Genomic DNA, 55,979 nt, shown 5'->3' with positions numbered 1-55,979 from the left:
AATGCGGCAGGTGCGGGCGGTCCTGCCGACCGACCCGGCCTTTTCGGGTGACCAGGATGTGAGATCAGTTGACGCACCCCGTGAGATGGGGCAGTCTTAGCCGCATGTGTTCGTCGTTCCTCGTACTTAGTTGAGCGCGCTGCCCCTCAGTCTGCTGGGCAGTGCGCTAGGTCCCGTGCGTAAGCACGAGGGCCTTTTTTGTTGCGCGGATTCCTGTAGTGCGAAGAGCGACACCCGAACCCGAACGAAGGTCTGAATCGCCATGACGAGACCCACGCCAGAGACCCTCGCCCACCGCGCCACCCCGGCCACCGTCGCGGCGGCCGCCGTAGCCGCGGTCTCGCCGACCCCGGTCACCGGGGCCGGTTCGCTCGTGCGGTCGCTCGAGGCCCTCGGCGTAGAGGTCGCCTTCGGCATCCCCGGCGGCGCCATCCTGCCGGCCTACGACCCGCTGTACGACTCCAAGGTGCGGCACATCCTGGTGCGCCACGAGCAGGGCGCCGGGCACGCCGCCACCGGGTACGCGCAGGCCACCGGCAAGGTCGGCGTGTGCATCGCCACCTCCGGGCCGGGCGCGACCAACCTGGTCACGCCGATCGCCGACGCCTACATGGACTCGGTGCCGATCGTGGCCATCACCGGGCAGGTCGCGCGACCCGCGATCGGCACGGACGCCTTCCAGGAGGCGGACATCCAGGGCATCACGCTGCCGATCACGAAGCACAACTTCCTGATCCAGACGGCCGAGGAGATCCCTCAGGTCATCGCGGAGGCGTTCCACCTGGCGGCGACCGGCCGCCCCGGACCGGTCCTGGTCGACATCCCCAAGGACGTGCTCCAGGCGCAGACCACCTTCTCCTGGCCGCCGACGCTGGACCTGCCCGGCTACCGGCCCACGCTGCACCCGCACGGCAAGCAGATCCGGGAGGCGGCCCGGCTGATCGCCGCGGCCAAGCGCCCCGTCCTGTACGTCGGCGGCGGCGTGCTCAAGGCCGGTGCGACCGACGGGCTGCGCAAGCTCGCCGAGCTGACCGGCATCCCGGTGATCACCACGCTGATGGCCCTCGGCGCGTTCCCCGACTCGCACCCGCAGCACCTCGGCATGCCCGGCATGCACGGCACGGTCCCGGCCGTGTACGCGCTGCAGAAGGCGGACCTGCTGGTCACCCTCGGCGCCCGGTTCGACGACCGGGTCACCGGCAAGCTCGACTCGTTCGCCCCCGAGGCCAAGGTCGTGCACGCCGACATCGACCCGGCGGAGATCGGCAAGAACCGGCACGCGGACGTCCCGATCGTGGGCGACGCCCGGCACGTGATCGACGAGCTGATCGCGGCGGTCACCGGCACGGCGACCGGGGCCTCCGCGTACGAGCCGTGGTGGGCGCAGCTCAACGACCTGCGGCAGCGCTACCCGCTGGGCTACGACGAGCCGACCGACGGCACCCTCGCCCCGCAGTACGTGATCGAGCGGATCGGCGCGCTGGTCGGCCCGGACGCTGTCTACGTGGCGGGCGTCGGCCAGCACCAGATGTGGGCGTCGCAGTTCATCAAGTACGAGAAGCCGGGCACCTGGCTCAACTCCGGCGGCGCCGGAACGATGGGCTACGCGGTGCCGGCCGCGATGGGCGCCAAGGTCGGCCTGCCCGACACCCCGGTCTGGGGCATCGACGGCGACGGCTGCTTCCAGATGACCAACCAGGAGCTGGCGACCTGCGCGCTCGAGGGCATCCCGGTGAAGATCGCCGTCATCAACAACGGCAACCTGGGCATGGTGCGGCAGTGGCAGACCCTGTTCTACGAGGGCCGCTACTCCAACACCGAGCTGGGCACGCACAAGCACCGCATCCCGGACTTCGTCAAGCTGGCCGAGGCCCTGGGCTGCATCGGCCTGCGCTGCGAGTCGAAGGCCGACGTGGACGCCACCATCAAGGCCGCCATGGAGATCAACGATCGCCCGGTGGTCATCGACTTCACGGTCGGCAAGGACGCCATGGTCTGGCCCATGGTCCCGGCCGGCACCAGCAACGACGAGATCATGTTCGCCCGGGACGTGCGCCCCAACTTCGACGAGGACGACCTGTGAGCAGCCTGAACAAGCACACTCTCTCCGTACTGGTCGAGAACAAGCCGGGCGTGCTCGCGCGGGTCAGCGGCCTCTTCTCGCGGCGGAGCTTCAACATCGACTCGCTGGCGGTGGGCGAGACGGAGAACCCGGACGTCTCCCGCATCACGATCGTGGTCAACGCCGACTCCTCACCCCTGGAGCAGGTGACCAAGCAGCTCAACAAGCTGGTGAACGTCCTGAAGATCGTCGAGCTGGACCCGCAGCAGTCGGTTCAGCGTGAGCTCCTGCTGGTCAAGGTGCGCGCCGACCGTGCGGTGCGCGGGCAGGTGCTCGAGACGGTCGAGCTGTTCAGGGCGAAGGTGATCGACGTCGCACCGGACACCCTCACGATCGAGGCGACCGGCAACCCCGACAAGCTGGACGCGTTGCTGCGCGACCTCGAGCCGTACGGCATCAAGGAGATGGTGCAGTCCGGCCTCGTGGCCATCGGCCGCGGCTCGCGTTCCATCACCACCGGCCCGGCGCTGCGCGCCGCGTGATTTTTAAGAACTCTGAGAGGAAGTCATGACCGCGGAAACGTTCTACGACGACGACGCTGACCTGTCCATCATCCAGGGGCGCAAGGTCGCCGTCATCGGGTACGGCAGCCAGGGGCACGCGCACTCGCTGTCGCTGCGCGACTCGGGCGTCGACGTGGTGGTCGGCCTGAAGGAGGGCTCGAAGAGCCGGCCCAAGGCCGAGGAACAGGGCCTGAAGGTGCTCACCCCCGCGGAGGCGTCCGCCTGGGCCGACGTGATCATGGTGCTGGCCCCGGACACCGCGCAGCGCAAGATCTACGCCGAGTCGATCGAGCCGAACCTGACCGCCGGCAAGGCGCTCTTCTTCGGCCACGGCCTCAACATCCGCTTCGAGCTCATCAAGCCTCCGGCGAACGTGGACGTGGCGATGGTCGCGCCCAAGGGCCCGGGCCACCTCGTGCGCCGCCAGTACGTCGACGGCAAGGGCGTACCGGCCCTGATCGCCGTCGAGCAGGACGCCTCCGGCGGCGCCCAGGCGCTCGCCCTGTCGTACGCGAAGGCGATCGGCGGCACCCGCGCCGGCGTCATCAAGACGACGTTCAAGGAGGAGACGGAGACCGACCTCTTCGGCGAGCAGGCCGTCCTCTGCGGCGGCACGGCCGCCCTGGTGCAGACCGGCTTCGAGGTGCTCACCGAGGCCGGGTACGCGCCGGAGATCGCCTACTTCGAGTGCCTGCACGAGCTCAAGCTGATCGTCGACCTCATGTACGAGGGCGGCATCTCGCGGATGCGCTACAGCGTCTCGGACACCGCGGAGTTCGGCGACTACGTCAGCGGCCCGCGCGTGATCAACGCCGGGGTCAAGCAGGAGATGAAGAAGATCCTCGCGGAGATCCAGTCCGGCGAGTTCACCAAGGCCCTCATCGCCGACGACGAGGCCGGCGGCACCCGCCTCCAGCAGTACCGCAAGGAGGGCGCCGAGCACCCGATCGAGGTGACCGGCAAGAAGCTGCGCGACATGATGAGCTGGGTCGACCGGCCCATCACGGAAACGGCCTGATATTTCTGCCCTTTGTGGCGCGGGGCGTGATCTACCGCGCAACGGCCGGGTCGCTCCGGTCGGTATCGGCAGTCTTCGATGACCGTGAGCGCGGTTCTCGCTGCCGCCCGTTTCCGCAGGTTGTACGCCGGGTCAGGGGTCCACAGGGCTCTTGGCCCGGCGTTTTCTGTGATCATTCGATTACCTGAAACGCGGGCGTTACGTCCCGCTTACCTGAAAGCCGTCGTCATCGAATTGTGCACCGTTGGAGCAGTTGCGGGTGGTGTGGAACAGGTAGCCTCGCCGCATGCGACTGGCTGATTCTTTCCGGAGTGAGCGCTTCGGTGCTGTCCGGATTCATGAGCTGCAGAGGGTGATCGAGCTTGACTCGGGCGCCGTGCACGACACCGGTCAGCCGGCACTTTCGGCTGGTAGCCGGGTCGTGCCGCCGGAATCTTTACGCGCTGTCGAGTCGCAAATGGTAATCGTCGTCCCGTGTATGAATGAGACACGAAGCGTCATCGAAGGCGTGCTCTCCGGAATTCCCCACGACTGTCTCATTGTGCTGGTATCCAACAGCGACAAGCTGCCGGTGGACCGCTACGAGATCGAGGCGCAGACGCTCGAACAGTTCTGCCGCCTCGCCGGGCGCTCGGCGATCGCCGTACACCAGAAGGACCCCGGACTCGCGGCGGCCTTCAAAGCGGCGGGCATGGAAGACCTCATCGGCGAGGACGGTCTGGTCCGCAACGGCAAGGGCGAGGCCATGCTGATCGGCATGGCGGTCGCGGCGATGACCGGCCGCCGCTACCTCGGCTACGTCGACGCGGACAACTACGTCCCCGGCGCGGTCCACGAATACTGCAAGGCGTACGCGGCGGGCCTGCACCTCGCCGACAGCCCGTACTCGATGGTCCGGATCTCCTGGCACTCCAAGCCCAAGCTCCGCGACGGCCGGCTGTTCTTCAGCCGCAAGGGCCGCAGCTCGCAGATCACCAACGAGTGGCTCAACCGCTTCCTCGCCGAATACTCGGGCTTCGGCACCGAGGTGATCGCCACCGGCAACGCGGGCGAACACGCCATGTCCCTCGCGCTGGGCCTGAAACTCCGCCTCGCGGGCGGTTTCGCCGTCGAACCCTACGAGTACATGGACATGTTCGAGCAGTTCGGCGGCATCCTCGAAAGCACCGACCCGGACGTGATGGCCGGCTCGGTGCCGGTCCTCCAGATCGAGACCCGCAACCCCCACTTCCACGACAACAAGGGCGAGGAACACGTCCAGGGCATGCGCATGCAAGCCTTGAACGTCGTGTACCACTCGCCGGTGACCCTCCCCTCGGTCCGCCAGGCGATCGTGGACTTCATGGTCTCCCAGGGCGCGCTGGAACTCGGCCAGGAACCACCCCGGGAACGCGTGTACCCGCCGGTCGGCAGCCTGGACCTGGAACTGCTGTACGACGGCCTGGACGCGGAGGCCCAGACGTTCCGGCAGTTCGACGGGGGCGCCTCGGCGGGCCTGCCACCATCGCCACCGATCGCCCGGGAGTCGATCCCGCGCACGACGGTGTGATCCCCCGCCGCCGGGGGTCTCGCCCTCGGCGGCGGGCGGCCGAGGTCGGAGATCCGCCCGGTGCGCGGCACCGGGCGGTGACCGGACCGCTAGGCACGTGGGCGTGGGCGTGGGCAGTGGGCGTGGGCAGTGGGCGTGGGCAGTGGGCCGCGAGCTAATGGGTCCTGGGGCCGTTGGGGCCGTGAGCCATCGGGCCGTGAGGCCGTGGGGCCGTGGGGCCGTGAGCCATCGGGCCACCCGACCGTCGGGTCGCGGGGCCGTGAGCCACCGGGCCACCCGGCCGTGGGGCCGTTAGCCGGTGAGCCCGGTGAGCCCGGTGAGCCCGGTGAGCCGGTGGGCCGTGGGGCTGACGGCCGGTGGCGGGTGGTGCCGACGCGCGTCCTGGCTCGCGTGGGCTCGGCCGTAGGTCAGGGGCTGGGTGGCGGGGCGCTGGCTCGCATCTCCGGGTTGGCGGTGGTCGTCGGACCGGTGGCGCCGGCGGGTGGCTCATCCGGAACGACGGCGGGTGGGGCGTGCCCGGCGGTCGGTGGTGGTTGCTCCGTGGTGGGTGATGCTTCGGGCGATGGCGGGGGTTCGGGGGCCGCTGCCGCTGCCGGGGCTGGCGGTGTCGCGGTCGGCGGCTGTGGGGATGCCGGGGCCTGCGGTGTCGCGGTCGGTGGGTGTGGGGATGCCGGGGTCGGTGGGTGCGGGGACGCCGGGGTCAGTGGTTGTGGGGATGCCGGGGTCGGTGGGTGCGGGGACGCCGGGGTCAGTGGTTGTGGGGACGCCGGGGTCGGCGGGTGGGGGGATGCCGTGCGGATCTGTTCGGTGGGGGCGTGCTGGGCGGCCGCGTGGGGTGGGCCTGAGTAGGGGATCTGGGGGGCCTCTGTCAGTGGGGCCGGCGGTGCCGAGGTCTGGGTGGGCCACGTCGGGGCCGAGTGCTCCGGGTGCGGTGGCGGGGGCTGGGTTTCGTAGGGCGTCGACGGCTGGGGCTGATACGGGGCGGGGCTCGGCGGGGTCTGGTAGGGCGGGGCAGGCTGGTGCGCCTGGGCCTGGAACTGCTGGGGTGCGTAGGGCTGAGGCTGGCCGTATTGCGGGCCGGGCTGGGCGTGAAGACCGGGCTGGACGTGAGGGCCTGCCTGGGCGTGAGGGCCGGGCTGGGCGTGGGGATCGGGCTGGGCGTAGGGACCGGGCTGGGCGTGGGGGCCGGGCTGGGCGTGTGGGCCCTGGTTGGCGTAGGGGCCGGGCTGGGGGTAGGGGCCGGGCTGGGGGTGTGGGGCGGTGTGGGGCGTGGGCCAGGGCTGGGGTGGGGGCTGCTGGTGGGGGTGCTGCGCCCAGGGCTGGCCGGGTGGGGGCTGCCACGGATGGTGGGGTGGGAACGGAAGGGCTTCCGGGGTGGCCAGGTCGCGGAGCCATTCCCTTTCGGCCTTGGCCCAGACGCGGCGGGCTGCCAGGTAGAGGGGGCCCTGGCCGATCAGGTGGGGGAGGGTGATGCCGAGGCCGAGGGTCAGGGCGAGCACGCCGATCCGGACCCCCTCGGCGTCGCCGTCGGAGGTGACGCCGAGGGCCAGGCTGATCAGGCCCGCGAGCAGGGTGAGGCCGCCGGCGATCATCGGGCCGACGGTGTTGCCGTTGCGGGCGAACGACCAGGCCGTGGCGGCCACGAGGGTGGCGGCGATCGCGATCGCGGAGGTGGCCAGGCCCTCGGCGGCTGCCTCGCCGACGGTGTCGCGGTAGAAGCCGGACGCGGTCAGGGACGCCACCGTGCCGATCAGCAGGAGGACCGCCAGCAGGGCCAGGAACATGGTGGTCACGGACACCCCGAACGGCACGCGCCGGGGCGGCTCCGGGACCGCCGGCGTGAAGTCTTCGTCCTGCTCATCTTCGGGGGGCGTTGTCATGCGTGGAGGTTATCGGCCGGGTCCGACAGTTGTGGTCCCGTACGGGGCCGGGAGCCGATTCGTCAGGAGACGGCAAGGTTTCGGGAGTGTGAGGGCGGTCACCGCAATGTGACGTGGACGCGTATGAGCCGGGTCTGCGTACGATCGCGGAAGCCGTCGAGATGGAGACGCATGACTCCCGTCGTACTGATCGCTGAGGAACTTGCCCCCGCCGCCCTCGACGTGCTTGCTGACGACTTCGACGTGCGCCACGTCGACGGCACCGATCGGACCGCGCTGCTGGCCGGGCTCGCCGAGGCCGACGCGATCATCGTGCGCAGTGCGACGCGGGTCGACGCCGAGGCCGTCGCCGCCGCGCCCCGGCTGCGGGTGGTCGCCCGGGCCGGCGTCGGCCTGGACAACGTCGACGTGCCGGCCGCCACGGCGCGCGGTGTGATGGTGGTCAACGCGCCTACCTCCAATATCGTGTCGGCCGCCGAGCAGGCCATCGCGCTGCTGCTCGCGGTCGCCCGTAACACGGCCAGCGCGAGTGCCGCCCTCAAGCAGGGTGAGTGGAAGCGCGCCAGGTACACCGGCGTGGAGGTGCAGGGCAAGACCGTCGGGGTGGTCGGGCTGGGCCGCATCGGTGTGCTGTTCGCGCAGCGCATGGCCGCCTTCGGGACGCGGCTGATCGCGTACGACCCGTACATCCAGCCGGCCCGGGCGGCGCAGCTGGGTGTGCGGCTGGTGGGGCTCGACGAGCTGTTGCGGGAGAGCGACTTCATTTCGGTGCACTTACCGCGTACGCCGGAGACGTTGGGTTTGATCGGGGAGAAGGAGCTTGCGACCGTCAAGCCGGGCGTACGCATCATCAATGCCGCCCGCGGAGGCCTGATCGACGAGCGGGCGCTGGCGGACGCCCTGGCCGAAGGCCGGGTGGCGGGTGCGGGCATCGACGTCTTCGTGACCGAGCCGACCACCTCCTCGCCGTTGTTCGCGTTCGACAACGTCGTCGTGACGCCGCACCTCGGGGCGTCCACGGCCGAAGCGCAGGACAAAGCGGGCCTGTCGGTGGCGCGGAGCGTGAAGCTGGCGCTGCGGGGCGAGTTCGTGCCGGACGCCGTCAACGTGCAGGCCGGCGGCGTCGTGGACGAGGACGTGCGGCCGCTGCTGGCGCTGGCCGAGCGGCTCGGCAAGGTCTTCACCGCGGTCGCGGGCGGCGTCGCGGCGAGTGTCACCGTCGAGGTGCGCGGCGAGATCGTGTCGCACGACGTGACCGTGCTCAAGCTGGCGGCCACCAAGGGGCTCTTCACGTCGGTGGTCGAGGAGCAGGTCACCTACGTCAACGCCCCGCAGGTCGCGGCGGACCGGGGCGTGGAGGTCGAGCTCACGGTCGTGCGCGAGGCCTCGGACCATCACAACCTCGTCACCGTACGCGGTGCGCTCCCCGACGGCCGTCGCGTGACCGTGACCGGTGCCGTCCACACGACCGGCGGGCGGGAGTCGCGCAAGCTGACCCAGGTGGACGAGTTCGACCTGGAGCTGGACGCCGGCGGAGTGCTGCTCTTTTTCCGGTACGCCGACCGGCCCGGCGTGGTGGGCGCCATCGGGTCGATCCTCGGCGAGGCGGGCGTCAACATCGCGGCGATGCAGGTGGCGCGCCGGGAGGCCGGCGGGGAGGCGCTGATGGCGCTGCGGGTGGACTCGTCGGTGGACGCGGAGTTGCTGTCCACGGTGGCCACGGCGATCGGGTCGGCGAGGGGCAGCATCGCCGACCTGCGCGACGAGGACTGACCGCGTCGAGACCGAGGGATGGCGCCCGGTCTCGCGTCAGCGGGTTTTCACCGGAGGTGGGTAGACCGTGCCGTCCTGGAGGTCCAGGAGGTCCAGGTTGAGCTCGCCGGCGAGGCGCTCGATCGTTTCGAGGACCTCGTCGGGGCAGTTCTCGTCCAGGCGCATCTGGATGTGGTCCGCCGCGGCGTGCAGCGGGGCACTCGCCCAGGGGGAGCCGTCCAGCGTCGCGCGGGGGCCGCGGTCGGGGTATTTGCTGGTCAGGGCGTCGTAGAAGGCGACTACGCGGGGGTCGGCGGGGCGTTGCGGGTGCTCGCCGCGCGCACACCGCTCGTTCGCGGCACGCACGTCGTCCGGCATGTCCGCGTTGTCCATGGCCCACACCACGAGGTCGAAACTCACCGGCGCATGGTGCCATACCAGCGGGCATTCGATCCCATTGTCGCGCCGACACGCGGGGGATGCGTCTTGCGCGACATTAGTCCGCATCGCTAGCGTTGGTCCTTGCCGCGCGGGCGTGGCGGGGATGTCTTCGGGTGACATTTCCGTGGCCGCTCCGCGCGGTTGTGCACCCCCGGCGGGCGCGAGCCAGCGTTTTCGTCGTGACAACCCCCGCGATCGTTGCCGCGATCCGCGGGGGTTGTTCGCGTCCGGCCCAGGAGACGGGAGGGCCGCACGACCCGCGCCGGGGGCAGATTCCGCCTGAACGATTGCTCACCCACAGTTTGGGACCGGCGTACCGGAGATCGGGACGCCCCGTTAGGCTCGTGCGGGTCGGACCTAGTGAGGGAGTGGACGTGACGGTGGCGCGGATCGCGGTGGTGGCCGGTGACGGCATCGGGACCGAGGTGACCGCGCAGGCCCGCAAGGTGATCGAGGCCGTCCTTCCCGGGGTCGAATACCAGGAGTACGACCTGGGCGCCCGGTTCTACCACCGTACCGGCGAGGTTCTGCCGCAGTCCGTCGAGGACGAGCTGGCCCGCCACGACGCCATTCTGCTCGGGGCCATCGGCGATCCCAGTGTTCCTCCGGGCGTGCTCGAGCGGGGGCTGCTGCTCAAGCTGCGCTTCGACTTCGACCAGTATGTGAACCTGCGTCCGTCGCGGCTGTGGCCCGGCACGACCAGCCCGCTTGCCGGGATCAAGCCCGGTGAGATCGACATGGTCGTGGTCCGGGAGGGCACCGAGGGCCTGTACGTCGGCGCCGGCGGGGTGCTGCACAAGGACACGCCCGCGGAGATCGCGACCGAGGAGAGCCTCAACACGCGGCACGGTGTCGAGCGGGTCGTGCGGGACGCCTTCGGGCGGGCCCGGCGGCGTGAGCGGCGGCATCTGACGCTGGTGCACAAGACCAATGTGCTCACCCACGCCGGCGGGTTGTGGGCCCGGACGTTCCGGGCCGTGGCCGCCGAGTTCCCCGACGTCACGACCGAATACCAGCACATCGACGCGGCGAGCATGTTCATGGTGAGCAACCCGCAGCGCTACGACGTCGTCGTGACCGACAACCTCTTCGGTGACATCCTCACCGACATCGCCGCTGCCGTCACCGGCGGCATCGGCATGGCCGCCAGCGGCTCCGTGAACCCGGAGCGCGCATACCCGTCGACGTTCGAGCCGGTGCACGGTTCCGCGCCCGACATCGCCGGCCAGGGCATCGCCGATCCGGCCGCCGCCATTCTGTCCGCCGCGTTGCTGCTCGAGCACCTCGGGCACCCCGACGAGGCCCGGCGAGTATCCGAGGCGGTCGCGGCCGAGGTCGCTTCCCGTACGCCGGGGGCACCGCTGCGCACCGCCGAGGTCGGGGACCGGGTCGCCGCCACCGCGGCCGCCTGACCCCCACACGTCAGCAGCACGGGCCCCGACCCAGGGGCGCCCGTCGCAGAACCGCACCGTCCCGGACCCCGCACGAGGGCGCCCGGCATACAGGGCCGCCGGCAGCACGAGCAAAAGGCCGTGAAAGCCGCCGGCAGCACGAGTAAAAGGCCGCGAAGGCTGCCGAGAGCACGCGCAACGGCTGCGGGAGAGCCCGGTGCGCGGCCGCCGGACCGGACGGCGGAGCCCCGGGAACCGGCCGGGAAAGCGCCGCCGGTGCTCTCGGCGTACCGATGAAATGACGGACCGTGCCGCCGTGCCGGACTCCCCGCTCGGTGGTCGGTTTTAACGACCGTTCGGGGTAAGTTCATGGGGCACTGCGGGTGCTCCCTCATGCTCACATCCTTTTTTCCTCGCGAGAGAAAGCAGGTCAGCTCCCATGAGTGGTGGTGACAACCTCGATTTCGAGATCCGTCCGAACCCGGCGCCCGTAAGCGACGCGGACCGCGCGACGTTGCTGGCCAACCCGGGCTTCGGCCGGATCTTCACCGACCACATGGCCACCGTGCGGTACGCGGAGGGCAAAGGGTGGTACGAGCCCCGGATCGAGGCCCGCGCGCCGATCCCGATGGACCCGGCGTCCGCCGTGCTGCACTACGCGCAGGAGATCTTCGAGGGGCTCAAGGCGTACACGATGCCGGACGGCGGGGTGGCGATGTTCCGTCCCGATGCCAACGCGGCGCGGTTCGCCCAGTCGGCCCAGCGGATGGCGATGCCGGCCGTGCCGCAGTCCGTGTTCCTCGAGTCGCTGCGCCAGATGATCACGATCGACCAGAAGTGGATACCGCAGAGCGACGAGGGCAGCCTCTACCTGCGCCCGTTCGCGTACGCGAGTGAGGTCTTCCTCGGGGTCCGCCCGTCGATGGAATACCTCTACCTGGTCATCGCCTCGCCGGTCGGCGCCTATTTCAGCGGCGGCGTCAAGCCGGTGACGGTGTGGGTGACGCCCGACTACACCCGGGCCGCTCCCGGTGGCACCGGCGCCGCGAAGTGCGGCGGGAACTACGCCGCCGGGCTCTCCGCGCAGGCCGAGGCGATCGAGCACGGCTGCGACCAGGTGGTCTACCTCGATGCCGTGGAGCGCAAGTACGTCGACGAGCTGGGCGGCATGAACATCGTCTTCGTGATGGACGACGGTTCCCTGGTCACGCCGCCGCTGGGCGGCACCATCCTGCCCGGCATCACCCGCGACTCGATCCTCAAGCTGGCCCAGCGCGCCGGCCGCCGGGTCGAGGAGCGCCCGGTCAGCATCGACGAGTGGCGCACCGGTGCCGCCTCGGGCCGGATCCGGGAGGCGTTCGCCTGCGGCACCGCCGCGGTCATCACGCCGATTGGCACGGTCCGGTCGCCGGAGGGCGAGTTCACGGTCGCCGACGGCGGGTCCGGCGAGGTCACGATGGCGTTGCGCCAGGAGCTGGCGGACATCCAGCGCGGGCGTGCCGAGGACCCGTTCGGCTGGGTGCACCGGGTGCTCTGATCAGTTCGGCGCCAGCAGGTGGTCGCGCATCGCGGCCACCTGCTCGCCGCTGACGCCGATCTCGCGGACGTACTTCTCGACCGAGCCGTACCGCTCGCGCAGGTCGCCGAGGAACATCAGCATGGCGTCCTGCGGGCACTCGAACATGTGGTACTTGCCCTCGACCAGGCCCGGCTTGGTCCGCAGCAGGAACTCGGTCAGCGAGGCCATCGCCACCTCGGTCAGCGCGTAGTCGTCGGCGATGTCGCGGTCCGAGACGCCGAGCAGGGACAGGGTCAGCGCGCAGACGACGCCGGTGCGGTCCTTGCCCGCCATGCAGTGCACGACCGCCGGCGCGGCCACCGGGTCGGCGATGAGGCCGAGCGCCCGGGCGAGCCCGTCCCGGCCGTCCTCGACGAAGTTCAGATAGCGGTCGGCGAGCCAGCGGGCGTGCGGGAGCTCCGCCGGGTGCGGCACCGAATCCCAGTCGACGTGCTCCAGGACGACGTTGTGGTAGGCCAGCTCCGCCGCCTCCGGCACCCGGCCGTGCTCCTCGATCTCGAAGAGCCGGCGCAGGTCGATGACCGTACGCACGCCCAGCGCACCGAACGCCGCGAGGTCGTCGCCCTTGAGCCGGTGCAGCGAGTCGGCCCGGAACAGCCGGCGCCAGCGGACCGTGCGGCCGTCGGTGCCGGCGTACCCGCCGACGTCTCGGAAGTTGTAGGTCGTCGAGAAGGACAGATTCCGGGGGTACGGGTCAGCCGTCACCCCACCAACCTAACGGGAAAATCTCGCGTCCCGGATGCTGGACTTCTGTCCCACGGGCGGCCGAGCAGTGGCATGCTCTCGTACGTGACCCACCTTTCCGTGCTGATTATTCGCACCTAGCGCGCCGGCTGACGCATCGCCGACGTGCAGACCTCCCGCATCCGCGGGGGGTCTTTTTGTTGGGTCCCCCGCTTCGCCGAAAGGAACTCCCCATGACCTACCAGGTGTTCGACACCACGCTGCGTGATGGCGGGCAGCGCGAGGGCATCAGCTACTCGGTCGTCGACAAACTCGCCGTGGCGCGGCTGCTGGACGAGTTCGGGGTCGGCTTCATCGAGGGTGGCTGGCCGGGTGCGATGCCCAAGGACACGGAGTTCTTCCGGCGGGCGAGGACCGAGCTCGACCTGAAGCACGCGGTGCTGGTCGCGTTCGGCGCCACCCGCAAGGCCGGCGTCGACGTGGCCACCGACCCGCAGGTGCAGGCGCTGCTCGACGCCGAGACGCCGGTGGTCTGCGTGGTCGCCAAGTCCGACATCCGGCACGTCGTGCGGGCGCTGCGCACGACCGGCGACGAGAACCTCGCCATGGTCCGCGACACGGTGGCGCACCTGGTGGCGAACGGGCGACGGGCGTTCGTCGACTGCGAGCACTTCTTCGACGGCTTCCGCTACGACCCCGACTACACCGCGTCGGTGGTGCGGGCGGCGTTCGAGGCCGGCGCCGAACGGGTGGTCATGTGCGACACCAACGGCGGCATGCTCCCGTCGATGGTCACCGCCGCGATCAACGAGGTCGTCGCGCGTGCCGGGGTGCCCGCGGACCGGCTCGGCATCCACTGCCAGAACGACACGTCCTGCGCGGTGGCGAACACCATCGCCGCCGTCGAGGCGGGCGTGCGGCACTTCCAGTGCACGGCCAACGGCTACGGCGAACGGCCCGGCAACGCCGACCTGTTCGCCGTCGTCAGCAACCTGCAACTCAAGCTCGGGCTGAAGGTCCTACCGGACGGATGCCTCGAGAAGGCGACGCGGGTGTCCACCGCGCTCGCCGAGATCGCCAATATCGCCCCCGACACCCACCAGGCCTACGTCGGGGCCGCGGCATTCGCTCACAAGGCGGGGCTGCACGCGAGTGCGATCAAGGTGGATCCGCTGCTCTACAACCACGTCGACCCGTCGGTGGTGGGCAACGACATGCGGATCCTGGTGACCGAGATGGCCGGCCGGGCCAGCATCGAGCTCAAGAGCCGTGAGCTCGGGCTGGACCTGGCCGGCCACCCCGACACCCTCACCGAGGTGACCCGCCGCGTCAAGGATCTGGAGGCCGGCGGGTGGTCGTTCGAGGCCGCTGACGCGTCCTTCGAACTGCTGGTCCGCGACGCCCTGCCGGGTGCCGCCCTGGTGCGGCCGTTCGCCCTGGAGTCGTACCGGGTGCTGGTCGAGCACCGCGAGGACGGCGCGGTCGTGTCGGAGGCCACGGTCAAGGTCCGCGTACGCGGTGAGCGCGTGATCGCCACCGCGGAGGGCAACGGCCCGGTCAACGCCCTCGACGAGGCCCTGCGCACGGCGCTGTCCAAGCACTACCCGGAACTGAAGAACTTCCAGCTCGCCGACTACAAGGTCCGCATCCTGGAAGGCTCCCACGGCACCAACGCCATCACCCGCGTCCTGGTCGAGACCGGCGACGGCAACCGCGACTGGACCACGGTCGGCGTCCACGAGAACGTCGTCGAGGCCAGCTGGAAGGCCCTGACGGACGCGTTGACCTTCGGCCTGGCCCGCACGAACGCCCCGGCCTGAGCGATCACCGCCGCCTGGTCATCACCCGCAAGGTGATGACCAGGCCACCGGCGCACCACGCACCCAGCACCGCGTAGGGCAGGGCGGCAATCCCGCCCGCCGGCGAGGTCAGACTTTCCCGTACGGCCTGAGCCATGTACTCGAACGGCAGGACCCGGTGCACGGCCTGGAGCCAGCCCGGCAGCCGCTCCGCCGGAAAGTTGATCGGCGAGAACAGCAGCGCGACGAAGACGAGGGTCTGCGTCACCAGGCTCGTCGCCGAGGGTGGGGCCGCGTACGCGAGGGCGAAGCCGGCCGTGGTGGCCGTGAGCGCCACCAGCAGCACCGCCACCACCGCCAGCGGACTGATCCGCAGGTCGAGATCGAACCGCAGCACCGCGGTGAGCAGCCCGAGCAGCAACCCGGGCGCGCCGGTGACCAGCCAGGTGGTCAGGTCCGCGGCCAGCACGGCCGTACGCGGGACAGGCAGCGTCCGGTTGTAGTCGAACGTGCCCTCGAGCTTGGACTGGGCGATGAGCTGCGGTGCCATCACCATGCCGATGGTGATCAGGCCGAGCGTCGGTGCGCCGGTGGCGAGGTAGAGCGCCGTTGCCGCGTCGATGCCGGGTATCAGGTACGCGAAGCCGATGACGATGCCGACCGCGAGGAAGACCTGGACGATCAGCACGAGCGGGAGGACGAACCGCAGCCGCAGGGCGGTCCAGCGGACGAGCAGCAGATAGCTACGGAACCAGGGTCGCACTGTCGTTCCCTCCGGTGAGTCCGATGTAGACCTCTTCGAGCCCGGTATCCCGCCCCGCGGCGAGGTCGGCCGGGCTGCCCGCCGCCACCACCCGGCCGTGGTCGAGGACGACGACCCGGTCGATCGTGCGCTCGGCCTCAGCGATGTTGTGGGTGACCAGAACGACCGCATGGCCCGCGGCGGCCAGCGAGCGGATCTGCGCCCAGAGCAGCCGCCGGCGCACCGGGTCGACGTCGTTGGTGGGCTCGTCGAGCATCACCAGGCGGCCGGGTTCCACGATCGCCATGCAGAACGCCGTCAGCCGCCGGACCCCGCCGGAGAGCCGCTCGGCCGGGGCGTCCGCCCACTCCTCGATGCCGAGGCCGGCCAGCAGCCCGGCGGTCCGCTTCCGCACGGCGCCGCGGCGCCCGCCCCGGATCCGCCCGACGATCTCGATGGCCTGCCGCGGCGTGACGCCGGTCAGTGGCGCCTGGGACTGCGGCTGGAAGGAACAGGCCGAGCGCGCGTACGCCGGATCGGCGACCGGGTCGCGGCCGAGCAGCCGGATCCGGCCGGAGGTGGGGCGTACCAGCCCGACGACCTGGTGCAGCAGCGTGGTCTTGCCCGCGCCGTTGTGACCGAGCAGGCCCGTCACCCGGCCCGCGTCGACGTCGAGGCTGATGTCGTCGTTGGCCCGTACGCCGCGCCGGTAGACCTTGGTCAGCGAGTCGATGTGCAGCACGGTCACCTCACATACCGTTCGGTATCCAGATACCAATCAGTATCTGGATACTCGAGCGAATGTCAATCGGATAGGTTGGCGCGATGAGCGAGCGACTGACCCGTGCGCAGCAGCAGGAGCGCACCCGCCGGCGGCTGCTGGACAGCGCCGAGACGCTCTTCGCCGACCGCGGGATCCACCGGACGACGCTCGACGAGATCGCGGCGGCGGCCGGGCTCACCAAGGGGGCGATCTACGCCAACTTCGGCGGGAAGGACGATCTGATCGCCGCCCTGCTGCAGCGCAGGCTGGACGACGGGGAGCCGGTCCGGCAGCGGATGACGCCGGAGTCGTGGGTCGCGACGATGGGGGAGAGCTACGAGGCGCACGCGCCGACGCCCGAGGTGCGCCGGTTCGCGATGGCCGTCGTCGAGTTGTGGCTCTTCGGCATGCGGGACGGGACGAAGACCGAACTTCTGCGGGGCTGGATGCGGAGCGTCCGCGCGCACATCGCCGAGGATGCCGCCGCGGTCGGTGAGCGGCTGCCGCTGCCGGCCGAGCAGGTCGCGGCCCTGCTGCTCGCGCTCGATGTCGGGGTCGCGTTGCAGTACCTGACGGATCCGGAGGCCGTGCCCGTCTCGACGTACACGCGCGGGGTCGAGGCGTTGCTGGGGTTGCCGGTCAGGCCGCCGGGACGATGACCTCGGCGATGATCGCGCGGTGGTCGCTGCCGCGGATGGTGTGGACCGCTACGGCGCCCGCGCCGAGGCGTTCGTCGATCAGGACGTGGTCGATGGTGACCGGGGGGATCGGGTCGCCGTCGTACGGGCCCCAGGTGGGGGTCAGGCCCTTGCCGGCGGCGTCGGCGGCGTCCCGGTAGCCGCCGGCGATCAGGTCGCGGAGCGGGCCGTGGTCGAGGGTCGAGTTGAAGTCGCCCAGCAGGACGCGGGGCGTCCCGGCCGGATCGGTGCGGGGCTCGTTCTCGAGGTCCTTGCGCCAGCGGCCCAGGACCGCCAGCGAGAACGGGGCGATCGGGTGGGCGGACTCGAGCACGACGCGGCCGCCGCCCGGCGGCTGGACCGTGCCGTACGCCTGCCGGAAGCCGCCGCCGATGTCGCGCACGCCCGGGTCCGTCAGGGGGTAGCGGGAGTACAGGCCCGAGCCGCTCGCGCCCCACTCGGCGCCCAGCGACGAATACGGCAGGAGCTGCCCCAGGCCGGCCTCGGCGAGCCGGGTCTGCGCGGACGGGGTGAATTCCTGCAGGGCCAGCACCGCTACGTCGTGGTCGCGGACGAGCTGGACGAGCTGCGTCGCGTCGGCGCCGCCGAAGAGCAGGTTCGACGTCATGACGTGCAGTTTCGCCCCGGTCCGCGGGCCGCGGTCGCCGTCGGGGAGGGCGCGGGGCAGCACCGTGACGGCGAGCAGGGCGAAGGTGATCGTCGCGACGGCCGCCACCAGCCAGCGGCGGGTGGCGAGCGCGGCGATGGCAGGCACGGCCATCCCGGCGGCGACGTACGGCGTGAAGGCGAACAACTGCACCAGCGGGCCGCGTTCCCAGCCGCCGAGCCGCACCGCCGTCCAGGCGACGCCGGGCAGCACCAGCAGCCACAGCAGCACCAGCCAGGCGGCCCGGCGTACCCGGACCGGCTTCGCCACGGGCGCCGAGCTGGTGATCGTCATGGCGGCGACGGTATCCGGCGCCGGCCACCGCCACCGAGGGGAGAAGGGCTACATCACATCATTGATACGGGTTGAAGTTCTGCGCCGCCATCAGGAACCACGCGGTGGTGCCGACGTGCTGGCGGCCGAAGTAGCCGAACCCGAACCCGGTCTCGAAGGCGCTGGTCGCCGCCACGATGCCGGAGGCGGCGGGGAGCGGGGCGCCGGTCCACGTGCCGCCCTCGCCGGGGTTGGCGAGGCGGCCGCCGTGCGGGTCCCCGGTGCGGCCGACGGTCTGCCCGGCGCCGAGCGTCTCCTGGGCCGTCACCAGCGCTTGCAGCAACTGCCGGGCCCGTCCGGCGTCCCCGGTGCGGCCGCGCTTGAGCAGGGCGAGCGCGGTGTGCGCGGTGCCCTCCAGCCAGACCGCGTGCGGGTTGCTGGGCAGGGCGCTGCCGGAGACCGGGTCGGTGACGACCTTCGCCTGGCTGCTGTACGTCACGCCGGACACCGGACCGTCGGTGTTGGCGAGGTGGGTGGTGACCCAGTCGACGGCCGCGTCGTAGCGGTCCTCGCCGAGCCCCAGCAGCCCCCAGCTCTGCACGTCCTCGGGGACGTTGCCGGTGTTGATCACCTCGGGGTCCTCGCCGGTGCCGGTCCAGAAGTGCCGGCCGGCGGGGTTCCACATCCGGCGGACGAAGGCGGCGGCGACGTCCGCGCGGGCGGTCCAGGCCCGGTCGCGGGTGAGCTTGGCGAGGAGCGCGAAGAGCGCGTACGCGTCGACGTTGTGCTCGGTCGACGCCCACCGCTCGGGCGTCTCGCCGTCGGCCTGCCGCCCGCCGTGGTAGCCGCCGTGGCGGTGGCCCGACTCCTGGCCGGCGATCCAGAGGCCGAGCGCGACGGTGCCGTCGAGGTACTTCGCGATGCGGGTGTCGACGTAGAGCTGCGCGAGCGCCAGCGCCGCCCACGCCATGTCACCCGTCGACGAGCCGCCGAAGCCGAACGGCCAGAGGTGCGCCGCCCTGCCGCCCTCGCGCCGGAGGCCGGGGAAGGCGGGGCCGTCGCCGTAGAACCGCATCGGGCCCGCCGCGTACGCCTGCCGCACCCGCCCGTCGGCGTACCGCTCGTCGTGGGCCTGGACCCAGAGCAGGGCGTCGCCGATGAGCCGGGCGCGGCGCACGTTCGCGACCGTCGGGTTGGCGAGGTAGGCGAGGGCCGCCAGCGCGTTGTCGTAGACGAACGCGGTCGTCAGCAGCTCGCTCTCGTTGTTGTAGCTCTGCAGCAGGCGCGGTTCGCCGCCCTTGACGTACGCGTCCTGCACGACGTCGAGGTAGTGGTACGCCCGCGCGACCGGCTCGGCCAGCGCCCGGTCGACGAGGTGCCGGGGCGCGCAGGTGCCGGCCGGGGAAGGCGTCGGCAAGCGGCGGGCGGAGGCGGCCACGGCCGGGAGGTTGCGCAGGCGGCGGCGGGTGAAGGCGGCGGACGAGGCCGTGAGGTTGGTGGGCATGAGGGGGTCCCAACGTAGCTGAGAGCGCTCTCGCGCAGGGGGCCATCTAAACCCCTCGGCCCCGCGCTGGCAACACCAGGGCCGCCGGGTCGCGGCAGCCCCGCCGCCGCCGCCGCTGAGACGGCGGCGGCCCCGGTGCCGCCGCTGAGACGGCGGCAGCCCCGATGCCGCCGCTGAGACGACGGCGGCGGCTCCGGTGCCGGTGGCTCAGACCGCGGCGTCCAGGATGTCGCCCAGCCCGGCGGCGGCCAGCTCGTCGCGGATCACCGCCGCGTCGCCCTCCACGACCAGGGTGAGCGCGTCCGGGTGCAGGTAGCGCGCGGCGGCCGCGGACACCTCCTCGACGGTGGCGTCCAGCAGCCGCTGCCGGAGCGTCGCGTAGTAGTCGTCGGGCAGCCCGTGCACCACCAGGTTGGCCAGCGCCCCGGCGATCGAGCCCGGCGTCTGCATGTCGACCGACAGCGAGCCGGCCCGCCACGTGCGCGCGACCTCCAGCTCCTCCTCGGTGACGCCGTCGTCGCGGGTCCGGGTGATCTCGCCGACGGTGTCCACCAGGGCCGGCGCGGTCACGGCGGTCTGCACCGACGAGCTGACCCCGAACCGGCCGAACCGGCGGGTCATCGCGAAGTCCGCGCGGATGCCGTACGTGTAGCCCTTGACCTCGCGGATCAGGTGGTTGAGCCGGGACGTGAAGGCCCCGCCCAGCACCGTCGCCACCAGGGTGATCGGCACGTAGTCGGGGTGCGCCCGCTCGGGGGCCCGGTGCCCGAGGCGCAGCGTCGACTGCACCGAGGCGGGCCGGTCGACGAGCAGCACCCGCCGGGCCGCCGCGATCGGCACGTCCAGCGGGCCCTCGGCGGCCACCGGCGCGCCGGACGTGCCCGCGAACGCCGCCGCGCCCAGCTCGTCGAGGTCGAGCCGGTCCAGGTCGCCGGCCACCAGCAGCACCCCCGGCCGGGTCAGCCAGCTCGCGTGGAACGCCTGGACGTCCTCCACGGTGACCGCCGCCATCGAGGCCGGGTCGCCGTGCAGCGGGCGGCCGTACCGCTCGCCCGCGCCGAAGAGGTCGGCCCGCAGCGCGGCGTCCGCGCGCGGTCCCGGCTGGGCCCAGTCCATCCGCAGCGCGGTCGCCTCGTCGTCGCGGACCCGCGCCACGTCGGCCGGGTCGAGGCGGGGCGTGCGCGCGGCCTCGGCCAGCAACGTCACCGCCCGCGGCAGCAGGCCGGCCGGCACAGAGACGCCGACCCGGAACGAGTCCCAGTCCACCGACGTGGTGAGTTCGGCGCCCAGCCCCTCCAGGGCCAGCGCGTACGCCGCCGAGTCGCGGACCCGGGTGCCCTCCTCGAGGCTCTTGGCGAGCACCGCCGCCGTACCCTCGCGGCCCTCGGTCTCCCGGGCGGCGCCGGCGTCGAGCAGCAGCGACGCGGTGGCCAGCAGCTGGCCCGGCATGTGCGCGGCGACCACCTCACCGCCCGCCACGGACGCGCGACGGATGTCGGGGAACGTGTAGGGGCGGGCGTCACCCGGATCGGGCCGGGTCGCGACGAGGCTCATGCTGCGGTCCCTTCCGGGAGGTAGGTCAGGGTCACCCGGGACTCCGGGTTCAGCGTGCGGGCCGCGTCGGCGATGTCGCCCGCGGTCACCGACTGCCACTGCGGCAACCGGTACGCGGCGCTCGACGCGTCCCCGAACTGGGTCGCGTACCGGCTGAGGGTGTCCGCCCGGCCGCCGACGGTCGACATCTGCCGCCACCACGCGGTGGTGAGCAGCGCCTTGGCGCGTTCCAGCTCGGCCTCGGTGACCGGCTCGGTGGCCATGCTGTCCAGCACCTCGGCCACGCCCGCCTCCAGGGTCGCGGCGTCCACGCCGTCCTTGGCGGTCGCCGTGACGATCAGCGGCGCCGGGGCGTGCGCCAGGTCGACGCCGTACGCGCCGATGTAGTCCGGCTGCGCGATCCGGGCGCCGTCGGCGAGCCGCTGGTAGAGGCGGCTGCCCCGGCCGCTGCCCAGCACGGTGGCGAGCACGGTGATCGCGTCGTACCCGGCGGTGCCGAACGGGTGGGTGCGGTGCGACAGGTAGACCCGTGGCGCCGGGACGTTGCCGGTGACCGATTCCCGGGCCGGCGACGTGGCCGGGCCGGGGAGGTGCGAGTGCGGCGCCGGCGGCAGCCCCGGCACCGGCTCGATCATGCCGAAGTACTTCTCCGCGAGGGCGAGGACCTCGGCAGGCGTGACGTCGCCGGCGACGGTCAGCACGGCGTTGTTGGGCGCGTAGTACCGCGCGTGGAACGCCTGGAACGTCTCGAGGCTCGCCGCGTTCAGGTCCTCCATCGACCCGATCGTCGCGTGGTGGTACGGGTGCCCCGGCGGGTACAGCAGCGGCAGTAGGCGCAGCCACGCGTCGCCGTACGGCACGTTGTCGTAGCGCTGCCGCCGCTCGTTCTTCACCACCTCGCGCTGGTTGTCCAGGGTCTCCTGGGTCAGTGCCGGCACCAGGCCGCCCATCCGGTCCGCCTCGAGCCACAGCGCCAGCTCGAGATGCTCGGCGGGCAGCGTCTCGAAGTAGTTGGTGCGGTCGGGGTTCGTGGTGGCGTTGAGGGAACCGCCGGCGCCCTGCACGTACCGCATGTGCTCGGTCTTGCCGACGTGCAGCGAGCCTTCGAACATCAGGTGCTCGAAGAGATGGGCGAAACCGGTCTGGCCGGCGGGCTCGTGCCGGGAGCCGACGTCGTACCAGAGATTCACGCAGACCACCGGAGCGGTGTGGTCCTCGCTGACGACGACGCGCAGGCCGTTGTCCAGGCGCGCGGTTTCGATGGGCCACGGATAGCCGGTCTCGGCGACCGGTGCGGGCTGAGCGGACACGCAACCTCCCTGTATCGGGTTCCAGTATCCCGGTCCCGGCTCCTTCGCCCGGCTTTCGGTGCCGGTTGGTGTCATTTCATCAGCACAGGCGAGGGGGAACCATGACAGACACCGACGCGCGACTGCTCGAGCAGACCCTGTTCGAGGTCAAGAAGGTCATCGTCGGGCAGGACCGGCTCGTCGAGCGGCTGCTCACCGCGCTGCTCGCCGGCGGTCACTGCCTGCTCGAGGGCGTACCCGGGGTGGCCAAGACGCTGGCGGCCGAGACGCTGGCCGTCGCGGTCGGCGGCAGCTTCCGCCGGATCCAGTTCACCCCGGACCTGGTGCCGTCCGACATCATCGGCACCCGCATCTACCGGGCCAGCAGGGAGAGCTTCGACGTCGAGCTGGGCCCGGTGATGGCGAACCTGGTGCTCGCCGACGAGATCAACCGGGCGCCGGCCAAGGTGCAGAGCGCGCTGCTCGAGGTGATGGCCGAGGGGCACGTGTCGATCGGCGGGCGCACCCACCCGGTGCCGCGGCCGTTCCTCGTCCTCGCCACCCAGAACCCGATCGAGAGCGAGGGCGTCTACCAGCTGCCGGAGGCGCAGCGGGACCGCTTCCTCATGCGGGTCGTCGTGGGCTACCCGGACGACCAGGACGAGCTCGGCATCCTCTACCGGATGGGCGGGACCCGGCCGGCGGCTCGGGCCGTGCTCGACCCGGAGCGGCTGATGGCCCTTCAGGACCGGGCGCGCGAGGTCTTCGTGCACCACGCCCTCGCCGAGTACGTGGTCCGGCTCGTGCTCGCCACCCGCGACCCGGCCCGGTTCGGCCTGCCGGAGGTGGCGGCGCAGCTCGCGTACGGCGCCAGCCCGCGCGCCACGCTGGGACTGGTGGCGGCCGGCCGGGCCCTCGCCCTGCTGCGGGGGCGCGACTACGTGCTGCCGGCGGACATCCTCGACATCGCGCCGGACGTGCTCGCGCATCGGCTGGTGCTCTCGTTCGACGCGGTCGCCGACGGGGTGCCGCCCGAGACGATCGTCCACCGCATCGTCGACGCCGTGCCGCTGCCGGTGATCGCGCCCGCCCAGGAGCAGTCCGGGCCCGGCCTCGGGATCGCCGCATGAACCAGGGTGCCTCGCTCAACGAGCTGACGCCCGAGCGGCGGCTGCGGCGGCTGGAGCTGACCGTCACGCGGCGGCTCGACGGGCTGCTGCACGGGTCGTACCTGGGTCTGCTGCCCGGCGTGGGCAGCGAGCCCGCCGGGAGCCGCGAGTACCGGGCCGGCGAGGACGAGGTGCGGCGGATGGACTGGTCGGTGACCGCGCGGACGGCCGTGCCGCACGTGCGGACCGTCGACGCGGACCGGGAACTCGCCACCTGGATCCTGGTCGACGCCACGGCCAGCATGGACTTCGGCACGACGGAGTTCGAGAAGCGGGAGCTGGCGGTCGCGGCCGTCGCGGCGGTCGGCTTCCTCACCTCCGGTACGGGCAACCGCCTCGGCGCGCACCTGCTCACCGGGGACGGGGTGCGGCGGTTTCCCGCGCGCGGTGGGCGTACCCATCTGCTCGGAATGCTCCGCACCCTGCTGGCCGTGCCCCGGGGCCTGCCACCGACGGACCCGGTCCCGCTCGCCGAGGCCGTCACCGGCATCCACCGCGCGGTGGTGCGCCGCGGTCTCGTCGTCATCGTCTCGGACTTCCTCGACGGCCTCGACCGGGACGGGCTCGGCCCGGCCGCGCCCGCGTGGGAGCAGCCGTTGCGCCGCCTCGCCGCCCGCCAGCAGGTGCTCGCCGTGCAGGTGGGCGACCCGCGCGAGCACGACCTGCCGGACGTCGGCCTGCTCACCGTCGTCGACCCGGAGACCGGGCGCCGGCGCGAGGTGCCGACCGCCAGCCGCAAGCTCCGCGAGCGCTACGCCGCCGCGGCCCGGCAGCAGCAGGCGGCCATCGCCGCCGCGATCGGCCGGGCCGGTGCCGCCCGCCTTCCGCTGCGCACCGACCGGGACTGGGGCGCCGACATCGTCCGGCACGTACGCGCCCAGCGCCGGCTGGGCCGCGCCGCCCGCAGACCCCTCGCCCCCGAAGGAGGTGCGTCATGACCTGGCTCTCGCCGGAACGGCTGTGGCTGCTGCTCGCCGTCGCCGCGCTGCTCGTCGCGTACGTCGTCGCGCAGCGCCGCCGCAGCCGGTACGCCGTCCGCTTCACCAACCTCAAGCTCCTCGACCGGGTGGCACCGAAGCGGCCGGCGTGGCGCCGGCACGTGCCCGCCAGCCTGTTCCTGGCCATGCTCGCGCTGCTGGTCGTCGGCTTCGCCCGGCCGCAGGCCGAGGTGAAGGTGCCCCGGGAACGCGCGACCGTGCTCGTCGCGGTGGACGTCTCCCGCTCGATGCTCGCCACCGACGTGCGGCCGGACCGGCTGTCCGCGGCGAAGGACGCGGCCCGGGAGTTCGTCGCCGAGCTGCCCGGGGAGTTCAACGTCGGGCTGGTCGGATTCGCCGGCACCGCCTCGGTGTTCGTGCCGCCGGTGACCGATCGCCCCGCCGTGACGGCCGGCATCGACCGGCTCGACGAGGGGACCGCCGGGCGCGGGGGCACGGCCATCGGCGACGCCATCGCCGCGTCCCTGGACCAGATCCGCACGCTCGACGCGCAGGCCGGCGAGGACGTGCCGCCCGCCCGCGTGGTCGTGCTCTCCGACGGCGCGAACACCGCGGGACGGGACCCGGCCGAGGCCGCGCGGCTCGCCACCGAGCTGGGTGTGCCGGTCGACGCGATCTCCTTCGGTACGGCGGGCGGCACGATCGGCGGTGCTCAGCCCGTACCCGTCGACGGGGAGACGCTGCGCTCGGTCGCGGACACGACCGGCGGCAACTACTTCGAGGCCGGAAACGCCGAGGAGTTGCGGGCCGCGTACGCCGACATCGGCAGCTCGGTCGGTTACGAGACCGAGGTCGAGGACGTCTCGGCGCGGTTCATCGGCATCGGCCTGGTGCTGGCCGTCCTCGCCGCCCTCGCCTCCCTGTTCTGGTTCGCCCGCCTTCCGTAAGGGGATCGTCATGTCTGGACTGGGATCGCCGCGGGGACCGGAGTTCGTCTCCCCGGGCCTGGCCGGCCCTCCGCCCGCCCCCTCGACCGCCGCGGCCGCGGCCGCCCGCACGCCCCGGAAATGGCCGCTGCTGGCCGCGGCGGGCCTGGCCATCGTCGGAATTTCCGCCGGTACGGGCGGAGCAGCCGGTTACGTGACCGGCCGGGACGACGCCGCCCCGCCGGCACCCGCACCCGCACCGCCGCCGCCCGGCGTACCGTCCGATCTGGTCGCTGCCGCCGCCCGCGCCCTGCCCGGCGTCGTCTCCGTGCAGGTCCGCACCGGCTCCGGCGGCGCCTCGGGCTCGGGCTTCGTCTTCGACGACCGCGGCCACATCGTCACCAACCACCACGTGGTCGGCGCGGCCGGCGGCACGGTCAGCGTGGTCGGCTCGGACGGGCGCAGGCTCACCGCCGAGGTCGTCGGCACCGATCCGGGCAGCGACATCGCCGTGCTGCGGGTCGAGCCGTCGGCGGCGCTGCGCCCCCTGGACCTCGCCGGCCCGGGCGGTACCCGGGTCGGCGAGCCGGTCCTCGCGGTCGGTTCGCCGCTCGGCCTCTCCGGCACGGTCACCGCGGGCATCGTCAGCGCCCTGGACCGCCAGGTGCGGCTCGGCGGCACGGTACGCCGGACCGCCGTCCAGACCGACGCGTCCATCAACCCCGGCAATTCGGGCGGCCCGCTGGTCAACGCCCGCGGCGAGGTCATCGGCGTCAACACGGCCATCGCCACGCTGGAGGGCGGCGGCTCGATCGGGATCGGGTTCGCCGTGCCGGTCGAGCAGGCCCGGCAGGTGGCCGCGACCCTCATCGGCCGTGGATAGTCGACAGATGCGGTTGCTGGTGGTGGAGGACGAGGAAGACCTGGCCGAGGGCCTGCGGGTGGGTCTCGCCCGGACCGGGTACGCGGTCGACGTCGCGGGCGACGCGGCCCAGGCGTACGACCGGCTGACCGTGAACGAGTACGACCTGATGCTGCTCGACGTGAACCTGCCCGACGGCGACGGCTTCACCCTGTGCCGCTCGCTGCGCAACGGTGAGGTCGTGACCCCGGGCGAGGGCGGCGTACGCGTCCTCATGCTGACCGCCCGCGGCGGCCTCGACGACCGGGTCCGCGGCCTGGACGAGGGCGCCGACGACTACCTGGTGAAGCCGTTCGCGCTCGCCGAGCTGCTGGCCCGGGTGCGGGCCCTGCTGCGCCGCGACACCGGTGGCAGTACGGCGAAGCTGACCGTCGGCGACCTCGTGCTCGACGCGGCCCGGCACACCGTGACGCTGCGCGGCGCCCCGCTGGCCCTGACGCCCAAGGAGTTCGGCGTCCTCGAATACCTGATGACCCGCCCCGGGCACGTGGTGCCGAGCGAGGAGTTGCTCGAGCACGTGTGGGACGCCAACGCGGACCCGTTCACCCAGACCGTCCGGGTCACCGTCGGCACGCTGCGCCGCAAGCTCGGCGAGGGCTCGATCGAGACGGTCGTCGGGCGCGGATACCGGCTGCGGGAGCCGGCGTGAGAAGGCCCGAGGTCTTCCGGTCCATCCGGTTCCGGCTGACCGTGCTCTACTCCACGCTGCTCTTCGCCCTGGCCGGGACGGCGCTGCTGATCACGTACTTCGCGGTCGCGGCCACCACCGACCCGCAGCCGATCACCGAACGGTCCGCGCTGGTGAAGCAGGGCCGGGTGGTGGTGGACCAGATCACCGTGGCCGAGGTCAGCGAGATCCAGGCCGCGGTCAACTACACCACCCTGCAGAACCTGCGGAACTACTCGCTCATCGCGCTCGGTGGCCTGTTCGTGGCGAGCCTCGGCATCGGCTGGGTGCTGTCCGGGCGGGCGCTGCGGCCGGTCGGCGCGATCGCGCGGACGGCCCGGGAGATCCAGGCCACCGACCTGTCCCGCCGGATCCGGCTGAAGGGCCCCCGCGACGAGCTGCGCGACCTGGCCGACACCATCGACTCCATGCTGGACCGGCTCGACGACGCGTTCCAGGCGCAGCGCCAGCTCATCGACGACGCGTCGCACGAGTTGCGCAGCCCGCTCGCGATCATCCGTACCCATCTCGACGCCTCGCTGACCGAGGACCGGGCCACGCCGGAGGAGCGGCACCGCGCGGTGGCGGTGGTCGACCGGGCCACCACCCGGATGTCGCGGCTGGTGGAGGACCTGCTCGCCACCGCGCGGCGGGACGCCGACGCGATGGCGGACACCGACGTGGACCTCTCGGCGATCGCGCGCGAGGCCGGTGAGGACGCCGGCAACACCCGATTCCGGTACGCCCTGAGCGACGGCCTGCACCTCATCGGCGACGCGGACGCCCTGCACCGGGCCGCCGGGAATCTGCTGTCGAACGCCGTACGGCTGGCACCGCCGGAATCGACCGTGACCATCGCGACGGGCCGCAGCGGGTCCTGGTTGTGGCTGGCCGTCGCGGACGAGGGGCCGGGCATCGCCGAGCAGGACCTGCCCCGCGTCTTCGACCGCTTCTGGCGTGGCGCCAACGGTGTCCAGTCGCGGGAACGCCGCACCGGGCTGGGGCTCGCCATCGTCCGCCAGATCGTGGAATCGCACGGCGGGCAGGTGGCGGCCTTCTCCGAGCTCGGCCGCGGCAGCGTCTTCGTGCTGTGGCTGCCCGCAACCGACCGTACGGACGATGCCCCGCCGCCGCAGGTCAGCCCGTGGCCGTGAGCGTCGCTGCCGCTGTTGCCGGGGTGGCTCAGCCGGTGGCCGTGAGTTGCAGGGCGGAGCGGAAGGCGCGGATCGCCGGCTGGCCGGCCGAGCCGCTGCGCACGCCCGTGTAGAGCCGCCGCCGGGGGCGGCCCGGCAGGTGCCGCACCTCCAGGTCGCCGGGGCTGCGGCCGGTCCACAGCAGATCCGGCACGAACGCGACGGCGTGCCCGCTCTCCACCAGGCGGAGCTGGAGCAGCAGATCGGCGCTCTGGAAGCGGACGTCGGGCTCGAACCCGGCCCCGCGGCACAGCTGCCGCGCCCAGTGCCCGGCCGTCACGTCGTCCGGGTCGAAGACGAACGGCGCCTCGCTCAGCTCGGCCAGCCGCGCCCGGTGCCACGGCCCGCGCCGCGGCACCGCCATCCGGATCTCGTCCTCGAGCAGATCCTCCTCGTCGACGCCGGGCAGGACGGGCTCCGGCACGCCGGGATAGCACTCGCCGAGGACGACGTCGAAGTCCCGGGCGAGCAGCCCGGCGAACGCGGGGGCGGCGGCCTCCTGGGTGATCTCCACCCGCAGCCCCGGATGCTCCGCCGTCAGCCGCGACAGCGCGCCGGGAACCAGCGCCAGCATCACCGACTGGAACGACGCCACCCGCAGCGTGCCCGTGACCTCCGTCATGCTCGCCGCCAGCTCGGCCTCGGCGCGCTCCATCCGCTCCAGGATCGCCTCGGCGTGCCGCACCAGGATCCGGGCCTGCGCGGTGAGCCGTACGCCCCGCCCGACATGCTCCAGCAGCGTCGCCCCGGTCTCCGACTCCAGCACGCTGAGCTGCTGCGATATGGCGGACGGGCTGTAGTTGAGCGCCTTCGCGACGGCGGCGAGCGTGCCGAGCCGATCGAGCTCGCGCAGCAGCCGGAGGCGATGAAGGTCCAACATTGCTGATGATTATCGCTCAGAAACATTCGCTGGACGAAAGGGTCGGCGGGTCGGGATCGTGAACCCGTGACCATCGCTACCCCGCGCATCGGCGCCGCGCCCGGCCCCGCCGTCCTCATGGTGCTCGGCTCGTGCGCCTCGCTCCAGGTGGGCGCCGCGCTCGCCGCCCGGCTCTTTCCCGTGACCGGCAGCGCCGGCGCGACGCTGCTGCGGCTGAGCCTCGCGGCCGGCGTGCTACTCGCCGTGGCGCGGCCGGCCGTACGGTCCTGGCGGCGCCACCAGTGGCGGGCGGTGCTGCTGCTCGGCGCCACGATGGCGGGCATGAACGGGTTCTTCTACGCGGCCATCGCGCGCGTGCCGCTGGGCCCGGCGGTCACGATCCAGTTCCTGGGCCCGCTCACCCTGGCCGCCATCCTGTCCCGGCGCCTCCGCGACTTCGGCTGGGTCCTGCTCGCCGCCGCGGGCGTCGCGGCGTTCGGCTTCGGCGACGGCGCCACCGCCCTCGACCCGCTCGGCGTGGTGTTCGTCGTGCTCGCGGGCGTGTTCTGGGCCCTCTACATCGTGGCGAGCTCCCACGCCGGAGCCGCGGTCGCCGGCCAGGGAGGCCTCGCGGTGGCGATGACCGTCGGCGCCCTGGTCCTGCTCCCCGGCGGCATGACGGGCGCGGAGAAGGCCCTGACCTCACCGCACCTGCTGCTGATCGCGCTGGGCACCGGCCTGCTGGCGTCGGTGATCCCGTACACGCTGGAGTTGTCGGCCCTGCGCCGCCTCCCCAAGCGCGCCTTCGGCGTACTCCTCAGCCTCGAACCGGCGGCCGCGGCCCTCGCCGGCTGGCTCCTGCTCGCCCAGCCCCTGACCCCGATCGCGGCGGCGGCGGTGGTCCTGGTGGTCGTCGCGAGCATCGGCTCCACCGCCTTCTCGTGATCGGAAACCGCATGGCGGTCCCGGCCCCGCGGGTGGAATGCTGGGCCCGTGCCCGACGACATCCAGGTGAGCAACCGGCTGGTGATCCCCGCCGCCGAGCTGTCGTGGCGCTTCTCCCGCTCCAGCGGCCCCGGCGGCCAGGGCGTCAACACCACCGACTCCCGCGTCGAGCTCTCCTGGAACCTCCTCGGATCACCCTCGCTCCCGCCCGCACTGAAGGAACGCGCGGCGGACCGGCTCGGCAACCGGCTGATCGACGGCGTGCTGACCATCACCGCCTCCGAACACCGCTCCCAGCTCCGCAACCGCGAGGCGGCCCAGGCCCGCCTCGCCATGCTGGTCGGCGAGGCCATCGCCCCACCACCCCGCCAGCGCCGCCCGACCAAGCCCTCCCGCGGCTCGGTCGAACGCCGCATCGGCGAGAAGAAACGCCGAGCCCAGATCAAGCGCAACCGCCGCGGCGACGTCGACTGATCGTCTGGGCGGGACAGTAACTCCTGCGGACGATCGAGCCGGTCATGCTTCACACCGCGTCCGCCGACCCGCCCAGACGGGCCGGGTCGTGACGCCCGTCGGGCTCGTCCATCGATTCCACAGCAGTGGCAAGGGCGGCGAAGGCCTGCTCGGTTTTGGTCTGGATCTCGGGAAACCGGTCGAGGGCTCGGACCTCGACCTGCGAGAGGTTCCTCACGACGCTTGTCGACGACGGCCAGTTCGAGCGCGCGCTCAAGTTTACCAACCGGGCCTGCACCTCACGCGAACCGAAGGCGCGCTGTACCGCGGCGCGGGAGCGCCGGAAGATCGAACCGCGCCGGATATCGACGTCATACTCGGCGCCGAAACCGGCTCGTCTCGGGCGCCACGGCTCCCCGCTTGGCAGGGGCGCGAGAACGCGGCTTCCGCGTAGCACGACGCATCTTTGAGGCGCGTATTCCGGTGGTGGCCTGCCGGCTACCGGACCGGCGCTTGACGTTTTCGGCGGAGCGAGCGATTTCGGCCCCGGCACCGTCGTCGGGCTGGCGGGCGTTCTCGGCGTTCGTCATGCCACCGAGGCTACGGCCGGCCGCCAAAGTGGCCGCCCAGCGCCGCCCCGCCGGGCCGTCCCCGGCTCGGTCGAACACCTCAATGCGAGAAGAAGCGCGGCCGTGTGGGCCGGCTACTTGATGGCCTGGGCGTTCGGTGGGGAACCGACGCCACCCGGGAGGTTGAGGGGTTTGCAGGTCAGGAAGAAGTCGTAGCGGCCGTCCTGCGCGCAGCTCGCCGCCAGGTCGTCGAGTTTCCAGAGTTCGCCCATCGCCATGCCCAGCAGGGCGATCAGCGGGCGGTGGAGCATGCCGCTGTGGTTGACGCCGCGGTCCGGGGGGCGTTCGCCCGGTACGCGGAAGTCCGACTCCAGGACGGGGTCCGCCTCCACCGCCGGGGTGTCGCTCGCCACCAGGGCGATCTCGTGGTCCCACAGCCAGCGCAGGATCTCCTCGCGCTGGGCGAGGCCGGGGGATTTGTTGCGGGTGTTGAATTCGGCGCGTTCCTCGGGGGTTTTCGCGACGTAGTTCGCCGCCCAGCCGGTGTGCAGCAGGAGGATGTCGCCGCCGTGCCAGTCGACGTGCTGGGCGGCCGCGATCGCGTCGAGGGTGGCCGCGTCGAGCACGACGGTGGTCTCGCAGTCGTACGGGTCGAGGAAGCGTGCCACGTCGAGGAGGACGCCGCGGCCCGCGATGCCCTTCGCGGCCCAGTTGTGGATGCCCAGCCGGGTCGACTGCTGGTTGTTCTCCGCGGCAGGGAGCCCGTTGTAGAAGCCGTACGTGGGGTGGCCGATGTGGCGCAGCGCGTCGAGCTGGGAGGTGGACTGGAGGTAGAACGAGTCGAGCCAGTCGTCGCGGTGGAACTCGTTGTTGGCGAAGACCTGGTGCCGGGTCGCCGGGCGGGTGCCGGTCGGGTACGGCTCGAACGCGTTGACCGGGTAGTCGAGGCCGAACTGCCGGCCCGTACGGATCAGGCGTGCCGCCGCGGCGACGCGTTCGGGGGTCAGCAGGTTGATGGTGCCCAGTTCGTCGCCGCGGCCGAAGAATTCCCAGCTGGAGTGGGGAGGCTGGGCCGAGGCGAGGTCGTCATACGTCGGCATGGGAGGCCGCCCCCAGTTCGTCGCTCAGTGCCGCGGCCGTCGCCTGCAGCTGGTCAAGGCACGGGGTGAGGTCCGGGAGGTCGCCGGCGCCGAGGACGGCGATCGTGGCGCACAGCCCGCGCTCGTCGAAGACCGGTACGGCCACCACGAACGGGCCGCCGGGTGCCCGTACGAAACTGAACCGCCGTTGCCGGGCCGCGTAGATCTCGGCGTCCACCTGGGCCCGCTCGACCGGCGACAGCCCGGTCAGCAGGTTCTCGAGGGTGGACGCGTCGGTGAATGCGAGGAACAGCCGGGTCTGCGCGGCCGTGATGTCCAATTTGGTGCCGGGGTGCACCGTCACCACCACCAGCCGGCTCGTGTCCTCCTCGACGAGCGCCACGATCGGCCCCTGGGCGCCGCGGACGCTGAGCACCGCCGTCATGCGGACGGCGGCGCTCAGCTTCTGCAGGTAGGGACGGGCGATCTCGACGACCCGCTGGCGGCCCAGGGTCAGGGTGCCCAGCTCCAGCATGAGCGGGCCGAGCGTGAAGCTCCCCCGGCGGGCACCCCGTTCGAGGATGCCCGCCGCGACCATGGAGGCGCAGTAGCGGTACGCGGTGGTCCGGTTGAGGCCGGTCCGCTCCGCCACGTCGGCCGCCGAGAGTTCGAGGACGCGGGGGCCGAAGAGCGCGCAGATCTGGCCGACGCGCGCCACGGCCCGGATGTCGGAGGTCGACGCGTCACTCGCCTCGATGTTCGCCATGTCGAAATCCTAGTTCACATAGAGGAACGTCTACCGGACGAGCCAGTTGTTGACCTTGGTGGTGGCCTGGTCGAAGTTCTGGGCGTACCAGTCGACGTCCTGCAGGACCGTCTCGCCGGTGTTGACCGGGCCGTAGACCTGCACCTTCTTGGCGTTCTCCGAGAGGTTGGGCTTGGCGGCCTTGTTCACCGGCGCGGTGCCCACCAGCTCGGAGATGGTCGCCACCGACTCCGGAGTCACGATCGTCTTGAGGAACTCCTGCACGGCGGCCTTGTTCTTGGTTCCCTTCGGGACGCCGAAGGCGTTGAGCGAGGCCACGGTCTTGTCCCAGGTGACGGTGATCTTGCTGCCGTCGTTCATCAGCGGCACCAGCCGGGAGTCCGGCAGGATGAAGATGTCCACCTGGTTCGCGCCGACCGCCTGCTGCAGCGCGCCGACGTTGGGGGCGAAGGTGGTCTTGTCGCGGATCGTGTCGAGCTTCTTCAGCGCCCGGTCGATGTCCAGCGGGTAGAGGCTCTTCGGGTCGACGCCGTCGGCGAGCAGCGGGTATTCCAGGATGCCGTTCTGCAGGTTGCTGAGGATGCCGCGCTGGCCAGGGAATTTCTGCAGGTCGAAGAAGTCCTGGACGGTCTTCGGTGCCTTCGCCGGGTCCGGGAAGGCGTCGGTGCGGTAGGCGATCGGGCTGGCGTTGATCCAGTTCGCCACGTAGCACTTGCCGATGGTCTGCGGGATCAGGTCCTTGGTGTCCACGCCGGACATGTCGAGCTCCTCGAACAGCTTGCCGCAGTTCTGCGTGGCGGCCGCGGGGGCGAGGGCGACGACGTCCCACTTCACCGACTTGCTCAGCACCTGCGCCTTGACCTGCGCGAGGTCGGGCGGCGAGGTGTTGACGAAGCTGACGTCCGGGTGGGTGGCCGTGTACGGCGTCTGGTACGCCTTGATCATGGCGTCCTGACCGGCGCCGCCGTACGCGGTGAAGGTCAGGGTGATCTTCCCGCCGGACTGGGCGGCGTCCCCGCCGCCGCAGCCGGCCAGCAGGGTGAGGGCGAGGGTGGCGCCGAGGGCGGCGACAGCGGAGGTCGATTTTGCCATCGTTATGTCCTTACAGACTGTCGAACCGAAGGGGGGAGTGCGAGTTCAGACAGCGACGAGTCGCTGACGCCCGACGTGCCACCAGGCGGTGACGGACTGGCCGACGGTCAGTCCGCTCTCCAGGGCACCGAGCCGGGCGCGGCCGACGGTGCCGGACTGACCGAGCGAGAGCACGGCAGTCCGGTAGGCGCCCATGTATTCGATGTCGCGGATGGTCGCGGCCACCGCGTTCGCGCCGGTCGGCGCCACATCACCGTCGGCGGCGATGTGCACATCCTCGGGCCGCACGACGAGCGCGGCCCGCGTGCCGGCCTTCGTGAGGTCCGACACCGTGCCGGGCTCGGTGGCCCAGACACAGTTCTCCCAGACGATGGTGCCGTCGGCCGTCTTGCTCGGCTCGAAGACGTTGGAATCGCCGAGGAATCGGGCCGTGAACAGCGTTTCCGGTCGCTGGTAGAGGGCCTCGGGGGTGCCCACCTGCTCGATGCGGCCGTTGTTGAAGAGGGCGATGCGGTCCGAGAGGTTCATCGCCTCCTCCTGGTCGTGCGTGACGAAGACGAAGGTCGTGCCGACCTCCTGGTGGATCCGGTGGATCTCGGCCTGCAGGGCGCCGCGCAGGTTGCGGTCGAGCGCGCCGAGCGGCTCGTCGAGCAGCAGCGCGTTCGGGTCGAAGACGATGGCGCGGGCGAGCGCCACCCGCTGCTGCTGGCCGCCGGACAGCTGGCTCGGGTGGTGGCCGTCCCGGCCGGTCAGCTGGACCAGTTCCAGCACCTCGGCCACCTTGCGGGCGATCTCGGCCTTGGGCAGCTTGCGTTCCCGCAGCGGGTAGGCGACGTTCTGCGCGACCGTCATGTGCGGGAAGAGCGCGTAGTTCTGGAAGAGCATGCCGAGGTTGCGCTTGTGCGGCGGCAGTGAGCTCACGTCGGCGCTGTTGAACTCGATCGTGCCCGAGGTGAGCGTCTCGAACCCGGCGATGAGGTTGAGCGTGGTGGTCTTGCCCGAGCCGCTCGGGCCGAGCAGCGTCATGAACTCGCCCGGCTCGATGGTGAGCGACACGTCGTCGACGGCCGGCACGGCCAGGCCGTAGTCCTTGGTGACGCCGGTCAGGCGGATCTGGGTTCCGGAGGTGGGCATGTCAGCTCCCTGCTGTCTTCTTGCGGCTGCCCACGAACTGCAGGACCAGGCAGATGCTGGTCACCGCGGTGACGACCACGCTGGAGGAGGCGGCGATGGTGGGGTCGATCTCGACGGTGACGGAGTTGTACATCTTCACCGGCAGCGTCTCCAGCGTCGGCGCCCGCAGGAACAGGGCGATGACGACCTCGTCGAACGAGGTCACGAAGGCGAAGACCGCGCCGGTCACGATGCCCCGGCGGATCAGCGGCATCGTGACGGTGAGAAAGGTGCGCAGCGGCGTGGCACCCAGCGACGAGGAGGCGCGCAGCAGCTTGGGGTCGAAGCCGCCCAGGGCGCTCGTCACCGACACGAGCACGAAGGGCACCCCGATCGCGGCGTGGGCGAGCACGTAACCGGGGAAGGTGCCGACCAGCTGCCACTGCAGGAAGGAGATGTAGATGGCGACAGCGATGACGATCGCGGGCGTGACCATCGAGATCATGAGAAGGGTACGGACATAGCGCGCCAGCCGCCCCCGCAGGTTGTGCAGGCCGAGCGCCGCGGTCGTGCCGACCAGGGTGGCGAGCGAGGCGGCGAGCACGGCCACGATCACCGAGTTGCCGAGCGCGTCGAGCCACGCCGGGTTGGTGAAGAAGTTCTCGTACAACCGGAGCGAGAAGCCGCGCGGCGGGAACTGGAACGTCGACGCGGAGCTGAAGCTCATCGGGATGACGAAGAGCGTGGGCAGGATGAAGTACAGCCCCACCGCGACGGCGGTCAGCTTGAGCCACCACGGGATCGGGTCGACCCCGCGCGTACGTGTCCTCATGGCCGGCCTTTCGTGGGTGCGGAGGCGGCGACGCCGATCGCCGAGATGGTGCCGCCGATCCGGTTGGCCCAGGCGACGAGGACGAGCGTGACGATCAGGACGAGCATGCCGAGCGCGCTGGCGCCCTCGAAGTCGAGCAGCTGGGTGGTGCGCTGGCCGAGCAGCTGGGCGACCAGCGACTGCTGGGGCGAGCCGACCAGCGCCGGCGTGACGTAGAAGCCCAGGCTCAGGGTGAAGACGAGGATCAGCCCGGAGACCACGCCGCCCCGCGACAGCGGCCAGTAGATGCGCCAGAACGCCACCACCGGGTGCGAGCCGAGGCCCCGGGCCGCGAGCAGGAGCTTGCGGTCGATGCCGCTCAGCGCGCTGAACAGCGGCAGCACCATGAAGGGCAGCAGCACCTGGCTCATCGCGACGGTCACCCCGGCGACCGACTCGTAGAGCACCACGTTCAGGCCGAAGAGCTGGAAGAACGAATCCACCGGCCCGTTGCGCTGCAGAATGATGATCCAGGCGAAGTTGCGGGCCATGACGGAGGTCCAGAAGGGGACCAGGACCACGACCATCATGATGCCGCGCAGGCGGGGGCCGGCCCGGGTCATGAGATACGCGTACGGATAACCGAGCAGCAGCGCGATCACCGTGACGATCGCCGCCGTCATGGCGGTGCGGAGCAGCACGGTGAGGGTCACGCCGTCGGTGAAGAGCGTCTTGTAGTGCTCCAGGGTCCAGCCGGTGTCGCCGAAGCTCTGCGAGAAGCTGCGGCCCAGCGGCACCAGGAGGATCACGGTGAGCAGGGCGAGGGCCGGCAGCAGGAGCAGCCACTGCGGGCTCGGCGTACGCCGTCGTGCAAGACCTGGCATTTTCATCCGCCTTTCGCCCGTTTTGTGGGCTCGCCTGGGGAGTATGGCGGGCGCAAGTGTGTTTCCGGAGTGTTATCGGCGCCTGATGCTCCGCCAGTAGAGCAGGACTATGTTCATAGCGCAATAACCAAAGTCGTAATCCGAACAAGTCCAAGCCCGGAGTCCTTCACCAGGCCTTTTGCGGGGCTTGACGGACCAACTTTCGTACGTACGATGAACTCGACGTCCGACATGCGAACAACAGGAGGCACCCATGGTCAACGCTGCACCGAGGCCGACGCCGGCGCTGCTCAAGGTGCTGCACGGCGCGGTCGATCTGCACTGTCACTCCGGCCCCAGCCCGTTCCCCCGCCGGTTCGACCACGTCGAGGCGTCCTACGACGCCGCGCGGATCAACATGCGCGCGATCCTGGTCAAGTCGCACCACCACAACACGGTGATGGACCTGCTCGCCATGCGGACGCCGCTCAAGGACGCGCCCACCCCCATGTACGGCGGGGTCGCGCTGAACTCCGAGGTCGGCGGCATCAACCCGTCGGCCGTGGCGGTCGCCATCACGATGGGCGGCAAGTGCGTCTGGGGCCCGACGGTCTCCGCCGCCCAGCACATCCGTGCGCACAGCCACGACGACGGTTTCCCCAGCGCCGCCGGCAACCTCTACGAGAAGGAGGTCTCGATCTTCGACGCCTCCGGTGACATCTCGGAGGACACCGAGCTGGTGACCCGGCTGGTCGGCGAGGCCGACATCCTGCTCTCCGGCGGCCACCTCGACGGCCCGTCCATGAAGGCCTTCTTCAAGACCGCCAAGGACAACGGGGTGCGGCGGCTCCTGCTGCACCACCCCGACTTCATCGTCAACGCGAGCGACACCGACATCGAGGAGATGATCGGCTACGGCGCCTTCGTCGAGCACGAGCTGTCGATGTACCACCCGGACGTGCCGGCGCCCCGGTGGCCCATCGAGCGCCTGGTCGACTGGATCAAGAAGATCGGCCCCGAGCGCACGGTCCTCGACTCCGACCTGGGACAGCAGGGCAACCCGCTGCCGGTGGACGCCTACCTCCTGATCATCCAGCAGCTGCTCGACCACGGCATCCCCGCGGCCGACATCCGCCAGATGATCTGCCGCAACACGGCCTACCTCCTCGGGCTGGAGGAGAAGAACTGATGCGGCGGGCCCGGAAGGTCATCATCACCACGGCCGTGACGGGCTCGGTCAACATCCCGTCGCAGAGCCCGTACCTGCCGCTCTCCGCCGCGCAGGTGGTCGAGGCCGCCGTCGAGGCGGTGGAGGCCGGCTCGGCGGTGGTGCACCTGCACGCCCGGCACCCGGACGGCCGGCCCGCGTTCGAGCCGGAGATCTTCGAGGAGATCGTCCCGCCGATCATGGCGCGCACCGACGCCGTCATCAACATCACCACCGGCGGCTCGTCGGCCATGACGATGGACGAGCGGCTGGCCGCGGCCACCCGCTTCGAGCCCGAGCTCGCCTCGCTGAACATGGGCTCGATGAACTTCGTCTACTCCGGCATCGCCGACCGGGTGAAGGAGTGGAAGCACGACTGGGAGAAGCCGTACGTGCTCAACACGTACTCGCACCCGTTCATCAACTCCTTCGACCGCATCGAGCACACGCTGCGGACGCTGGGCGCGAACGGCACCCGCTTCGAGTACGAGTGCTACGACATCGGCCACCTCTACTCGCTGGCCCACTTCGTCGACAAGGGGCTGGCCAAGCCGCCGCTGCTGATCCAGGGGGTCTTCGGCATCCTGGGCGGCATCGGCGCCGACCACGAGAACCTCGAGCACATGGTGCGCATCGCCGACAAGCTCTTCGGCGACGACTACTGGTTCTCCGCGTTCGCGGCCGGGCGCGACCAGATGCAGTTCGGCACGCACAGCGCCTGGCTCGGCGGGCACGTCCGGGTCGGGCTGGAGGACAGCCTCTGGATCGGCAAGGGCCGGCTCGCGGAGAGCAACGCCCAGCAGGTCACCAAGATCCGCACGGTGCTCGAGGACCTGGGCAAGGAGATCGCCACCCCGGCGGACGCCCGCGCGATGCTCGCGCTGCGAGGAAGGAACCCCTCATGACCACGTACGCGGCGGACGACATCCGCTCGAAGCTGGTGACCGCGGCCCCCAGGGTGGACGTGACGACACCGATCAGGCCCTCCCAGTGGATCGAGTTCCTGACCCACGAACCCACCGAGACCGCGCCGAACGGCAGCCGTACGTGGCTGGCGCGCGCCGCCAACCTGGTGCTCTCCTACACCGAGGCGAAGGCCGGCGACGAGTTCGCCCGCACCGGCCAGCCGGATGAGTACGCGATCCTCATGTATTCGGACAGCGCGCCGGTGACCGTACGGGCCGGCGCCGAGGAGACGTCCGTTGCCGAGGAGGCCTTCGTGGTCGTGCCGCCGGGGGACAGCGTCGTCCGCGCCGACGGTGACGGCGTACTCATCCGGCTGTTCTCCTCGGTCGCGCCGGACCTGACCGGCGGCTCGCTGAACGCGGACGCGTACGCCGAGCCGGACGAGCGCGCCGCGCCGCTGGAGCCCTGGCCCGACCCGGTCGGCGGGTTCCGGCTGCGCGTCTACCGGCTCGCCGACACCCCGATCGCCGAGGGCCGCTTCGGCCGGATCTTCCGCACCACGAACCTGATGGTGAACTTCCTCGCCGAGGAGCCGCGGCCCCGCGACGAGAAGAAGCTGTCGCCGCACCACCACGACGACTTCGAGCAGATCTCGCTCGCGGTGAAGGGCCGTTTCGTGCACCACATCCGCTACCCGTGGGGGCCGGACTCGACCCGGTGGCGCGCCGACGAGCACCGCGAGATCGCCACCCCCTCGATCTGCGTGATCCCGCCGCCGACCGTGCACACCACCCAGGGGATCGGCGAGCACCAGCAGCTCATCGACATCTTCTCGCCGCCGCGGACGGACTTCTCCGCGTCCGGCTGGGTGCTCAACGCCGACGACTACCCGGCCAGATGATCTTCCGTACGGAGGCCGGCCCGGCCCTGGGCACGTGGGTGAAGATCCCGGCCATGGAGGTCATGGAGCTGGTCGCGCTGGCCGGCTTCGACTTCGCCGTGATCGACCTGGAGCACTCGCCGATCAACCTGGAGACCGCGTACCAGCTCATCGGCACGGCGCTCTTCCGGGGCGTCACGCCGATCGTGCGGGTGCCGGAGCTGGCCGGGGGGCTGGTGCAGCGGGTGCTCGACGCCGGCGCGGGAGGCGTCATGGTGCCGCACGTCGACACCGTGGAGCAGGCGCGGGCGGCCGTCTCCGCGGTGCGTTTCCCGCCGCTGGGCACCCGCGGCGTCGGCTCCACCGGCCGCGCCGGCGCCTGGGGTGCGCTGCCCCGCGCCGAATACCTGCGCTACGGCCAGGAGGAGGTCGTGCTGATCGCCCAGATCGAGAGCGCCCTCGGGGTACGCAACGCGGGCGGGATCGCGGCGCTGGACGGGGTCGACGCGTTGCTGGTCGGCGCCGCGGACCTGTCTGTGAGCGAGGGCCGTACGGAATCCGACCCGGCCGTGGTCGCGCTCATGGCCGAAGCCGTCGAGCAGGGCCGCCGGGCCGGGGTGCCGGTCGGCAACGCCGGCGGCGCGACGGCCGACGCGGTGCGCGCCTCCCTGGCCGCCGGCTTCACGTTCACGATGTTGAGCAACGACGCGAGCCTGTTCGGCGCCGCCGCGCGGGCCGCCGTCGACGCAGCGAGGAAGGTTGGCAATGGCTGAACTGCTTGCGGGCAAGGTGATCCTGGTCGTCGGGGCCAGCGCGGGGATCGGCGCCGACGCCGCCCGGGTGTTCGCCGCCGACGGCGCGTCCCTGATGCTCGTGGCGCGCTCCGAGGGGCCGCTCGCCGAGACGGCCGCCGAGCTCGGCAAGGCCGGGCACGAGGTCGCCTGGACCACCGGCGACGTCTCCGACGCCGGGGACGTCGCGCGTTTCGTGCGGGCGACGGTCGACCGGTTCGGCCGGCTCGACGGCGCCTTCAACAACGCGGCCATGACCCAGGCCGGCCGGCTCGACCAGGTGACGGAGGAGGACTTCGACCGTCTCCTCGCGGTGAACGTCAAGGGCACGTGGCTGTGCATGCGCGAGGAGGTGCGGGTGATGGAGCGGCAGGGCGCCGGTTCCATCGTCAACGTGAGCAGCATCGGCGGGCTGCGTGGCAGCTCCGGCATGGGCGGCTACCAGGCGAGCAAGCACGCCGTCATCGGGCTGACCCGGACGGCCGCGCACGACTTCGGGCCGCTCGGCATCCGGGTGAACGTGATCGCTCCCGGCCCCACCGAGTCGCCCATGCTGGAGGCGACCCGGCGGGCGATCCCCGGCGGCGTCGAGGAACGCATCGCGCGGACCCCGTTGCGCAAGGCCGGCACCGGCGCGGAGGTCGGGGCGACGGTCTCCTTCCTGCTGAGCGACCGGGCGAGCCACCTCAGCGGCGTGATCCTGCCGGTGGACGGTGGTTTCGTTGCCTGACGTCGGGACCCTGCGGCTGCCCGGCCGGATCCACTTCGGTTACGGCTCCCGGGCGCAGCTGGCGGAGGCGGTGCTCGTCCACGGCCGCAAGGTCTTCGCCGTGGTCGACCCGTTTCTCGTCCACAGCCGGTTCTACGGTGACATCCTGGCCGGCCTGCGGGACGCCGGGATCGAGGTGCGGATCCACTCGGACATCACCCCGGAGCTTCCGGTCGGCACCCTGGACGAGGCCGGGGCGCTCGCCCGCGACTACGGGCCCGACGTCGTCGTGGCGATCGGCGGCGGCAGCGCGCTCGACGCGGCCAAGCTCATCGCGCTGCTCGCGGTGCATCCCGGCCCGCTCAGCGGCTACTACGGCGAGAACCTGGTGCCGGGGCCGGTGCTGCCGATCGTGGCCCTGCCCACCACGGCGGGCACCGGCTCCGAGGTGACCCCGGTGGCGGTCGTCTCCGACCCGGACCGGGAACTGAAGGTGGGCATCTCCAGCCCGTTCCTGGTGCCGGCCGTGGCGATCGTCGACCCCGAGTTCACCGTCGGCTCGCCGGCGCCGGTCACGGCGTACTCGGGCATCGACGCGCTCGTGCACGCGGTCGAGTCGTACACGGCGCGGGAGTTCACCCTCGACTGGTCCCTGCCGCTGCCCGTCTTCACCGGGCGCAACGCGCTCATCGAGCCGATCGCGTTGCAGGCCGCGCGGCACCTCGGGCCGGGGCTGCCAGTCGCCGTCACGAAGCCGGACGACCGGCGGGCGCGGGAGGAGGTGGCGAAGGGGGCGCTGCTCGCCGGCATGGCCTTCGGCTCCACCGGCACCCACCTGTGCCACGCGCTGCAATACCCGATCGGCGCGCTGACGAAGACGCCGCACGGTCTCGGGACGGGACTGATGCTTCCGTACGTCATCGACGCGCTGAACGGGGACCGGCTGGCCGCGCTGGGCGCCGCCCTCGAAGGCATTCCGGTGCGGGAGGCGTCGAAGGAGAGGCTGCGGGCGCGGGTCGCGGAGATCAACCGGGCGATCGGCGTACCGTCGAACCTTGCCGGGATCGGCGTGACCCGCGATCAGCTGCCCCGCATCGCCGAACTGGCGCTGGGGTCGAAGCGGCTGATCGCGATCGCGCCCATCGAACCGACGCGGGCGGCGCTGCTGGACATCCTGGAGCGCGCATTCGAAGGAGCATCATGACGCGCAGCGACTTCATCACCGACCTGTTCATCGACGGCGAGTGGCGGCCCGGCGCCGGCGGCGGGCGGTTCGACGTCGTCGACCCGGCCGACCTGTCGACCATCGCCCGGTTCGCGATCGCGAGCGAGCAGGACTGCCTGGACGCGGTCGACGCCGCGGCGGCGGCGCAGGAGGGCTGGGCGGCCACGGCCCCCCGGGAACGCGGCGAGCTGCTGCGCTCGGCGTACGAGATCCTGACCGCCGAGGTGGAGCTCTTCGCCGAGATCATGGTGCGGGAGAACGGGAAGTCCTGGTCCGACGCCATCGGCGAGGCGAACTACGCGAAGGAGTTCTTCCGCTGGTTCGCCGAGGAGGCGGTACGCGTGCCGGGCGACTACCGCCTCTCCCCGGCGGGCGACAAACGCATCGTCGTCGACCGCCAGCCGATCGGGGTCTCGCTGCTCATCACGCCGTGGAACTTCCCGGCCGCGATGGCGACCCGCAAACTCGGCCCGGCCCTGGCCGCCGGCTGCACGACGATCCTCAAGCCGGCCCGCGAGACCCCGCTGACCGCGGCGTACGTGGTCGAGGTCCTGCGCCGCGCCGGCGTGCCCCGCGGCGTCGTCAACCTGGTCACCCCCGTCCCGACCGGCCCGCTGGTCAAACGCATGATCGACCGGCCCGAGGTGCGCAAACTCTCCTTCACGGGCTCCACCGAGGTCGGCCGCGAACTGCTGCACGCGTGCGCCGACAGCGTGGTCAGCGCCTCGATGGAACTCGGCGGCAACGCCCCGCTCATCGTGCTCCCGGGCGCGGACCTGGCCGTGGCGGTCGAGGGCGCGCTGCTCGCCAAGATGCGCAACGGCGGCTCGGCCTGCACGGCCGCCAACCGCTTCTACGTCCACAGCTCCGTCCACGACGAATTCGTCACCCGCATGGACGAGGCCCTCGCCGGCATCTCCGTCGGCCCCGGCCTGGACCGCACGAACGGCCTCGGCGCCCTCGTCTCGGTCGCCGAACGCGACAAGGTGGCAGATCTCGTCTCCCAGGCGCTGACCACCGGCGCCGAACTCCGCCGCGGCGGCCACGCCTCGGACAAGGGCGCCTTCTACGATCCGACCCTCCTGACCGGCGTCACCCACGGAACCCCCATCACCACCACGGAAATCTTCGGCCCGGTCACGGCCGTCGTCCGCTTCGACTCCGTCGACGAGGTCGTCCGGATGGCCAACGACACGGTGTACGGCCTGATGGCGTACGTCTTCGGCCCGGAACGCGAAGCGATGGCGGTCGCCCGCCGCCTCGAGGCGGGCATGGTGGCGGTCAACCGCGGCGTGGTCAGCGACCCGGCCGCCCCGTTCGGCGGGGTCAAGCAGAGCGGGCTGGGCCGCGAGGGCGGCTCGGAGGGCATCCTCGAGTTCCTCGAGGAGAAATACATCGCCCTGACCGCCTGACGGCGGCGCTTCCTCCGGTCGGCCTCGACCGCGGGCCGCTCGTGAGGGCGGCGCCACGGTGTTGCGGGTGGGTGGCCTCGTCGGGCGTACGGGAGGGTCAGGTGTTGTGGGGTGCTACGGCCTCGCGGTTCTCGGCCGCGAGGGCCGGGCCGAGGAGCTCGTCGCAGACCCGGATCAGGCGGGCGCGGAGCGCTGCCGCCCGGCGGGCGAACTCGCGCTGGCGGGTCACGTATTCGGCCTTGCCCTCGGGGGTTTCGATCTTCACCGGGGGGTGGCCGTAGGAGCTGAGGTCGTAGGGGCTGGCCTGCATGTCGAGCAGGCGGATGTCGCCGGCCAGGGCGAAGCAGTCGAGGGCGAGGGCGCCGGGGACGGCCGGGCCGAGCTTGCTCGCCCACTTGTGGCAGTCCATGGCCGCGTGCAGGCAGCCGGGCTGGTCGAGGTCGACCTGGGTGGCGCGGGTCGGCTGGAGGCGGTTGAGGCCGACCGCCTCCGGGGTGAAGAAGCGGAACGCGTCGAAGTGGGTGCAGCGGATCGGGTGCTGCTCGACCACCTTGTCGGTCTCCGCCTGGCCGAGGCGCAGCGGGAGCGGGTGGCGGCGGTGCTCGGGCTGGCGGTAGACCATCGCCCACTCGTGCAGGCCGAAACAGCCGGAGAAGGCCGGGCGGGACGCCGTCGCGGTGAGCAGGCCGTGGATGTAGCGGACGCTCTCGCCGCGGGCCTGCATGTACGCCTCGACGTCGAGGGTCACCACGCCGTCGGTGCGGGTGGTGTAGAACTTCCACGCGGCGTGCTCGGCGAGGCCGTCGGGGGCCGGGCCGAGGCCGGTGCCCACGCCGGGGTGCCAGCGGCGGAGCTGGGCCGGGCGGGTGCCGTAGTAGTCGTAGAGGAAATCCTCTATCGCGTGCTTCTCGCCGGCCGCCTTGCGGGTGCGGTGGCCGGCCGTCATCTCGTCGGCGCGCTCGGCGTGCCCCCGGGCCAGCGGGATCCAGCTGATGCTGGGCAGCACGGTGGTCAGCGCGTGTGTCTCGCTGATCCCCATCGCACCAGCGTATCCAGCAAGTCCAGTCCTATCGAGCCGTGGCGCCACCGGTGACGAGGAACGCCCGAACGAGGTTCGCCACGGTCTCGGGTGCGCTGACGTCCGGGGCGTTGTGGTCCAGGCCCGGCGAGCAGGTGTACGCCGCACCCGGCACGAGTTTCGCCAGTTCCACCTGCACCCGGCGGAGCCAGCCGGGGCTGCGGTCACCGGCGATGATCAGCGTCGGCGAGTCGATGGCGGCGTAGCGGGTGCCGTCGGAGTCGAGGCCGGCCGCGATGCGCCACTCCGAGGGCAGGGTGTGCAGCAGCGCCCGGGTCTCCCGGCCGCCCGCGGTGTGCAGCATGATCCGTCGAGCACCGCGGCGGCGTCCTCCACCTCGCGCTCGATCGCGTACGCCGGACCCTTCGGCCCGCTCGCACCCCGTCCCCGGCGGTCGAGAACGTGCACGGTGCGGAGGTCGGAGAGTCCGGCGGCGAGCCTGACGTAGTCGTGGGCGGACCTCAGGCCGCCCGGCAGGACGACGAGGCCGGGGCCGGAACCGGTGCTGGTCACGCCGAGCCGCGTGCCGTCGGCGCTGGTAATAGTTGGCATGCGAGGGAATGTAGTACAACTACTACATACTTGATAAGGTGCTCGTCATGACGACTTCGACGGGGGCGCTTCGGGAGGCCACCGGCACACCGCTGGGTGAGCCGGTGCTGGAAGTGCGCGGCCTGCGCATGCGCTACGGCAGCACCGACGTGCTGCGCGGGCTCGACTTCTCCGCCCGGCGCGGCGAGGTCGTCGCCGTGCTCGGGCCCAACGGCGCCGGCAAGACCACCACCATCGAGATCCTCGAGGGCTTCCGCATGCGGTCGGCCGGCGACGTGCGCGTGCTCGGCGTCGACCCGGCGGTGGGCGGAGAGCGCTGGCGGGCCCGGCTCGGCGTGGTTCTCCAGTCTTGGCGCGACCACAGCAAGTGGCGGGTGCGCGAGCTGCTGCACCACCTCGGCACGTATTACGCCGGATACTCCACGCCGGAGCGCCGGCGGCCCTGGCCGGTCGACGACCTGATCGAGGTCGTCGGCCTCGCCGGACAGGCGCAGCAGCGGGTGGGCCGGCTCTCCGGCGGCCAGCGCCGCCGGCTCGACGTCGCCATCGGCATCGTCGGGCGTCCCGAGCTGCTCTTCCTCGACGAGCCGACGGTCGGCTTCGACCCCTCCGCCCGCCGCGACTTCCACGACCTGGTGCACCGGCTGACCGATGTGGACGAGACGACCGTCGTGCTGACCACGCACGACCTCGACGAGGCCGAGAAGCTCGCCGACCGCATCGTCATCCTGGCGGGCGGCCGGATCATCGCCGACGGCTCGGCCGACGAGCTCTCCCGCCGGATCGCCCGCGAGTCGGAGATCCGCTGGACCCGCGACGGCAACCGCTACGTGCACTCGGCCGCCGACGCCACCCGCTTCGTCCGCGACCTCTTCCGGCAGTACGGCGACGGCATCGGCGACCTCGAGGTGCGCCGGGCGGGACTCGAGGAGACCTACATGACGCTGGTCCGGGACTTCGAGGCGGGCCGCTCGGCATCCGCCGTGAGCGCGTTCGAGGAGGCGCTGTGAGCAGCATCGGCACGGCCGCGCGCACGGGTTTCGCCCGCGGGGGCATCGAGCTGCGGCAGACGTTCAGCAACGTCACGGATCTGTGGACGTACCTGTTCCCGGCGGTGCTGTTGGTCGGCACGGTGTTCTTCATGCGCAACGCGACGGTGCCGGGCACGGACATCTCGCTCGGCGCTCGGACCCTGCCCAGCACGTTCGGCATGGGCATCGCCTTCGCCGGCCTGATGACCGTGGCCACGCTGCTGGTCACCGACCGCGAGGACGGCACGCTGCTGCGGGCCAAGGCGACGCCGAACGGGATGTCCGGCTACCTGGTCGGCAAGATCGTGCTGGTCGGCGGCATGACGGCGTGCTCGTTCCTGCTCCAGCTGGTGCCGGGCCTCTTCCTCGTCGACGGCCTGAGCGTCGACGCCGGCGGCTGGCTGACGCTGCTCTGGCTGGTGCCGCTCGGCTTCGTCGCCACCATGCCGCTGGGCGCCGTGATCGGCTCGGTGATCGACAGCGCGCGCAACCTCGGGCTGATCATGCTGCCGCTCATCGGCCTCGTCGCGATCTCCGGGATCTTCTACCCGATCAGCGCGATGCCGGGCTGGTTGCAGGGCGTCGCGCAGGGGTTCCCGGTGTACTGGCTAGGGTTGGGCATGCGTTCCGTGTTCCTGCCCGACGCCTCGACGGCCGCCGAGCTGGGCCACTCCTGGCGGCAGCTGGAGACGGCCGGCGTGCTGGGCCTGTGGGCGGTGGCCGGGCTGATCCTCGCCCCGGCGGTATTGCGCCGGATGGCCCGGCGGGAGTCCGGCTCGGCGGTCGCGGCGCGCCGCGAGAAGGCTATGCAGCGGCCCGTCGGATGAGCTCCGAAGTCACGTACAACCGCATCGCGATGCTGCGCGCCGAGCGTGGCATCTCGCGGCGGCAGCTCGCGGACGCGCTGGGCGTGCACTACCAGACGGTCGGCTACCTCGAGCGCGGCGAGTTCAGCCCGTCGCTGCACCTCGCGCTGCGCATCTGCGACTACTTCGAGGTGCCAGTCGAGGTGGTGTTCAGCCTCCGGCCGTTCCCCCGGCTCGGCACGGATTCGGCGCAGCGCAGCGCGTAGCCTCGTCCTAGCGCGCAGGTTCGAAGTTCCTGCGGGCCAGCTTTCGATGGATGGGGTTATCCGTGCGTTTCGCTCGTTTCGTTCATGCCGGTGGCGTGTCTTTCGGGGTCGTCGAGGGGGAGTCGCAGTCCGGCACCCAGGGCCTGACCATCGCCGAGATCGACAGCATCCCGTTCCAGAACGTCCGCTTCACCGGCCAGCGCTGGGCCCTGGCCGACATCCGGCTGCTCGCGCCGATCTTCTCCAGCAAGGTCATCGGCATCGGGCGCAACTACGCGGACCACGCCGCCGAGCTCGGCAACGAGGTGCCCAAGGAGCCGCTGATCTTCATCAAGCCCTCCACCTCGGTGATCGGGCCGAACGACGCCATCCGCATCCCGCCGGTCACCCAGCAGGTCGAGCACGAGGCCGAGCTGGCGGTGGTGATCGGCGCGAGCGGCGCCCGGCGGGTGGACCGGGCCGGCGCCGAGAAGGCGATCTTCGGCTACACCGTCGGCAACGACGTGACCGCTCGTGACCTGCAGCGCAGCGACCCGCAGTGGACCCGGGCCAAGGGCTTCGACTCGTTCTGCCCGCTCGGCCCGTGGATCGAGACCGAGCTGGACGTCAGCGACCTCGAGGTCCGGTGCGAGGTGGGCCGCAACCCCGACGAGATGGAGGTACGCCAGCTCGGCCGCACCAAGGACCTGGTCTTCGACGTGCCGACGCTGGTCTCGTACGTGTCCCACGTCATGACGCTGCTGCCGGGCGACGTGATCCTCACCGGCACCCCGGCCGGGGTGAGCCCGATCGTCGCCGGCGACACGGTGTCGGTGAGCGTGCAGGGCATCGGCGAACTGCGCAACCCGGTGGTCACGCTCGACTGACGGCGCTTCCCGCGGCGCAGGAGCACGTTCTCGCCCTCCTGCCGACCGTCACCGCGGCCGCGAACAGCGCACGTCCTCGCGTTCCCGGAACGTCCCGGGCCCGAACAGCGCACGTCCTCGCGTTCCCGGAACGTCCCGGGCCCGAACGGCGGGCGGGTCGCCGGCACCCGGCTGAGCCACGGGTGGGCGCGGTGCATCGCGCGGGTGCGGCCGGCGGGGCTCCAGCGGCGGCAGTACCCACCCCGGATCGGTCATGACCGGCTTCCTCGGCCGTCCGGCGAGCCTGCCGCCCGCGCCGGAGGGCGTGGGCCGGATGTACCCCCGCACCGTGGACCGAGACCAGCGCGGAGGCGTGCCGGACGGCCATGGGGGAGCACGCGGCCCGGCGCGCCGACGGCCTTCGTGAGCCGGCGCGCCGACGGTGCTTGCGAGCCGGCGCGCCGACCGCCTTCGTGAGCCGGTGCGGCACCCCCGGCTCGCGGTGCCCACGGTCGCCGGGGTGACCGGGCGGTCGGCGGTGACCGACGCCGCGCGCACGCCGACCTGTTCAGGCCGTAGTCACGAGGTTACGGAAACGCCGGGTGGTAACCCGATTTGGTGGGCACCATGGGCTCAGGTAGAGTTCTCAACCGGCACGGAAAGTCGTGCCGATGGGGTATGGGGTAATTGGCAGCCCGACTGATTCTGGTTCAGTTAGTCTAGGTTCGAGTCCTGGTACCCCAGCGCTACGGTCTCCCGCGAGATCAGCGGCGCTGGACTTCTGATAGAGTTCGGCACCGTTGCTGGAGCGGGAAAGACCGAGCAAGAGCAACAAAGGCAAGGCCCGGTCCCGTCGTCTAGCGGCCTAGGACGCCGCCCTCTCAAGGCGGTAGCGAGGGTTCGAATCCCTTCGGGACTACCAGCACCAACGGCTCGTGTCACTGACACGGGCCGTTCTGCTTTTCCGCCTCCACGCTCGGCGTAGCCACCGGCGGCCTCCGGCCCGGGACACTGTCTCCGCGCTCGGCGTAGCCACCGGCGGCCTCCGGACACTGTCAGTGTGACGGATCTCGGCGTAAGCCGTGTCGACTTCGGCTATTTCGTCCGGCCGGCCGTCGAGACCGGGACCGGCTCTCCCCGCGTCGAGCCGTGCCTGGGCTACCTGGTCGACCACCCCGGCGGCACGCTGCTCGTCGACACCGGCACGGGCAGCGATCCCTACGTCGAGGCGCATTACCGGCCCCCGCGCATCCCGCTGGCGGACGCTCTCGCCGCCGGCTCTCGGCGGGCGCATTTCGCTGGCAGACGCGCTCGCCGCCGCCGGCTCCCGGCCCGGCGACCTCCGGTGCGTCGTGAACTGCCATCCGCACCTCGACCACAGCGGCGGCAACCCGGCGCTGCCCGGACGCCCGATCTTCACCCAGCGGGCGGAGCTGGACCTCGCCCGCCACGTCGCGGGTCACACGCTGCCGGAGTTCGTCGACGCGCCCGCACGCCGAGCTGGACGGCGCACACGTTTGCGGCGAGCACGCGGCGGATCAAGCGGGGGTCGGCGGGGTGATGCTGCCGAACCACGTGCCGAGGCCGAGGTGCTGCCCGGGGTGGTGATCGTGCCCACTCCCGGCCACACCGCCGGGCACCAGCCGGTGGTCGTGCGCCGCCGCGACGGCACGGTGGTGGTCGCCGGGCAGAGCCACGACCACGCCGCCGGGGTGACGGCGGGCCGCCGGGGTAAGGCGGGCCGCCGGGGACGGTGCGGAGCCGCCGCTGCCGGCCTCACCGACCACGGTGATGTCGGCGGCGCTGTCGAGGAGCAGCCGGTCCCTCCGGTATGGATGGACAGGAGTCCGACCCGGCCCGCGTGGTGTTCGCCCACGACAGCGCCGTCCGGGAGCCCTGACCGCCAGCGCCGCCCGTGTCGGCACCTCCGCGGGTTACAGCCCGCTGAGGCGCTGCCCGGCGCGGACCACGGCCATCGCGTGCCGCTCGCCCGGGCGCCGGCCGAGCCGCTCGATCGGACCGCTTATCGAGATGGCGGCGATCACCCGGCCCGTCCGGTCGCGGATCGGCGCCGAGACGCTGGCCACACCCGGCTCCCGCTCGGCCACGCTCTGGGCCCAGCCGCGCCGCCGGACCTCGGCCAGGGTGCGGCCGGTGAACTTGCACCGGGGCAGCAGCGGCATCACCGCCTCGGGCGGCTCCCAGGCCAGCAGGATCTGCGCCGCCGAACCGGCCACCATCGGCAGCACCGAGCCCACCGGGACCGTGTCGCGCAGGCCGCTGGCCCGTTCCGCCGCGGCCACGCAGATGCGTTCGTCCGCGCGGCGCAGATAGAGTTGCGCGCTCTCGCCGGTGGCGTCCCGCAGGGCGGCCAGCAACGGCTCCGCGGCGGTCAGCAACACGTCGGGGGCCGCGTTCGCCAGCTCGCCGAGGCGAGGGCCCGGCCGCCAGCGTCCCTGGGTGTCCCGGACCAGCATCCGGTGGATCTCCAGGGCCTGGGCCAGCCGGTGCGCGGTCGCCCGGGGCAGCTTCGTGCGGTCGACGAGTTCGGCCAGGCTGGCGCCGTCGACACAGGCCGCGAGGATGACCACCGCCTTGTCGAGAACGCCGACACCGCTCATACTGTGTCCCACAAGCCGAAACATACCTCCCAGAATTTAGGATGTCCAGATGGTGGGAGTCACTCCGAAGCCGAGGACCCTGGCCGAGAAGGTCTGGGACGACCACGTCGTGCGTGCTGCCGAGGGTGAGCCTGATCTGCTCTACATCGACCTGCACCTGCTGCACGAGGTGACCAGCCCGCAGGCCTTCGACGGCCTGCGCCTGGCCGGCCGTCCGGTCCGGCGCACCGATCTCACGCTCGCGACCGAGGACCACAACACCCCTACGGGGTACGCGGACCCGGCGTTCAACACCCGCCGCGGCGACCTCCTCACGATCGCGGACACGACCTCGCGCACCCAGATCGAGACGCTGCGCAAGAACTGCGCCGAGTTCGGCGTGCAGATCCGCTCGCTCGGCCATGAGCAGCAGGGCATCGTCCACGTGATCGGCCCGCAGCTCGGTCTCACCCAGCCGGGCACGACCATCGTCTGCGGCGACTCGCACACCGCGACCCACGGCGCGTTCGGCGCGCTGGCCTTCGGCATCGGCACCAGCGAGGTCGAGCACGTCCTCGCCACCCAGACGCTGCCGCAGGCGAAGCCGAAGACGATGGCGGTCACGGTCGTCGGCGAGCTGCGCCCCGGCGTCACCGCCAAGGACCTGATCCTCGCGCTGATCACCCAGGTCGGCACCGGCGGCGGCAACGGCCACATCGTCGAGTACCGCGGCGAGGCCATCCGCAAGCTCTCCATGGAGGGCCGGATGACCATCTGCAACATGTCCATCGAGTGGGGTGCGAAGGCCGGCATGATCGCGCCGGACGAGACCACGTTCGCGTACCTGAAGGGCCGCGAGCACGCGCCCAAGGGTGCCGACTGGGACGCCGCGGTGGAGTACTGGCGGTCGCTGGTCACCGACCAGGATGCCGAGTACGACACCGAGGTGATCCTGGACGCCTCCGCGATCAGCCCGTTCGTCACGTGGGGCACCAACCCGGGCCAGGGCGCGGCGCTCGACAGCCGGGTGCCGGATCCGGAGGAGTTCGTCGACGAGGTGGAGCGCAACGCCGCCCGCCGCGCGCTGGAGTACATGGGCCTCGAGGCCGGCACGCCGCTCAAGGACGTACCGGTGGACGTGGTGTTCGTGGGCTCCTGTACCAACGGGCGCCTCGAGGACCTGCGCGCCGCCGCCGAGGTGATCCGCGGGCGCAAGGTGCACGAGGGCGTCCGGATGATGATCGTGCCGGGCTCGTACGTGGTCCGCGAACAGGCCGAGCAGGAGGGCCTCGACAAGATCTTCGTCGACGCCGGCGCCGAGTGGCGTTTCGCCGGCTGCTCGATGTGCCTGGGCATGAACCCGGACACGCTCAGCCCGGGGCAGCGGGCCGCCTCCACGTCCAACCGCAACTTCGAGGGCCGGCAGGGCCGGGGCGGGCGTACCCACCTGGTCTCGCCCGAGGTCGCCGCCGCCACCGCCGTGGCCGGCAAGCTGGCCGCCCCCGCCGACCTGTAGAGCCGAAGGAACCAGCCATGGACAAGTTCACCACCCACGCCGGCAAGGTCATGCCGCTGCGGCGCTCCGATGTGGACACCGACCAGATCATCCCGGCGGTCTATCTGAAGCGGGTCACCCGTACCGGTTTCGAGGACGGGCTCTTCAGCGCCTGGCGCGACGACCCGTCGTTCGTGCTCAACAATCCGGCGTACGCCGGGGCCACGATCCTGGTCGCCGGCCCCAACTTCGGCACCGGATCGTCGCGCCAGCACGCCGTCTGGGCGCTGCGGGACTGGGGCTTCAAGGTCGTCATCGCGGCCCGGTTCGGCGACATCTTCCGGGGCAACGCCCTCAAGGAGGGCCTGCTGCCGGTGCAGCTCGACCAGAAGGCCGTCGAGGCGCTCTGGGACCTGGCCGAGAGCGAGCCGGAGAAGCAGATCACGGTCGACCTCGGCGCCCGTCAGGTGCGCGTGGACGACGCCGAGTGGGGCTTCCCGATCGACGATTTCAGCCGCTGGCGCCTCATGGAGGGCCTCGACGACATCGGACTGACCCTGCGGCACGAGGCCGCGATCACCACGTACGAGGAGAATCGGCCGTCCTTCAAGCCGGTCGTCGTCTGAGCCCGGAAACCCTGTCAGCGCAGGCCTTTTCGCCCCCGTCGGAGCCCCGGCGGGGGCGAAATCGTTGCGACACAACGGTTTTTTTTCGCGCCAATGTTTGTGTCTGCTGGTCAGAGGGCATACGGTGCGCGCAGAATGGCTCGCATTGGGCCAATGATGCTTGAACGCGACGGAGGAAACCCCGTGCGTGACTCATGACCAAGCATCAGTTCTCACGTTCGGGAGGAAAACCGTGAACAAGGCCGAGCTCATCGAGGCGCTCGCCGCCCGACTGGGGGACCGGAAAACGGCGACAGCGGCGCTGGATGCGGTCATCAGCGAGGTGCAGACCGCCGTCACCAAGGGCGACCGCGTTGCCATCACCGGTTTCGGTGTCTTCGAGAAGCGGGCGCGAAATGCGCGCACCGCGCGGAATCCGCGCACCGGCGAACCAGTCAAGGTGAAGAAAACGTCCGTCCCCGCCTTCAAGCCCGGCACGGGTTTCCGGGAGATGGTCGCGAGCGGCAAGGTGGCCAAGGCCACCGCCGCCAAGAAGACCACCGCGGCGGCGAAGTCCACTGCCACCAAGGCCACTCCGGCCAAGTCGACGGCGACGTCGGCGGCGAAGAAGACCACGGCGGCGAAGGCCACTCCGGCCAAGTCGACCGCGACGAAGACGGCGGCGGCCAAGAAGACCGCGGCCACCAAGGCGACGGCAACGAAGGCGACCGCCACCAAGGCCACGGCGACCAAGACGACGGCGGCGAAGTCCACCGCGGCGAAGTCGGCGCCGGCGAAGACGACCGCGGCCAAGAAGACGGCCACCACGGCCAAGGCCACCCCGGCGGCGAAGTCGACCGCCACGAAGGCCGCGGCGACCAAGGCCACGGCGACCAAGGCCGCGGCGACGAAGGCCACCCCGGCCAAGTCGACCGCGACCAAGACCGCGACGGCCAAGAAGACGGCGGCCACCAAGTCCGCGCCGGCGAAGAAGACCGCCACCAAGTCGGCGGCTGCTACCAAGTCGGCGCCGGCCAAGAAGGCGACCGCCCGCAAGACCACGGCGGCCACCAAGGCGACCCCGGCCGCCAAGGCCACCACGGCGCGCACCGCCGCGCCGCGCAAGACGCGCTGACCTTCCACCCGGCGCACCGAAGGCCCGCGGAGATCCGCTCAGCGGGCCGCTGACGAGACGAAAGGCGTCCACCCGTCCGGTGGACGCCTTTCGCGTGTTCCGGCGCCACAGCGGCCGCTGAGCCTACGGTCCGCAGCATGGAACGCAGAACCGGCAGGGGCCGCACGGCCGCGCCCGCCGAGGACGAACCGCAACCGGCGCCGGACCGCGCGCGTGTTCCCGCGCGGCCACGGGGCCCGCTGGGCCGGTCGCTGATCGCCGCCGCCGTCTTCGCCGCCGCGGTCGTGCCCGGGTGGGCGCTCGGCGACGCCGCCGAGCACTGGACCGGGTGGGAGCTCCTCGACTGGACCGTCACCTGCGCGCTCTCCGGCGCCGCCGTGCTCGTGCTGGCGCCGCACTGCTCGTACCGGAGACGTGATGCCCTTGCGGGTCTCGTGCCCTTCTACGGGTGGTACCTGATCAGCGTGCTGGCGTGGCGGGCGGCCCTGCTGCCGCTGCGCGACTGGGAGCCGAGGCCGGACGAGCTGTGGCGGGCCCGCTGGCTCACCGGCGACCTCGTCGGTTACTGGCGCGCCGACCCGCTGCCCCCGCCCTTGCCGCACCGGCCCCGCGGCGGCACCCGGGTCAGATCCGGCTCAGCCCCACGAGCCGGTCGCCCGACCAGCTGAGCACCCAGCCGTCGCCCTTGGCCGTCCGGTAGGGCTCCGGGTCGTCCGCACCGTCCAGCGACGCGAGGAGTCCCGGGATCACCTTGCCCTGGCTGCAGATGGCCGTACGCTCGCCGTCGCGCAGCTCGACCAGCCGCGCGGCCGCCGTCTTGACCCGGGCCGGGATCTCCGCGGCGTCGCCGGGCTCGGCGAACGCGCCGTCCGCCACGATCGGCAGGCCCAGCGTCCGGGCCAGCGGTTCGAGGGTCTGCCGGCAGCGCAGCGGGGTCGCCGCGATCAGCCGCCGCGGGGCGAACAGGGCCGCCGCGACGCCGATCGTCTCCGCCTCGGCCCGGCCCCGGTCGTCGATCGGGCGCAGCGGATCCGGGCCCGCGAAGTCCTTGCGCCGGCCCGCGTGGGCGTGCCGGACCAGCACCGTCAGGGACGTGATCGGCGGCAGCGTCGTGACGTGCTCGACCAGCCGCCGGTCGTCGGCATACGTGAGCCGGTCGAGCGCCTCGCCCGGGGACAGCCACACCACGGCGTCGACCTCGGTGGGATCCTGCGGGTCCGCCGCCGGGCCGTCGCCGGCCCGCATCAACCAGAAATCAACCGTCTTCGGTACGCCGTCAGGCAGCGTGTACGCCACCTCGGGCAGCCGCAGTTGCGGCTCGGCGCGGAACCCGGTCTCCTCGAGGACCTCCCGCACCGCCGCGGCCAGGGCGTGCTCGGAGCCGTCCAGCTTGCCCTTGGGCAGGCTCCAATCCGCACGGTACGGCCGGTGCACGAGGCAGATCTCGATCCCGTCGCCGGCCGGCCGCCAGAGCACCCCGCCCGCGGCGCGAACCGTGGGGGCCATCAGACCGCCTTGCCGATGACCCGGCGCAGCAGCGCCTCCTGCAGGTGCAGGTGCGGCTGGGAGGGGTTCACGGGCCGCCGGTGCCAGGTGCCCTCCGCGTCCAGGTCCCAGCCCTCGCTCTCGTCGCTCATGGCCAATTCCAGCACATTGCGCAGATCGTTCTGCGCGGACGGCAGAGTCACCCGCACCAGGGCCTCCACCCGCCGGTCGAGGTTGCGGTGCATCAGGTCGGCCGAGCCGATCCAGTACTCGGCGTCGTCGCCGGTGCCGAAGCGGAACACCCGGGAGTGCTCCAGGAACCGGCCGACGATCGAGCGGACCCGGATGTTCTCCGAGAGCCCGGGTACGCCCGGACGCAGCGCGCACATGCCCCGGATG

General features: G+C 71.8%; 53 protein-coding genes, 2 tRNA genes and 3 pseudogenes (2 of these 58 only partly in view). 36 read left to right on the top strand and 22 right to left on the bottom strand.

The genetic code is table 11. The annotated features are described in order from the left end of the window. From CLV70_RS08145 to mpgS, 5 genes are all read left to right on the top strand, one after another. Nucleotides 1-100: the final stretch of a putative bifunctional diguanylate cyclase/phosphodiesterase gene (locus CLV70_RS08145; protein WP_425440125.1), read on the top strand. It extends 2,279 nt beyond the left edge of the window; the window shows 100 of its 2,379 coding nt (coding positions 2,280-2,379); its start codon lies off the left edge, out of view; its stop codon occupies nt 98-100. Nucleotides 101-262: 162 nt separating this feature from the next. Further along, nucleotides 263-2,083, top strand: coding sequence for an acetolactate synthase large subunit (locus CLV70_RS08140; protein ID WP_106125779.1), 1,821 nt, complete (start codon nt 263-265; stop codon nt 2,081-2,083). Between the two features lie 5 nt (nt 2,084-2,088). After that, entirely contained in the window at nt 2,089-2,604 is a 516-nt protein-coding gene (gene ilvN, locus CLV70_RS08135; RefSeq protein ID WP_106126060.1) for an acetolactate synthase small subunit, read from the top strand. A gap of 25 nt (nt 2,605-2,629) precedes the next feature. Next, nucleotides 2,630-3,643, top strand: a complete 1,014-nt coding sequence (gene ilvC / locus CLV70_RS08130; RefSeq protein ID WP_106125778.1) for a ketol-acid reductoisomerase — start codon at nt 2,630-2,632, stop codon at nt 3,641-3,643. 286 nt (nt 3,644-3,929) lie between these two features. After that, on the top strand, nt 3,930-5,192 hold the full coding sequence (gene mpgS / locus CLV70_RS08125) for a mannosyl-3-phosphoglycerate synthase (protein WP_106125777.1): 1,263 nt from the start codon (nt 3,930-3,932) through the stop codon (nt 5,190-5,192). Between the two features lie 407 nt (nt 5,193-5,599). On the opposite strand, the gene CLV70_RS39625 is transcribed toward mpgS, so the two are convergent. After that, nucleotides 5,600-7,072 (bottom strand): hypothetical protein, encoded by a 1,473-nt coding sequence (locus tag CLV70_RS39625; protein ID WP_158277730.1) that lies wholly within the window; start codon nt 7,070-7,072, stop codon nt 5,600-5,602. Nucleotides 7,073-7,243: 171 nt separating this feature from the next. Here CLV70_RS39625 and serA point away from each other — a divergent pair, with 171 nt between their 5' ends. Further along, nucleotides 7,244-8,845, top strand: coding sequence for a phosphoglycerate dehydrogenase (gene serA, locus CLV70_RS08115; protein ID WP_106125775.1), 1,602 nt, complete (start codon nt 7,244-7,246; stop codon nt 8,843-8,845). A 36-nt stretch (nt 8,846-8,881) separates the two neighbouring features. Here the strand turns inward: serA and CLV70_RS08110 are convergent, their stop codons facing one another. Beyond that, on the bottom strand, nt 8,882-9,217 hold the full coding sequence (locus CLV70_RS08110) for a hypothetical protein (RefSeq protein ID WP_425440131.1): 336 nt from the start codon (nt 9,215-9,217) through the stop codon (nt 8,882-8,884). A gap of 428 nt (nt 9,218-9,645) precedes the next feature. Here CLV70_RS08110 and CLV70_RS08105 point away from each other — a divergent pair, with 428 nt between their 5' ends. After that, nucleotides 9,646-10,677: a 3-isopropylmalate dehydrogenase gene (locus CLV70_RS08105; protein WP_211303697.1), complete on the top strand. Its 1,032-nt coding sequence runs from the start codon at nt 9,646-9,648 to the stop codon at nt 10,675-10,677. A gap of 418 nt (nt 10,678-11,095) precedes the next feature. Then, a complete protein-coding gene (locus CLV70_RS08100; protein ID WP_106125773.1) occupies nt 11,096-12,193 on the top strand; it encodes a branched-chain amino acid aminotransferase in 1,098 nt (365 codons plus the stop codon). Here the strand turns inward: CLV70_RS08100 and CLV70_RS08095 are convergent, their stop codons facing one another. Then, nucleotides 12,194-12,940, bottom strand: coding sequence for a tyrosine-protein phosphatase (locus tag CLV70_RS08095; protein WP_106125772.1), 747 nt, complete (start codon nt 12,938-12,940; stop codon nt 12,194-12,196). A gap of 212 nt (nt 12,941-13,152) precedes the next feature. Here CLV70_RS08095 and cimA point away from each other — a divergent pair, with 212 nt between their 5' ends. After that, nucleotides 13,153-14,739, top strand: coding sequence for a citramalate synthase (cimA, locus tag CLV70_RS08090; protein ID WP_106125771.1), 1,587 nt, complete (start codon nt 13,153-13,155; stop codon nt 14,737-14,739). A gap of 4 nt (nt 14,740-14,743) precedes the next feature. Here cimA and CLV70_RS08085 read toward each other — a convergent pair whose 3' ends face one another. Both CLV70_RS08085 and CLV70_RS08080 read right to left on the bottom strand, forming a co-directional pair. Then, nucleotides 14,744-15,481 (bottom strand): ABC transporter permease, encoded by a 738-nt coding sequence (locus tag CLV70_RS08085; RefSeq protein ID WP_106125770.1) that lies wholly within the window; start codon nt 15,479-15,481, stop codon nt 14,744-14,746. Between the two features lie 28 nt (nt 15,482-15,509). Beyond that, nucleotides 15,510-16,202: pseudogene (locus tag CLV70_RS08080) on the bottom strand (ABC transporter ATP-binding protein); the annotation flags it as partial. Between the two features lie 83 nt (nt 16,203-16,285). On the opposite strand from CLV70_RS08080, the gene CLV70_RS08075 reads away from it, so the two are divergent. Continuing rightward, complete coding sequence (locus tag CLV70_RS08075) at nt 16,286-16,882, top strand: TetR/AcrR family transcriptional regulator (RefSeq protein WP_106125769.1); 597 nt, start codon at nt 16,286-16,288, stop codon at nt 16,880-16,882. On the opposite strand, the gene CLV70_RS08070 is transcribed toward CLV70_RS08075, so the two are convergent. From CLV70_RS08070 to CLV70_RS08055, 4 genes are all read right to left on the bottom strand, one after another. Then, nucleotides 16,863-17,861, bottom strand: coding sequence for an endonuclease/exonuclease/phosphatase family protein (locus CLV70_RS08070; RefSeq protein ID WP_106125768.1), 999 nt, complete (start codon nt 17,859-17,861; stop codon nt 16,863-16,865). The genes CLV70_RS08075 and CLV70_RS08070 overlap by 20 nt on opposite strands. Before the next feature lie 58 nt (nt 17,862-17,919). Beyond that, the gene (locus CLV70_RS08065; RefSeq protein WP_106125767.1) at nt 17,920-19,344 is read right to left on the bottom strand and encodes a hypothetical protein; all 1,425 of its coding nucleotides are present in this window, start codon (nt 19,342-19,344) and stop codon (nt 17,920-17,922) included. Between the two features lie 207 nt (nt 19,345-19,551). After that, nucleotides 19,552-20,898: a M16 family metallopeptidase gene (locus tag CLV70_RS08060; protein WP_106125766.1), complete on the bottom strand. Its 1,347-nt coding sequence runs from the start codon at nt 20,896-20,898 to the stop codon at nt 19,552-19,554. Beyond that, entirely contained in the window at nt 20,895-22,208 is a 1,314-nt protein-coding gene (locus CLV70_RS08055) for a M16 family metallopeptidase (protein WP_245908099.1), read from the bottom strand. The genes CLV70_RS08060 and CLV70_RS08055 overlap by 4 nt, the downstream gene beginning before the upstream one ends. A gap of 101 nt (nt 22,209-22,309) precedes the next feature. Here CLV70_RS08055 and CLV70_RS08050 point away from each other — a divergent pair, with 101 nt between their 5' ends. From CLV70_RS08050 to CLV70_RS08025, 6 genes are read left to right on the top strand one after another with little or no spacing between them, the layout of a single operon-like run. Then, a complete protein-coding gene (locus tag CLV70_RS08050) occupies nt 22,310-23,317 on the top strand; it encodes an AAA family ATPase (protein ID WP_106125764.1) in 1,008 nt (335 codons plus the stop codon). Next, the gene (locus CLV70_RS08045) at nt 23,314-24,294 is read left to right on the top strand and encodes a DUF58 domain-containing protein (protein WP_106125763.1); all 981 of its coding nucleotides are present in this window, start codon (nt 23,314-23,316) and stop codon (nt 24,292-24,294) included. The genes CLV70_RS08050 and CLV70_RS08045 overlap by 4 nt, the downstream gene beginning before the upstream one ends. After that, entirely contained in the window at nt 24,291-25,241 is a 951-nt protein-coding gene (locus tag CLV70_RS08040) for a VWA domain-containing protein (protein ID WP_106125762.1), read from the top strand. The genes CLV70_RS08045 and CLV70_RS08040 overlap by 4 nt, the downstream gene beginning before the upstream one ends. 10 nt (nt 25,242-25,251) lie before the next feature. Next, complete coding sequence (locus CLV70_RS08035; protein WP_106125761.1) at nt 25,252-26,103, top strand: S1C family serine protease; 852 nt, start codon at nt 25,252-25,254, stop codon at nt 26,101-26,103. A 7-nt stretch (nt 26,104-26,110) separates the two neighbouring features. Then, on the top strand, nt 26,111-26,791 hold the full coding sequence (locus tag CLV70_RS08030; RefSeq protein WP_106125760.1) for a response regulator: 681 nt from the start codon (nt 26,111-26,113) through the stop codon (nt 26,789-26,791). Further along, nucleotides 26,788-27,963: a sensor histidine kinase gene (locus CLV70_RS08025; RefSeq protein WP_106125759.1), complete on the top strand. Its 1,176-nt coding sequence runs from the start codon at nt 26,788-26,790 to the stop codon at nt 27,961-27,963. The genes CLV70_RS08030 and CLV70_RS08025 overlap by 4 nt, the downstream gene beginning before the upstream one ends. A gap of 28 nt (nt 27,964-27,991) precedes the next feature. Here CLV70_RS08025 and CLV70_RS08020 read toward each other — a convergent pair whose 3' ends face one another. Next, entirely contained in the window at nt 27,992-28,882 is an 891-nt protein-coding gene (locus tag CLV70_RS08020; RefSeq protein ID WP_106125758.1) for a LysR family transcriptional regulator, read from the bottom strand. A gap of 66 nt (nt 28,883-28,948) precedes the next feature. Between CLV70_RS08020 and CLV70_RS08015 the strand changes: the two genes are divergently transcribed. Both CLV70_RS08015 and arfB read left to right on the top strand, forming a co-directional pair. Then, a complete protein-coding gene (locus CLV70_RS08015) occupies nt 28,949-29,806 on the top strand; it encodes an EamA family transporter (RefSeq protein ID WP_245908098.1) in 858 nt (285 codons plus the stop codon). 48 nt (nt 29,807-29,854) lie between these two features. Beyond that, complete coding sequence (arfB, locus tag CLV70_RS08010) at nt 29,855-30,280, top strand: alternative ribosome rescue aminoacyl-tRNA hydrolase ArfB (RefSeq protein WP_106125757.1); 426 nt, start codon at nt 29,855-29,857, stop codon at nt 30,278-30,280. Between the two features lie 49 nt (nt 30,281-30,329). Here the strand turns inward: arfB and CLV70_RS39020 are convergent, their stop codons facing one another. The 7 genes from CLV70_RS39020 to CLV70_RS07980 form a co-directional block, all read right to left on the bottom strand. Further along, complete coding sequence (locus tag CLV70_RS39020) at nt 30,330-30,716, bottom strand: hypothetical protein (RefSeq protein ID WP_146163993.1); 387 nt, start codon at nt 30,714-30,716, stop codon at nt 30,330-30,332. A 246-nt stretch (nt 30,717-30,962) separates the two neighbouring features. Beyond that, a complete protein-coding gene (locus CLV70_RS08005; RefSeq protein ID WP_106125756.1) occupies nt 30,963-31,928 on the bottom strand; it encodes a cyclase family protein in 966 nt (321 codons plus the stop codon). Then, on the bottom strand, nt 31,915-32,673 hold the full coding sequence (locus CLV70_RS08000; RefSeq protein ID WP_106125755.1) for an IclR family transcriptional regulator: 759 nt from the start codon (nt 32,671-32,673) through the stop codon (nt 31,915-31,917). The genes CLV70_RS08005 and CLV70_RS08000 overlap by 14 nt, the downstream gene beginning before the upstream one ends. A 30-nt stretch (nt 32,674-32,703) precedes the next feature. Next, nucleotides 32,704-33,765 (bottom strand): extracellular solute-binding protein, encoded by a 1,062-nt coding sequence (locus CLV70_RS07995; protein WP_106125754.1) that lies wholly within the window; start codon nt 33,763-33,765, stop codon nt 32,704-32,706. A 45-nt stretch (nt 33,766-33,810) separates the two neighbouring features. Beyond that, nucleotides 33,811-34,899, bottom strand: coding sequence for an ABC transporter ATP-binding protein (locus tag CLV70_RS07990; protein ID WP_106125753.1), 1,089 nt, complete (start codon nt 34,897-34,899; stop codon nt 33,811-33,813). A gap of 1 nt (nt 34,900) precedes the next feature. Next, a complete protein-coding gene (locus CLV70_RS07985) occupies nt 34,901-35,710 on the bottom strand; it encodes an ABC transporter permease (RefSeq protein WP_106125752.1) in 810 nt (269 codons plus the stop codon). Then, nucleotides 35,707-36,573: an ABC transporter permease gene (locus CLV70_RS07980; protein WP_211303681.1), complete on the bottom strand. Its 867-nt coding sequence runs from the start codon at nt 36,571-36,573 to the stop codon at nt 35,707-35,709. The genes CLV70_RS07985 and CLV70_RS07980 overlap by 4 nt, the downstream gene beginning before the upstream one ends. Nucleotides 36,574-36,826: 253 nt before the next feature. Here CLV70_RS07980 and CLV70_RS07975 point away from each other — a divergent pair, with 253 nt between their 5' ends. Genes CLV70_RS07975 through CLV70_RS07945 form a run of 7 tightly spaced genes read left to right on the top strand, consistent with a single transcriptional unit; the run spans nt 36,827 to nt 43,682 of the window. Then, nucleotides 36,827-37,741, top strand: a complete 915-nt coding sequence (locus CLV70_RS07975; RefSeq protein WP_106125750.1) for a DUF6282 family protein — start codon at nt 36,827-36,829, stop codon at nt 37,739-37,741. Continuing rightward, a complete protein-coding gene (kce, locus tag CLV70_RS07970; protein ID WP_106125749.1) occupies nt 37,741-38,664 on the top strand; it encodes a 3,5-dioxohexanoate:acetyl-CoA acetone transferase in 924 nt (307 codons plus the stop codon). Before CLV70_RS07975 ends, kce begins: the two co-directional genes overlap by 1 nt. Then, nucleotides 38,661-39,566, top strand: a complete 906-nt coding sequence (locus tag CLV70_RS07965; RefSeq protein WP_106125748.1) for a cupin domain-containing protein — start codon at nt 38,661-38,663, stop codon at nt 39,564-39,566. The genes kce and CLV70_RS07965 overlap by 4 nt, the downstream gene beginning before the upstream one ends. Beyond that, on the top strand, nt 39,563-40,318 hold the full coding sequence (locus CLV70_RS07960) for an HpcH/HpaI aldolase family protein (protein ID WP_106125747.1): 756 nt from the start codon (nt 39,563-39,565) through the stop codon (nt 40,316-40,318). Before CLV70_RS07965 ends, CLV70_RS07960 begins: the two co-directional genes overlap by 4 nt. Next, entirely contained in the window at nt 40,311-41,066 is a 756-nt protein-coding gene (locus CLV70_RS07955; RefSeq protein ID WP_106125746.1) for an SDR family NAD(P)-dependent oxidoreductase, read from the top strand. The genes CLV70_RS07960 and CLV70_RS07955 overlap by 8 nt, the downstream gene beginning before the upstream one ends. Next, the gene (locus CLV70_RS07950; RefSeq protein WP_158277729.1) at nt 41,059-42,249 is read left to right on the top strand and encodes an iron-containing alcohol dehydrogenase; all 1,191 of its coding nucleotides are present in this window, start codon (nt 41,059-41,061) and stop codon (nt 42,247-42,249) included. The genes CLV70_RS07955 and CLV70_RS07950 overlap by 8 nt, the downstream gene beginning before the upstream one ends. After that, complete coding sequence (locus CLV70_RS07945) at nt 42,246-43,682, top strand: NAD-dependent succinate-semialdehyde dehydrogenase (RefSeq protein ID WP_106125744.1); 1,437 nt, start codon at nt 42,246-42,248, stop codon at nt 43,680-43,682. The genes CLV70_RS07950 and CLV70_RS07945 overlap by 4 nt, the downstream gene beginning before the upstream one ends. Before the next feature lie 97 nt (nt 43,683-43,779). On the opposite strand, the gene CLV70_RS07940 is transcribed toward CLV70_RS07945, so the two are convergent. Both CLV70_RS07940 and CLV70_RS07935 read right to left on the bottom strand, forming a co-directional pair. Beyond that, complete coding sequence (locus tag CLV70_RS07940) at nt 43,780-44,721, bottom strand: 3-methyladenine DNA glycosylase (protein WP_106125743.1); 942 nt, start codon at nt 44,719-44,721, stop codon at nt 43,780-43,782. Between the two features lie 28 nt (nt 44,722-44,749). Then, entirely contained in the window at nt 44,750-45,064 is a 315-nt protein-coding gene (locus CLV70_RS07935) for an alpha/beta fold hydrolase (protein WP_106125742.1), read from the bottom strand. Between the two features lie 295 nt (nt 45,065-45,359). Between CLV70_RS07935 and CLV70_RS07930 the strand changes: the two genes are divergently transcribed. From CLV70_RS07930 to CLV70_RS41990, 7 genes and pseudogenes are all read left to right on the top strand, one after another. Then, a complete protein-coding gene (locus CLV70_RS07930; protein WP_106126056.1) occupies nt 45,360-46,322 on the top strand; it encodes an ABC transporter ATP-binding protein in 963 nt (320 codons plus the stop codon). Continuing rightward, nucleotides 46,319-47,170: an ABC transporter permease gene (locus CLV70_RS07925; protein ID WP_106125741.1), complete on the top strand. Its 852-nt coding sequence runs from the start codon at nt 46,319-46,321 to the stop codon at nt 47,168-47,170. The genes CLV70_RS07930 and CLV70_RS07925 overlap by 4 nt, the downstream gene beginning before the upstream one ends. Next, nucleotides 47,167-47,415 carry a helix-turn-helix transcriptional regulator gene (locus CLV70_RS07920; protein WP_106125740.1) on the top strand — a complete coding sequence of 83 codons (249 nt, stop codon included), beginning with the start codon at nt 47,167-47,169 and terminating at the stop codon, nt 47,413-47,415. The genes CLV70_RS07925 and CLV70_RS07920 overlap by 4 nt, the downstream gene beginning before the upstream one ends. 62 nt (nt 47,416-47,477) lie before the next feature. After that, complete coding sequence (locus CLV70_RS07915; RefSeq protein WP_106125739.1) at nt 47,478-48,281, top strand: fumarylacetoacetate hydrolase family protein; 804 nt, start codon at nt 47,478-47,480, stop codon at nt 48,279-48,281. A gap of 651 nt (nt 48,282-48,932) precedes the next feature. After that, nucleotides 48,933-49,004: transfer RNA gene (locus tag CLV70_RS07910), tRNA-Gln, on the top strand. Between the two features lie 102 nt (nt 49,005-49,106). Further along, nucleotides 49,107-49,182, top strand: a tRNA-Glu gene (locus CLV70_RS07905). Between the two features lie 160 nt (nt 49,183-49,342). After that, a pseudogene (locus tag CLV70_RS41990) lies at nt 49,343-49,888 on the top strand (MBL fold metallo-hydrolase); the annotation flags it as partial. Between the two features lie 306 nt (nt 49,889-50,194). Here the strand turns inward: CLV70_RS41990 and CLV70_RS07895 are convergent. Beyond that, entirely contained in the window at nt 50,195-50,881 is a 687-nt protein-coding gene (locus CLV70_RS07895) for an IclR family transcriptional regulator (protein WP_106125738.1), read from the bottom strand. 49 nt (nt 50,882-50,930) lie between these two features. On the opposite strand from CLV70_RS07895, the gene leuC reads away from it, so the two are divergent. The 4 genes and pseudogenes from leuC to CLV70_RS40905 all read left to right on the top strand — a co-directional run bounded on the left by leuC (nt 50,931) and on the right by CLV70_RS40905 (nt 54,763). Further along, entirely contained in the window at nt 50,931-52,376 is a 1,446-nt protein-coding gene (gene leuC / locus CLV70_RS07890) for a 3-isopropylmalate dehydratase large subunit (protein ID WP_106125737.1), read from the top strand. Between the two features lie 17 nt (nt 52,377-52,393). Next, complete coding sequence (leuD, locus tag CLV70_RS07885) at nt 52,394-52,981, top strand: 3-isopropylmalate dehydratase small subunit (RefSeq protein ID WP_106125736.1); 588 nt, start codon at nt 52,394-52,396, stop codon at nt 52,979-52,981. A 232-nt stretch (nt 52,982-53,213) separates the two neighbouring features. Further along, nucleotides 53,214-53,879 (top strand): annotated as a pseudogene (locus tag CLV70_RS07880) (HU family DNA-binding protein); the annotation flags it as partial. 353 nt (nt 53,880-54,232) lie between these two features. Continuing rightward, nucleotides 54,233-54,763, top strand: coding sequence for a hypothetical protein (locus CLV70_RS40905; protein WP_245908097.1), 531 nt, complete (start codon nt 54,233-54,235; stop codon nt 54,761-54,763). Here CLV70_RS40905 and CLV70_RS07870 read toward each other — a convergent pair. Continuing rightward, nucleotides 54,720-55,601, bottom strand: coding sequence for an NUDIX hydrolase (locus CLV70_RS07870; protein WP_106125734.1), 882 nt, complete (start codon nt 55,599-55,601; stop codon nt 54,720-54,722). The genes CLV70_RS40905 and CLV70_RS07870 overlap by 44 nt on opposite strands. Then, on the bottom strand, nt 55,601-55,979 hold the 3' end of the coding sequence (locus CLV70_RS07865) for an RNA degradosome polyphosphate kinase (RefSeq protein WP_106125733.1). It continues 1,883 nt past the right edge of the window; the window shows 379 of its 2,262 coding nt (coding positions 1,884-2,262); its start codon lies beyond the right edge, outside the window; its stop codon occupies nt 55,601-55,603. Before CLV70_RS07865 ends, CLV70_RS07870 begins: the two co-directional genes overlap by 1 nt.

The sequence above is a fragment of the Pseudosporangium ferrugineum genome (assembly GCF_003002065.1).
Taxonomy (GTDB): domain Bacteria; phylum Actinomycetota; class Actinomycetes; order Mycobacteriales; family Micromonosporaceae; genus Actinoplanes; species Actinoplanes ferrugineus_A.
Note: the sequence above shows the minus strand (reverse complement) of the source record. Positions and strands in the feature narration are given on the sequence as shown.

Bases quoted from the DNA above. Each gene is read 5' to 3' on its own strand.
- CLV70_RS08045 (WP_106125763.1), top strand. From the start codon at position 23,314: ATGAACCAGGGTGCCTCGCTCAACGAGCTGACGCCCGAGCGGCGGCTG.
- CLV70_RS07965 (WP_106125748.1), top strand. From the start codon at position 38,661: ATGACCACGTACGCGGCGGACGACATCCGCTCGAAGCTGGTGACCGCG.
- ilvC (WP_106125778.1), top strand. From the start codon at position 2,630: ATGACCGCGGAAACGTTCTACGACGACGACGCTGACCTGTCCATCATC.
- CLV70_RS07935 (WP_106125742.1), bottom strand. From the start codon at position 45,064: ATGCTGCACACCGCGGGCGGCCGGGAGACCCGGGCGCTGCTGCACACC.
- CLV70_RS08000 (WP_106125755.1), bottom strand. From the start codon at position 32,673: ATGGCGAACATCGAGGCGAGTGACGCGTCGACCTCCGACATCCGGGCC.
- CLV70_RS07945 (WP_106125744.1), top strand. From the start codon at position 42,246: ATGACGCGCAGCGACTTCATCACCGACCTGTTCATCGACGGCGAGTGG.
- CLV70_RS08030 (WP_106125760.1), top strand. From the start codon at position 26,111: ATGCGGTTGCTGGTGGTGGAGGACGAGGAAGACCTGGCCGAGGGCCTG.
- CLV70_RS07995 (WP_106125754.1), bottom strand. From the start codon at position 33,765: ATGGCAAAATCGACCTCCGCTGTCGCCGCCCTCGGCGCCACCCTCGCC.
- CLV70_RS07990 (WP_106125753.1), bottom strand. From the start codon at position 34,899: ATGCCCACCTCCGGAACCCAGATCCGCCTGACCGGCGTCACCAAGGAC.
- CLV70_RS07895 (WP_106125738.1), bottom strand. From the start codon at position 50,881: ATGAGCGGTGTCGGCGTTCTCGACAAGGCGGTGGTCATCCTCGCGGCC.
- CLV70_RS08140 (WP_106125779.1), top strand. From the start codon at position 263: ATGACGAGACCCACGCCAGAGACCCTCGCCCACCGCGCCACCCCGGCC.
- CLV70_RS08065 (WP_106125767.1), bottom strand. From the start codon at position 19,344: ATGCCCACCAACCTCACGGCCTCGTCCGCCGCCTTCACCCGCCGCCGC.
- CLV70_RS07975 (WP_106125750.1), top strand. From the start codon at position 36,827: ATGGTCAACGCTGCACCGAGGCCGACGCCGGCGCTGCTCAAGGTGCTG.
- CLV70_RS08035 (WP_106125761.1), top strand. From the start codon at position 25,252: ATGTCTGGACTGGGATCGCCGCGGGGACCGGAGTTCGTCTCCCCGGGC.
- CLV70_RS40905 (WP_245908097.1), top strand. From the start codon at position 54,233: ATGGAACGCAGAACCGGCAGGGGCCGCACGGCCGCGCCCGCCGAGGAC.
- CLV70_RS08020 (WP_106125758.1), bottom strand. From the start codon at position 28,882: ATGTTGGACCTTCATCGCCTCCGGCTGCTGCGCGAGCTCGATCGGCTC.
- CLV70_RS08005 (WP_106125756.1), bottom strand. From the start codon at position 31,928: ATGCCGACGTATGACGACCTCGCCTCGGCCCAGCCTCCCCACTCCAGC.
- CLV70_RS08040 (WP_106125762.1), top strand. From the start codon at position 24,291: ATGACCTGGCTCTCGCCGGAACGGCTGTGGCTGCTGCTCGCCGTCGCC.
- CLV70_RS08075 (WP_106125769.1), top strand. From the start codon at position 16,286: ATGAGCGAGCGACTGACCCGTGCGCAGCAGCAGGAGCGCACCCGCCGG.
- CLV70_RS08060 (WP_106125766.1), bottom strand. From the start codon at position 20,898: ATGAGCCTCGTCGCGACCCGGCCCGATCCGGGTGACGCCCGCCCCTAC.
- CLV70_RS07980 (WP_211303681.1), bottom strand. From the start codon at position 36,573: ATGCCAGGTCTTGCACGACGGCGTACGCCGAGCCCGCAGTGGCTGCTC.
- CLV70_RS08110 (WP_425440131.1), bottom strand. From the start codon at position 9,217: ATGGACAACGCGGACATGCCGGACGACGTGCGTGCCGCGAACGAGCGG.
- CLV70_RS07985 (WP_106125752.1), bottom strand. From the start codon at position 35,710: ATGAGGACACGTACGCGCGGGGTCGACCCGATCCCGTGGTGGCTCAAG.
- leuC (WP_106125737.1), top strand. From the start codon at position 50,931: ATGGTGGGAGTCACTCCGAAGCCGAGGACCCTGGCCGAGAAGGTCTGG.
- CLV70_RS08070 (WP_106125768.1), bottom strand. From the start codon at position 17,861: ATGACGATCACCAGCTCGGCGCCCGTGGCGAAGCCGGTCCGGGTACGC.
- mpgS (WP_106125777.1), top strand. From the start codon at position 3,930: ATGCGACTGGCTGATTCTTTCCGGAGTGAGCGCTTCGGTGCTGTCCGG.
- CLV70_RS39625 (WP_158277730.1), bottom strand. From the start codon at position 7,072: ATGACAACGCCCCCCGAAGATGAGCAGGACGAAGACTTCACGCCGGCG.
- CLV70_RS08100 (WP_106125773.1), top strand. From the start codon at position 11,096: ATGAGTGGTGGTGACAACCTCGATTTCGAGATCCGTCCGAACCCGGCG.
- CLV70_RS07930 (WP_106126056.1), top strand. From the start codon at position 45,360: ATGACGACTTCGACGGGGGCGCTTCGGGAGGCCACCGGCACACCGCTG.
- CLV70_RS08050 (WP_106125764.1), top strand. From the start codon at position 22,310: ATGACAGACACCGACGCGCGACTGCTCGAGCAGACCCTGTTCGAGGTC.
- CLV70_RS07940 (WP_106125743.1), bottom strand. From the start codon at position 44,721: ATGGGGATCAGCGAGACACACGCGCTGACCACCGTGCTGCCCAGCATC.
- kce (WP_106125749.1), top strand. From the start codon at position 37,741: ATGCGGCGGGCCCGGAAGGTCATCATCACCACGGCCGTGACGGGCTCG.
- CLV70_RS07955 (WP_106125746.1), top strand. From the start codon at position 40,311: ATGGCTGAACTGCTTGCGGGCAAGGTGATCCTGGTCGTCGGGGCCAGC.
- leuD (WP_106125736.1), top strand. From the start codon at position 52,394: ATGGACAAGTTCACCACCCACGCCGGCAAGGTCATGCCGCTGCGGCGC.
- CLV70_RS07960 (WP_106125747.1), top strand. From the start codon at position 39,563: ATGATCTTCCGTACGGAGGCCGGCCCGGCCCTGGGCACGTGGGTGAAG.
- serA (WP_106125775.1), top strand. From the start codon at position 7,244: ATGACTCCCGTCGTACTGATCGCTGAGGAACTTGCCCCCGCCGCCCTC.
- cimA (WP_106125771.1), top strand. From the start codon at position 13,153: ATGACCTACCAGGTGTTCGACACCACGCTGCGTGATGGCGGGCAGCGC.
- CLV70_RS07870 (WP_106125734.1), bottom strand. From the start codon at position 55,601: ATGGCCCCCACGGTTCGCGCCGCGGGCGGGGTGCTCTGGCGGCCGGCC.
- CLV70_RS07920 (WP_106125740.1), top strand. From the start codon at position 47,167: ATGAGCTCCGAAGTCACGTACAACCGCATCGCGATGCTGCGCGCCGAG.